The organism is Brenneria roseae subsp. americana (assembly GCF_003115815.1).
GTDB lineage: Bacteria > Pseudomonadota > Gammaproteobacteria > Enterobacterales > Enterobacteriaceae > Brenneria > Brenneria roseae.
Map to the genome: position 1 here is coordinate 57,672 of NZ_QDKJ01000016.1, position 57,671 is coordinate 115,342.

55 protein-coding genes, 5 tRNA genes, 4 pseudogenes and 1 other annotated feature (1 of these 65 only partly in view) are annotated in these 57,671 nt (G+C 46.4%); of the genes and pseudogenes, 38 read left to right on the forward strand and 26 right to left on the reverse strand.

All coding sequences use genetic code 11. From position 1 onward, the window contains the following. Positions 1-539: the 3' portion of a class II glutamine amidotransferase gene (locus tag B4923_RS17905; protein ID WP_109055732.1), read on the forward strand. Its footprint begins 229 nt before the window's first position; 539 of the gene's 768 nt are visible here — the last part of the coding sequence; its start codon lies off the left edge, out of view; the stop codon is at positions 537-539. On the opposite strand, the gene dpaA is transcribed toward B4923_RS17905, so the two are convergent. Together dpaA and B4923_RS17915 are read right to left on the reverse strand one after the other, a co-directional pair. After that, entirely contained in the window at positions 510-1,232 is a 723-nt protein-coding gene (gene dpaA, locus B4923_RS17910) for a peptidoglycan meso-diaminopimelic acid protein amidase (protein WP_109055733.1), read from the reverse strand. The genes B4923_RS17905 and dpaA overlap by 30 nt on opposite strands. A 400-nt stretch (positions 1,233-1,632) precedes the next feature. Next, the gene (locus B4923_RS17915; protein WP_425428651.1) at positions 1,633-2,406 is read right to left on the reverse strand and encodes a class I SAM-dependent methyltransferase; all 774 of its coding nucleotides are present in this window, start codon (positions 2,404-2,406) and stop codon (positions 1,633-1,635) included. Positions 2,407-2,583: 177 nt separating this feature from the next. On the opposite strand from B4923_RS17915, the gene dinB reads away from it, so the two are divergent. Continuing rightward, on the forward strand, positions 2,584-3,642 hold the full coding sequence (gene dinB / locus B4923_RS17920) for a DNA polymerase IV (RefSeq protein ID WP_109055735.1): 1,059 nt from the start codon (positions 2,584-2,586) through the stop codon (positions 3,640-3,642). Between the two features lie 78 nt (positions 3,643-3,720). On the opposite strand, the gene pepD is transcribed toward dinB, so the two are convergent. Then, complete coding sequence (gene pepD / locus B4923_RS17925; RefSeq protein ID WP_109055736.1) at positions 3,721-5,181, reverse strand: beta-Ala-His dipeptidase; 1,461 nt, start codon at positions 5,179-5,181, stop codon at positions 3,721-3,723. Positions 5,182-5,408: 227 nt separating this feature from the next. Beyond that, positions 5,409-5,771, reverse strand: coding sequence for a hypothetical protein (locus B4923_RS17930; RefSeq protein WP_109055737.1), 363 nt, complete (start codon positions 5,769-5,771; stop codon positions 5,409-5,411). 241 nt (positions 5,772-6,012) lie between these two features. Between B4923_RS17930 and gpt the strand changes: the two genes are divergently transcribed. From gpt to B4923_RS17960, 6 genes are all read left to right on the forward strand, one after another. Further along, a complete protein-coding gene (gene gpt / locus B4923_RS17935) occupies positions 6,013-6,471 on the forward strand; it encodes a xanthine phosphoribosyltransferase (protein WP_109055738.1) in 459 nt (152 codons plus the stop codon). Positions 6,472-6,719: 248 nt separating this feature from the next. Further along, positions 6,720-7,970: an esterase FrsA gene (gene frsA / locus B4923_RS17940; RefSeq protein WP_109055739.1), complete on the forward strand. Its 1,251-nt coding sequence runs from the start codon at positions 6,720-6,722 to the stop codon at positions 7,968-7,970. Positions 7,971-8,094: 124 nt separating this feature from the next. Beyond that, entirely contained in the window at positions 8,095-8,469 is a 375-nt protein-coding gene (gene crl / locus B4923_RS17945; protein ID WP_109055740.1) for a sigma factor-binding protein Crl, read from the forward strand. Positions 8,470-8,594: 125 nt separating this feature from the next. Then, positions 8,595-9,698: a glutamate 5-kinase gene (gene proB, locus B4923_RS17950; RefSeq protein ID WP_109055741.1), complete on the forward strand. Its 1,104-nt coding sequence runs from the start codon at positions 8,595-8,597 to the stop codon at positions 9,696-9,698. 10 nt (positions 9,699-9,708) lie between these two features. Continuing rightward, positions 9,709-10,962: a glutamate-5-semialdehyde dehydrogenase gene (proA, locus tag B4923_RS17955; RefSeq protein WP_109055742.1), complete on the forward strand. Its 1,254-nt coding sequence runs from the start codon at positions 9,709-9,711 to the stop codon at positions 10,960-10,962. A gap of 190 nt (positions 10,963-11,152) precedes the next feature. After that, positions 11,153-11,228 (forward strand) — tRNA-Thr (locus B4923_RS17960). A gap of 154 nt (positions 11,229-11,382) precedes the next feature. Here B4923_RS17960 and B4923_RS17965 read toward each other — a convergent pair. Next, complete coding sequence (locus tag B4923_RS17965; RefSeq protein WP_109055743.1) at positions 11,383-11,994, reverse strand: hypothetical protein; 612 nt, start codon at positions 11,992-11,994, stop codon at positions 11,383-11,385. Positions 11,995-12,314: 320 nt separating this feature from the next. Here B4923_RS17965 and B4923_RS17970 point away from each other — a divergent pair, with 320 nt between their 5' ends. The 8 genes and pseudogenes from B4923_RS17970 to B4923_RS18005 form a co-directional block, all read left to right on the forward strand. Next, positions 12,315-12,509 (forward strand): hypothetical protein, encoded by a 195-nt coding sequence (locus B4923_RS17970; protein ID WP_109055744.1) that lies wholly within the window; start codon positions 12,315-12,317, stop codon positions 12,507-12,509. Then, entirely contained in the window at positions 12,502-12,678 is a 177-nt protein-coding gene (locus B4923_RS20955; protein WP_170116087.1) for a hypothetical protein, read from the forward strand. Before B4923_RS17970 ends, B4923_RS20955 begins: the two co-directional genes overlap by 8 nt. Before the next feature lie 423 nt (positions 12,679-13,101). Then, a complete protein-coding gene (locus B4923_RS17975) occupies positions 13,102-13,902 on the forward strand; it encodes an SEL1-like repeat protein (protein WP_109055745.1) in 801 nt (266 codons plus the stop codon). A 39-nt stretch (positions 13,903-13,941) separates the two neighbouring features. Further along, a pseudogene (locus B4923_RS21370) lies at positions 13,942-14,151 on the forward strand (SEL1-like repeat protein); the annotation flags it as partial. 35 nt (positions 14,152-14,186) lie between these two features. After that, positions 14,187-14,969: a hypothetical protein gene (locus B4923_RS17985; protein WP_146187268.1), complete on the forward strand. Its 783-nt coding sequence runs from the start codon at positions 14,187-14,189 to the stop codon at positions 14,967-14,969. A 2,072-nt stretch (positions 14,970-17,041) separates the two neighbouring features. Then, positions 17,042-17,314, forward strand: coding sequence for a type II toxin-antitoxin system RelB/DinJ family antitoxin (locus B4923_RS17995; RefSeq protein ID WP_109055749.1), 273 nt, complete (start codon positions 17,042-17,044; stop codon positions 17,312-17,314). A gap of 425 nt (positions 17,315-17,739) precedes the next feature. Continuing rightward, the gene (locus B4923_RS18000) at positions 17,740-17,931 is read left to right on the forward strand and encodes a helix-turn-helix transcriptional regulator (protein WP_109055750.1); all 192 of its coding nucleotides are present in this window, start codon (positions 17,740-17,742) and stop codon (positions 17,929-17,931) included. A gap of 278 nt (positions 17,932-18,209) precedes the next feature. Continuing rightward, positions 18,210-18,386: pseudogene (locus B4923_RS18005) on the forward strand (transposase); the annotation flags it as partial. A gap of 810 nt (positions 18,387-19,196) precedes the next feature. Here the strand turns inward: B4923_RS18005 and B4923_RS18015 are convergent. From B4923_RS18015 to B4923_RS18060, 11 genes and pseudogenes are all read right to left on the reverse strand, one after another. Further along, positions 19,197-20,561, reverse strand: a complete 1,365-nt coding sequence (locus B4923_RS18015; protein ID WP_109055752.1) for an SH3 domain-containing protein — start codon at positions 20,559-20,561, stop codon at positions 19,197-19,199. 117 nt (positions 20,562-20,678) lie between these two features. Then, positions 20,679-20,909 (reverse strand): annotated as a pseudogene (locus B4923_RS18020) (integrase); the annotation flags it as partial. Between the two features lie 139 nt (positions 20,910-21,048). Continuing rightward, a complete protein-coding gene (locus B4923_RS18025; protein WP_146187269.1) occupies positions 21,049-22,221 on the reverse strand; it encodes a hypothetical protein in 1,173 nt (390 codons plus the stop codon). Positions 22,222-22,268: 47 nt separating this feature from the next. After that, the gene (locus B4923_RS18030) at positions 22,269-22,628 is read right to left on the reverse strand and encodes a hypothetical protein (RefSeq protein ID WP_109055754.1); all 360 of its coding nucleotides are present in this window, start codon (positions 22,626-22,628) and stop codon (positions 22,269-22,271) included. Positions 22,629-22,707: 79 nt separating this feature from the next. Next, the gene (locus B4923_RS18035) at positions 22,708-23,289 is read right to left on the reverse strand and encodes a hypothetical protein (RefSeq protein WP_109055755.1); all 582 of its coding nucleotides are present in this window, start codon (positions 23,287-23,289) and stop codon (positions 22,708-22,710) included. Position 23,290: 1 nt separating this feature from the next. Next, positions 23,291-24,253, reverse strand: a complete 963-nt coding sequence (locus B4923_RS18040; RefSeq protein WP_109055756.1) for a BsuBI/PstI family type II restriction endonuclease — start codon at positions 24,251-24,253, stop codon at positions 23,291-23,293. Further along, complete coding sequence (locus tag B4923_RS18045) at positions 24,250-25,719, reverse strand: Eco57I restriction-modification methylase domain-containing protein (protein ID WP_109055757.1); 1,470 nt, start codon at positions 25,717-25,719, stop codon at positions 24,250-24,252. Before B4923_RS18045 ends, B4923_RS18040 begins: the two co-directional genes overlap by 4 nt. A gap of 37 nt (positions 25,720-25,756) precedes the next feature. After that, on the reverse strand, positions 25,757-27,085 hold the full coding sequence (locus tag B4923_RS18050) for a tyrosine-type recombinase/integrase (RefSeq protein WP_109055758.1): 1,329 nt from the start codon (positions 27,083-27,085) through the stop codon (positions 25,757-25,759). A gap of 422 nt (positions 27,086-27,507) precedes the next feature. After that, positions 27,508-27,651: a hypothetical protein gene (locus B4923_RS20960; protein WP_170116088.1), complete on the reverse strand. Its 144-nt coding sequence runs from the start codon at positions 27,649-27,651 to the stop codon at positions 27,508-27,510. Between the two features lie 198 nt (positions 27,652-27,849). After that, a complete protein-coding gene (locus B4923_RS20965; protein ID WP_109055759.1) occupies positions 27,850-28,191 on the reverse strand; it encodes a hypothetical protein in 342 nt (113 codons plus the stop codon). Between the two features lie 765 nt (positions 28,192-28,956). Further along, a complete protein-coding gene (locus B4923_RS18060) occupies positions 28,957-30,120 on the reverse strand; it encodes a mandelate racemase/muconate lactonizing enzyme family protein (RefSeq protein WP_109055760.1) in 1,164 nt (387 codons plus the stop codon). A 243-nt stretch (positions 30,121-30,363) separates the two neighbouring features. On the opposite strand from B4923_RS18060, the gene B4923_RS18065 reads away from it, so the two are divergent. Continuing rightward, positions 30,364-31,293 (forward strand): LysR family transcriptional regulator, encoded by a 930-nt coding sequence (locus tag B4923_RS18065; RefSeq protein ID WP_109055761.1) that lies wholly within the window; start codon positions 30,364-30,366, stop codon positions 31,291-31,293. A gap of 610 nt (positions 31,294-31,903) precedes the next feature. Then, entirely contained in the window at positions 31,904-32,926 is a 1,023-nt protein-coding gene (locus B4923_RS18070) for a sugar kinase (protein ID WP_109055762.1), read from the forward strand. A 606-nt stretch (positions 32,927-33,532) separates the two neighbouring features. Here B4923_RS18070 and B4923_RS18075 read toward each other — a convergent pair. Beyond that, a complete protein-coding gene (locus B4923_RS18075) occupies positions 33,533-34,207 on the reverse strand; it encodes a MarC family NAAT transporter (protein ID WP_109055763.1) in 675 nt (224 codons plus the stop codon). Positions 34,208-34,292: 85 nt separating this feature from the next. After that, a complete protein-coding gene (locus tag B4923_RS18080; protein WP_109055764.1) occupies positions 34,293-34,784 on the reverse strand; it encodes an SRPBCC family protein in 492 nt (163 codons plus the stop codon). A gap of 259 nt (positions 34,785-35,043) precedes the next feature. Here B4923_RS18080 and pncC point away from each other — a divergent pair, with 259 nt between their 5' ends. From pncC to luxS, 13 genes are all read left to right on the forward strand, one after another. Next, on the forward strand, positions 35,044-35,538 hold the full coding sequence (gene pncC / locus B4923_RS18085) for a nicotinamide-nucleotide amidase (RefSeq protein ID WP_109055765.1): 495 nt from the start codon (positions 35,044-35,046) through the stop codon (positions 35,536-35,538). 104 nt (positions 35,539-35,642) lie between these two features. Continuing rightward, positions 35,643-36,713: a recombinase RecA gene (gene recA, locus B4923_RS18090; RefSeq protein WP_109055766.1), complete on the forward strand. Its 1,071-nt coding sequence runs from the start codon at positions 35,643-35,645 to the stop codon at positions 36,711-36,713. Between the two features lie 45 nt (positions 36,714-36,758). Next, positions 36,759-37,247 carry a recombination regulator RecX gene (gene recX / locus B4923_RS18095; RefSeq protein WP_109055767.1) on the forward strand — a complete coding sequence of 163 codons (489 nt, stop codon included), beginning with the start codon at positions 36,759-36,761 and terminating at the stop codon, positions 37,245-37,247. A 137-nt stretch (positions 37,248-37,384) separates the two neighbouring features. Next, positions 37,385-40,012 carry an alanine--tRNA ligase gene (gene alaS / locus B4923_RS18100; RefSeq protein WP_109055768.1) on the forward strand — a complete coding sequence of 876 codons (2,628 nt, stop codon included), beginning with the start codon at positions 37,385-37,387 and terminating at the stop codon, positions 40,010-40,012. 320 nt (positions 40,013-40,332) lie between these two features. After that, a complete protein-coding gene (gene csrA / locus B4923_RS18105; RefSeq protein ID WP_005972168.1) occupies positions 40,333-40,518 on the forward strand; it encodes a carbon storage regulator CsrA in 186 nt (61 codons plus the stop codon). A 302-nt stretch (positions 40,519-40,820) separates the two neighbouring features. Continuing rightward, positions 40,821-40,913, forward strand: a tRNA-Ser gene (locus B4923_RS18115). Between the two features lie 7 nt (positions 40,914-40,920). Next, positions 40,921-40,997 (forward strand) — tRNA-Arg (locus B4923_RS18120). A gap of 197 nt (positions 40,998-41,194) precedes the next feature. After that, positions 41,195-41,271: transfer RNA gene (locus B4923_RS18125), tRNA-Arg, on the forward strand. A 72-nt stretch (positions 41,272-41,343) separates the two neighbouring features. Further along, a tRNA-Arg gene (locus B4923_RS18130) sits at positions 41,344-41,420 on the forward strand. Between the two features lie 302 nt (positions 41,421-41,722). Then, entirely contained in the window at positions 41,723-42,289 is a 567-nt protein-coding gene (gene yqaB, locus B4923_RS18135; RefSeq protein ID WP_109055770.1) for a fructose-1-phosphate/6-phosphogluconate phosphatase, read from the forward strand. Then, positions 42,286-42,714, forward strand: coding sequence for a YqaA family protein (locus B4923_RS18140; RefSeq protein WP_109055771.1), 429 nt, complete (start codon positions 42,286-42,288; stop codon positions 42,712-42,714). Before yqaB ends, B4923_RS18140 begins: the two co-directional genes overlap by 4 nt. 81 nt (positions 42,715-42,795) lie before the next feature. Further along, positions 42,796-44,349 carry a glutamate--cysteine ligase gene (gene gshA / locus B4923_RS18145; RefSeq protein WP_109055772.1) on the forward strand — a complete coding sequence of 518 codons (1,554 nt, stop codon included), beginning with the start codon at positions 42,796-42,798 and terminating at the stop codon, positions 44,347-44,349. A 155-nt stretch (positions 44,350-44,504) separates the two neighbouring features. Then, positions 44,505-45,020, forward strand: a complete 516-nt coding sequence (luxS, locus tag B4923_RS18150; RefSeq protein ID WP_109055773.1) for an S-ribosylhomocysteine lyase — start codon at positions 44,505-44,507, stop codon at positions 45,018-45,020. 112 nt (positions 45,021-45,132) lie between these two features. Here luxS and B4923_RS18155 read toward each other — a convergent pair whose 3' ends face one another. Continuing rightward, positions 45,133-45,927: a cytochrome C assembly family protein gene (locus tag B4923_RS18155; RefSeq protein WP_109055774.1), complete on the reverse strand. Its 795-nt coding sequence runs from the start codon at positions 45,925-45,927 to the stop codon at positions 45,133-45,135. Positions 45,928-46,097: 170 nt separating this feature from the next. Here B4923_RS18155 and ffh point away from each other — a divergent pair, with 170 nt between their 5' ends. The 5 genes from ffh (at position 46,098) to rplS (ending at position 49,637) form a co-directional block, all read left to right on the forward strand. Further along, a complete protein-coding gene (ffh, locus tag B4923_RS18160; protein ID WP_109055775.1) occupies positions 46,098-47,459 on the forward strand; it encodes a signal recognition particle protein in 1,362 nt (453 codons plus the stop codon). 158 nt (positions 47,460-47,617) lie between these two features. Then, complete coding sequence (gene rpsP, locus B4923_RS18165) at positions 47,618-47,866, forward strand: 30S ribosomal protein S16 (protein ID WP_009111755.1); 249 nt, start codon at positions 47,618-47,620, stop codon at positions 47,864-47,866. 18 nt (positions 47,867-47,884) lie between these two features. After that, positions 47,885-48,433: a ribosome maturation factor RimM gene (rimM, locus tag B4923_RS18170; protein ID WP_109055776.1), complete on the forward strand. Its 549-nt coding sequence runs from the start codon at positions 47,885-47,887 to the stop codon at positions 48,431-48,433. Positions 48,434-48,471: 38 nt separating this feature from the next. Beyond that, the gene (trmD, locus tag B4923_RS18175; RefSeq protein ID WP_109055777.1) at positions 48,472-49,227 is read left to right on the forward strand and encodes a tRNA (guanosine(37)-N1)-methyltransferase TrmD; all 756 of its coding nucleotides are present in this window, start codon (positions 48,472-48,474) and stop codon (positions 49,225-49,227) included. A 62-nt stretch (positions 49,228-49,289) separates the two neighbouring features. Next, entirely contained in the window at positions 49,290-49,637 is a 348-nt protein-coding gene (rplS, locus tag B4923_RS18180) for a 50S ribosomal protein L19 (protein ID WP_009111758.1), read from the forward strand. 775 nt (positions 49,638-50,412) lie between these two features. On the opposite strand, the gene B4923_RS18190 is transcribed toward rplS, so the two are convergent. The 4 genes and pseudogenes from B4923_RS18190 to btsR all read right to left on the reverse strand — a co-directional run bounded on the left by B4923_RS18190 (position 50,413) and on the right by btsR (position 53,120). Further along, the gene (locus B4923_RS18190) at positions 50,413-51,117 is read right to left on the reverse strand and encodes a hypothetical protein (protein WP_109055779.1); all 705 of its coding nucleotides are present in this window, start codon (positions 51,115-51,117) and stop codon (positions 50,413-50,415) included. Positions 51,118-51,142: 25 nt separating this feature from the next. Continuing rightward, positions 51,143-51,621, reverse strand: a pseudogene (locus B4923_RS18195) (Hcp family type VI secretion system effector). Between the two features lie 385 nt (positions 51,622-52,006). Further along, entirely contained in the window at positions 52,007-52,354 is a 348-nt protein-coding gene (locus tag B4923_RS18200) for a DUF2799 domain-containing protein (RefSeq protein ID WP_109055780.1), read from the reverse strand. Between the two features lie 49 nt (positions 52,355-52,403). Then, entirely contained in the window at positions 52,404-53,120 is a 717-nt protein-coding gene (btsR, locus tag B4923_RS18205) for a two-component system response regulator BtsR (protein ID WP_109055781.1), read from the reverse strand. 226 nt (positions 53,121-53,346) lie between these two features. Between btsR and B4923_RS18210 the strand changes: the two genes are divergently transcribed. Further along, entirely contained in the window at positions 53,347-54,417 is a 1,071-nt protein-coding gene (locus B4923_RS18210) for a 3-deoxy-7-phosphoheptulonate synthase (protein WP_109055782.1), read from the forward strand. Positions 54,418-54,423: 6 nt separating this feature from the next. Continuing rightward, the gene (gene tyrA / locus B4923_RS18215; protein ID WP_109055783.1) at positions 54,424-55,545 is read left to right on the forward strand and encodes a bifunctional chorismate mutase/prephenate dehydrogenase; all 1,122 of its coding nucleotides are present in this window, start codon (positions 54,424-54,426) and stop codon (positions 55,543-55,545) included. A gap of 63 nt (positions 55,546-55,608) precedes the next feature. Here the strand turns inward: tyrA and pheA are convergent, their stop codons facing one another. The 3 genes from pheA to raiA form a co-directional block, all read right to left on the reverse strand. Next, positions 55,609-56,769 carry a bifunctional chorismate mutase/prephenate dehydratase gene (pheA, locus tag B4923_RS18220; RefSeq protein ID WP_109055784.1) on the reverse strand — a complete coding sequence of 387 codons (1,161 nt, stop codon included), beginning with the start codon at positions 56,767-56,769 and terminating at the stop codon, positions 55,609-55,611. 26 nt (positions 56,770-56,795) lie between these two features. Beyond that, positions 56,796-56,923: a sequence feature (Phe leader region), on the reverse strand. Continuing rightward, positions 56,875-56,922, reverse strand: coding sequence for a pheA operon leader peptide PheL (gene pheL, locus B4923_RS21000; RefSeq protein WP_210732736.1), 48 nt, complete (start codon positions 56,920-56,922; stop codon positions 56,875-56,877). Its footprint overlaps the feature before it by 48 nt. A gap of 198 nt (positions 56,924-57,121) precedes the next feature. Continuing rightward, on the reverse strand, positions 57,122-57,460 hold the full coding sequence (raiA, locus tag B4923_RS18225) for a ribosome-associated translation inhibitor RaiA (protein WP_109055785.1): 339 nt from the start codon (positions 57,458-57,460) through the stop codon (positions 57,122-57,124). Positions 57,461-57,671 lie beyond the last annotated feature (211 nt).

Sequence of the window (57,671 nt, forward strand, 5' to 3'; positions counted from 1 at the left end):
ATATCCGGCAGGCCAATCGGGGCGCGGTATCGCTGGAAAACACCCACCCCTTTACCCGCGAGCTATGGGGCAGAAACTGGACATTTGCCCACAACGGGCAGTTGAAAGGTTATCGCTCGTTGAAAACGGGGATGTTTCGGCCTGTCGGTCAAACCGACAGCGAATTTGCTTTCTGCTGGCTGCTGCATCAATTGTCACAGCGCTATCCCCGCACGCCGGGTAATTGGCCGGCGGTGTTCCGCTATATTGCAGAACAGGCCGACGTATTGCGCAGGAAGGGCGTGTTTAACATGCTGTTGTCGGACGGCCACTTTGTCATGGGATACTGTTCGACCAAGCTGTACTGGATTACCCGCCGGGCGCCGTTTGGCAAAGCGACGCTGTTGGATCAGGATGTGGAAATCGATTTTCAGCAGCAGACGACGCCGAATGATGTCGTAACCGTGCTGGCAACGCAGCCACTGACTGGAAATGAAACCTGGCATCAAATCATGCCAGGAGAATTTGTCTTATTCCACTTTGGTGAACGCGTAATTTAATACTGGCTGGCTGGTCGTCAGCGGTGGGTTAACGACATATTGACCGTTAAATACCGCGACGGCCGGCGGCTGGTTGTGCTGATTGAAATACGCATAACCCGGCTGCAACTGGCGCCAGAAGCTGTAATAGCTTGAATTGCGATGGCGCTGCATGTTTTGTTCCGTCATGCGGAACGGATAAATCGCCAGATCGATTTTCGTCTGTCCGTTAAGCAGTGCCTGTTCAGCGTAACGATAAATTTCATCAATATAATTATTGGTCATGGCGTAGCAGCCAACGGACACGCATTCGCCGTGAATCATCAGATACCGGCCGGAATATCCCTGCGATTTGTCATATTCGTTGGGGAAACCGATATTAATTGCCCGGTAATATCGGCTGTCTGGTTTGAGCTGGCGCAGATCAACCTGATAGAACCCTTCAGGGCTTTTCAAATCACCTTCGATACGCTTAGGCCCTAATCCGCCTGAATATTTACAAATGGGATAACTCTCTAATAAGCGATATTCGCCGCTTAACTGAGCATAGAGTTCTAATACTCTCTCTTCTTTGAATATCTGAATATAGATCGGAGAGCCTAATAATTGCTGTTTTAATTCTTTTGTTATCGGCGCAGGTTCACTGGCTGTGCTGGTAACAACAATAGCGGGCAAAAAAAACAACATCGCAAAAGACAGCGCGATTTTTTGCATTATGGATCCTGATGAAATAAAAAGCTGTGCTACATACGGTTAGTTATCGTTCCGTATTCCTTTGCCTTTAGGCGGATTTATAACCAATGTATTTCAATTGCTGTCAGAAGGTAACCAAACCTGTCTCATGCCTGAACCCCCTGGCGAAACAGGGAAACGTAACATTGTTGCAATCTGAAAGACGAAGGATATAAAACGGTTTCACATTATCATCGCCTTAATTTTAATCAAGTATGAAAACCATTAAAAAACTATTTTCGAGGTAAAAATGAGAGGCGAACAACGCTGACGCCGTTCTTTTCGACAGTCGTGAACCTACCAGGGACAGCAGAAGGCGGAATGATATACTCCCACTGTCCTTTATTGGTACGTTTCACAATATACCCAGATGGCCGATCAATTACGCACGCGTGGCTTCGATCATCATAATGTCGGTGACAAAGGTACCGTCTGATTGTACTTCAAAATATCGCGTCACTTCTTCCGCCAGCGTTTTTTGCAATTCCCGAATCGCGATGGCGAAATGCTCCGGCGTGCGCATGCGGGCAATCCAACTGTTGAACTCCAGCGGCAATCTATCGCTGGTCACATTGCGCACCACAAATCCCGCTTCAGTGAACATACTCAGCCACTCGCCGGGAGAATAGTCACGTACATGCGAGGTGTCGCGCAGCTTCTCAACGGTCTGCAAATAGATATCCAGCAGCGGATGACCCGGTGATACCACATCCATCATGATGACTTGACCACCCGGCTTCAATACCCGTTTCATTTCGCGCAGCGCCTGGCCGACATCATGCCAATGGTGGGCGGAGTAACGACTGATAATGATATCGGCGCTGGCATCCTCGAAAGGCAGGGATTCGGCAATGCCTTGCCGTACGCGAATATTGCTTAACCCCTTCTGTTTGGCCGCCTGGCTGACCACGTCCAGCATTTGTGCCGACAGATCGTATGCTACAACGTCGGCCACGGCCTGCGCGGCGACGAAGCTGGCGTGCCCGGCGCCGCAGCCTAAATCTATAACGTGGGCGGAGGGAAAGGGGGCTAATAAAGTAGCAAGCCGCGCCAAATCTTTTCCCTGCGCATGGACGGCACTGGTCAGATAATTTTGTGCCTGCGAGCCAAATTGGTTCTCAACGCTGTTGGTGTGGCCGTGCTTATTTTCCATCATTACTCTCTTTTTATTTCCCGGACAAAGGCTGAAACCACTATAAAGTGCGATTTATACGGGGACAATATAAGTATTTAAACGGGTGCGACTGATTGCTGAACAAACGCCTTGACCGGTTTCTCAACTTGTCTGCCTTTATGTTTTACTGTATTTTTATACAGTAAGGCGGGAGGGCGTATGCGAAAAATCATTCATGTGGATATGGATTGCTTCTACGCAGCCATTGAGATGCGTGACGACCCGCGTCTGCGCGATATCCCGCTGGCGATCGGCGGCAGCGCCGATCGTCGTGGCGTAATCAGCACCGCGAATTACCCTGCGCGGCGTTATGGTATTCATAGCGCGATGGCCACCGCGACTGCGTTACGTCTTTGCCCCCATCTGACCTTGCTGTCTGGCCGGATGGAGGTGTACAAGGAGACGTCCCGGCAGATCCGTGACATTTTTGCCCGCTATACCTCACTCATTGAACCGCTTTCTCTGGATGAAGCCTATCTGGATGTCACCGACAGCCCCTATTGCAATGGTTCGGCAACGCTGATAGCAGAAGAGATCCGTCAGGCGATTTTCAGGGAACTGAACCTGACGGCATCGGCAGGCGTGGCGCCCATTAAATTTCTCGCCAAAGTCGCCTCCGAACTCAATAAACCCAACGGTCAGTATGTGATCCCGCCCGATCGGGTGGATACCTTTATTTTGCAGCTACCGCTGGCAAAGATCCCCGGTGTAGGTAAAGTCACCGCAAAACGGCTGGAAGAAAAAGGGATGTTGACCTGTGCCGATGTGCGCCGCTATGAACTGGCGGAATTGCTAAAAAGTTTCGGAAAATTTGGTCGTGTTCTGTGGGAGCGTTGTCATGGCATCGATAAGCGGCCAATCTCACCAGATCGATTACGTAAATCGGTGGGCGTTGAGAAAACACTGGCGAAAGACATTCATCACTGGCATGAATGTGAAGGGCTCATCGAGCAGCTTTATCAGGAACTTGAACGGCGTTTAAAGCGGGTCAAACCGGATCTGCATATTGCCCGGCAAGGGGTAAAGCTGAAGTTTGATGACTTTCGGCAGACGACGCAGGAACATGTTTGGCCGGTATTGAACAAGCAGGATCTCGTCACGCTGGCGCGGCAAACCTGGGAGGCGCGGCGAGAGGCGCGCGGGGTTCGTCTGGTGGGGGTGCATGTCACGCTGCTCGATCCGCAAATTGAACGACAGCTGGTGCTGAACTGGGAATAGCCAATGGGTAGAACAGACAGTTCGCCATAAAAAAAGCGGCTTTTACAAGCCGCCTCTGTTTTTCTCACCAGCACGCGATCAGGCGCGTTCAGGGATCGCTTTCAGCAATGCGGTAAGCAGTTGCCAGTATTGTCCCACGCTGGCGATATGGACTTGCTCATCCGGTGAATGCGGACCGGTAATGGTTGGCCCGATAGAAACCATATCCATATCCGGATACGGTTTCTTGAACAGACCACATTCCAGCCCGGCATGGATCACCATGATATTCGGCGTCTTGTTGAACAGCTTCTGGTAGGTTTCACGCACCAGCTGCATAACCTGTGAACCTGCATCCGGCTGCCAGCCCGGGTAGCCGCCTTTTGGCGAGGTATGTGCCCCCGCCAGCTGTCCCAGCGCGGTGAGCATTCCGACAACATAGTCTTTACCGCTGTCGATCAGTGAGCGAATCAGGCAGATAATTTCCACTTCCTGCTCGTTCATGGTGACGACGCCTGCGTTCAATGACGTTTCCACCACGCCTTTTACTGCATCACTCATGCGGATCACGCCGTTTGGCATTGCGTTCAGCAATGCCAGCAGACGATCGCGACTGTCTTTGGTTAACGCCTGTGATTTCGTTTCGCTGGTTTCTACCAGTATGTTCAGATTTTTCTCGACGGCTGACAGCTCATTTTTCAGCGTGGACAGGTATTCCTGGCTCAATGCTTTCAGTTGATCGACATTGGCCGCGGGCAATGCCAGCGTGGCAAAGGATTCCCGGGGAATCGCGTTACGCAGCGTACCGCCGTTCAGATCAAGAATACGTAGGTCCAGTTTATCTGCCTGTTCAAACAGGAAACGGGCCAGCAGCTTGTTGGCGTTGCCCAGTCCAAGATGAATATCACAGCCGGAGTGACCGCCTTTCAGACCTTTGATGGTCAGTTGCAGCGTCTGATAACCGGCTGGCAGGGCTTCACGCACTAGTGATAAACGGGTAATGAAGTCAATGCCACCGGCACAGCCCATGTAGACTTCGCCTTCTTCTTCCGAATCGGTGTTGATCAGGATTTCACCCTGTAACCAGTTTGGTTGCAGACCAAAAGCGCCATCCATACCGGACTCTTCAGTCATGGTCAGCAGGACTTCCAGTGGGCCGTGTTTGACGCTGTTATCCGTCAGAACCGCCAGCGCCGACGCCATACCGATACCGTTGTCGGCGCCCAGTGTCGTACCACGGGCTTTTACCCATTCGCCATCAATATAGGGTTGGATAGGGTCCTTGGTGAAATCATGCACTGTGTCGTTATTCTTCTGAGGCACCATATCCAGATGGGCCTGTAGCACAACCGGTTTGCGGTTTTCCATGCCGGAGGTGGCCGCTTTGCGCAACAGGATATTGCCTACCCGATCGCGTTCGGCATGAATGCCTTTTTCTTTCGCCCATTCAAGGATGTGCGCCGCCAGCGCTTCTTCATGGTAAGACGGATGGGGAATAGAACAGATCTTGGCAAAAATGTCCCACAGCGGTTGCGGGGCAAGTTGAGACAATTCAGACACTATTTACGTCTCCTTTTCAGCAGGCCTGTCTTTGCGTCCGACGTTTTGGCGCGACAGGTGGAAAGTTAATCACGGTCAGCCATTCGATATGGTGTGTTGGAACAGAATATCACTTTCTCCCGGAAGCGGGGAAAATTGGCGTGAAAAACAAAAAACAGCGCGCCAGGTTAACTGGCGCTGATATGGGCGATTTGATAGGAAAAAAATATGCCTGAAAAACTCACGATCTAAATAATATCATCCGGGTGATGGTAGATGGTGATGCGATCGCCAATGGATAAGGCGCGATACTCGGTTTCGGATGTTTCAACCTGGTAGCGTTGGCCGTTGGCTTCGACATCCAGAATAAACCGTTCGTTTTCCAGCGTCGGAACGGGGACATAACCGTAAAAATTATCGACCAGCGTCAGCGTTTTTTGCGCGGGCTGATAATATCGGTGTACGATTTTTCCCTCCAACGGTTCTGGTTTTTTCCACCGTGATTGGAAATGGGTGCTGAGTTCAAGGCAAAGCAATACGGTCAGCACAATGACTAAAATGGTTCCAATAACCGTGAGTTGATCTTGAATCAGGGTATACAGTGCTGTCATGGTCGGCTCCGTCTGGTTTCCGCTTTAGGTGTTTAATATATTTTTCTTCTGCGATCGTCCAATGTCATTTTGTACTGACTTAACACAAAATTTTGATTTGGACAGTGCAGATAGCGTGGAAACTCGGTTGTCAGGCTGAGAAATACTGGTTTTTATGTCGTTGGATATCTATAATCTCGCGCAACCTTTTTCCCCCTCAGACTCAAATTAAGCCAATTTCAATTCGGCTGGGATATATTTTATGAGCGAAAAGTACGTCGTAACCTGGGATATGTTGCAAATTCAGGCTCGCAAACTGGCGCAGCGTTTACTGCCGGCCGAACAATGGAAAGGCATCATTGCCGTTAGCCGCGGTGGGTTGGTGCCCGGCGCTTTGCTGGCTCGTGAGCTGGGTATCCGCCACGTTGATACCGTTTGCATCTCCAGCTATGACCATGATAATCAGCGCGAAATGAAAGTGCTCAAGCGTGCAGAGGGTGATGGTGAAGGCTTTATCGTTGTCGACGATCTGGTTGATACCGGTGGCACGGCCAAAGCGATTCGCGATATGTACCCGAAAGCGCGTTTCGTCACCATTTTCGCCAAACCCGCAGGCAAACCGCTGGTTGACGACTATATCGTCGATATCCCGCAGGATACCTGGATTGAACAGCCGTGGGACATGGGTGTGGTGTTTGTTCCGCCGTTGTCCGGCCGTTAATCGCTATCTATCGTCTATTTCAATGCCCGGTTCGACCGGGCATTGTTGTTTATGGCCGTCGGCTAATCGCTGAGTTTACCTCTCGAGGCATAACGGGCCGTTTTATTTTTTCACCATTTTGATCTGAACGTGGGTTTCTGCGTTCTGCCGTTTGTCTTCACCATCATGAGTTCGTTACACTCTGATTTGTTAAATACGGTAATTGTCTGGTTGGCCGATAACGGCGGTTTACCTTAACGGAGGTTGCTTTGGCGCAAGCTAATCTGTCTGAAACCCTATTCAAACCCTCCTTTAAACATGCGGAGACATCCACGCTGGTAAGGCGGACGCGCCATGCGCCGGAAGCGTTGGGCGCGCATTACACGCTGGAAGGCGAGAACACTCGCAATTGGTATCGCATGGTCAACCGGTTGATGTGGATCTGGCGCGGTGTTGATCCGTGGGACATTGAAGAGGTGCTGTCGCGTATCGCGGTGAGTAAAGCGGAAAGGAGCCGCGAACATTTACTCGATACCGTCATTGGCTACCGCAGCGGCAACTGGATTTACGAGTGGTCAAAACAGGGCGCAGGCTGGCAGCAGCGCGCGATGGACAGCGATGATAGCGCGCAAAGCGGGCAGTATTGGCTGAATGCTGCCAACCTCTATAGCATCGCTGCCTATCCTCATATAAAAGGTGATGAACTGGCCGAACAGGCGCAGACGTTGGCTAACCGGGCTTACGAAGAAGCCGCGAAATTCCTTCCTTATGAGCTAAAAGAACTCACGTTTCCGATTCAAGGTGGCGGGTCGCTGACCGGTTTCCTGCATTTGCCTCCGCAAGGCAAAGCGCCTTTCCCGACTATTCTCATGTGCGGCAGTCTGGATATGTTGCAAAGCGACAACCATCGCCTGTTCCGGGATTATCTGGCGCCGGCCGGTATGGCGATGTTGACCATTGATGTTCCCTCCGTCGGATTCTCGTCCCGTTGGAAGTTGGATCAGGATTCGAGCTTCCTGCATCAACAGGTGCTACGGGCGTTGCCGGATGTGCCGTGGGTTGATCACTGCCGTGTCGGCGCGTTTGGTTTCCGCTTTGGGGCCAATATCGCGGTACGGTTGGCCTATCTCGAATCGCAGCGCTTACGCGCTGTCGCCTGTCTGGGGCCAATGGTACATCACTTACTGTGTGACGCGCAGCGTCAGCAACAGGTGCCGGATATGTTTATGGATGTGCTGGCCAGCCGGCTGGGTATGCCATTTTCTACCGATGCGGCATTGAAAGTTGAACTGGGGCGTTATTCCCTTAAAACGCAAGGATTGCTGGGGCGTCGCTGTCCTACGCCGATGCTGGCCGGGTACTGGGATAACGATCTGATGAGCCCGAAGGAAGAGGCTAGCCTGATCGTCAATTCATCCGCGCAGGGGAAACTGTTGCCCGTTAATTTTTCACCGGTCTATCAAAATTTCCACCGGGCATTGCAGCAAATTAGCGATTGGCTGGGAAAACAATTACGTTAGCGGTTGATATTCCTCGTGCTGGAAGCCTTTGGGTAATGTCATACCGCTGACCCATTGTTTCGCCAAATTTTTGAGAAATTGCCATTCTCTGCTAAAAAGAGTGTTCAACCTGAGGAGATTGCCGATGATGTTACCGAGTGGACACCCGAAAAGCAGGCTCATGAAGAACTTTTCATCGCTGGGGCCATACTTGCGTGAAGGACAGTGCGGACACCAACATTTTTTCTTTGATTGTCTGGCCGTATGCGTCAACGTAAAGCCTGCTCCTGAGAAACGGGAATTCTGGGGCTGGTGGTTAACGCTGGAAGATCAGGGAGATGCTTTTACCTATGACTACCATTTTGGTCTGTATGATAAAAGCGGCAACTGGCGTGAAGAGAAAATCAAAGATAAGGACGTGATGGCTCAGCTTGAAAACACCAGACAGGCATTCCATGTTCGTCTGGAAAAAATGCTGCAATCGCTGGACCCCGCCTGTGCATTAATCACACGACCGTGATACTTCCCATTTGATCCCCAATTTATTCACAGGTTTTCGCGTTGAGCCTGTTGGCATAACGCGTCTGTCCTGTTACAACGTTTTTCTGATTTGTCTTTTTTATGACTTCTAACGGTAGAGAAATTATGAGTGGCAGCCAGACCTTGGTTGTGAAACTAGGCACCAGCGTGCTGACTGGCGGTTCACGCCGTCTTAACCGCGCCCATATTGTTGAACTGGTTCGTCAGTGTGCGCAACAACATGCGGCGGGGCACCGAATTGTGATTGTCACGTCAGGGGCGATTGCCGCCGGTCGTGAGCACCTGGGCTACCCGGAACTACCCGCAACCATTGCGACCAAACAACTGCTTGCGGCCGTAGGGCAAAGCCGCCTGATCCAACTATGGGAACAGCTGTTTTCCATTTATGGTATCCATATTGGTCAGATGCTGTTGACCCGTGCGGATCTGGAAGATCGCGAACGCTTTCTGAACGCACGAGACACGATGCGGGCATTGCTGGATAACCACATCGTCCCGGTAATCAATGAAAATGATGCGGTTGCCACTGCGGAAATCAAAGTCGGCGATAATGATAACCTTTCCGCGCTGGCCGCCATTCTCGCCGATGCGGATAAACTGCTGCTGCTGACCGATCAGGCCGGGTTGTTTACCGCCGATCCGCGTAAGAATCCCGATGCGGAGCTGATCCGAGAGGTGACCGGGATTAACGACGCCCTGCGCAGCGTTGCGGGCGACAGCGTATCAGGATTGGGCACCGGAGGAATGTCGACCAAACTTCAGGCGGCGGATGTGGCCTGCCGGGCGGGCATCGATGTGGTGATTGCCTCGGGAAGTAAGCCGGGTGTGATTGGCGATGTGATTGCCGATGTTTCTGTTGGCACGCGTTTCCGTGCGCTGGAAGCCCCGCTGGAAAGCCGTAAACGCTGGATCTTCGGCGCACCGCCGGCAGGTGAAATCACCGTGGATGATGGCGCATTATCCGCTATTCTCGAACGTGGCAGCTCCCTGCTGCCTAAAGGCATTCGCGACGTGATCGGGAATTTCTCCCGCGGTGAGGTTATCCGTATTCGCAGTTTATTGGGGCGCGATGTGGCTCATGCGGTTACCCGCTATAACAGTGATGCACTGCGCATGATTGCCGGACACCACTCCCAGCAGATCGCCGATATTCTCGGTTATGAATATGGCCCGGTGGCAGTTCATCGGGACGATATGATTATCAATTAAGGAGCTAGCCATGCTTGAACAGATGGGCAAAGCGGCAAAAGCGGCGTCTTATCAGTTAGCGGTGCTGAGTACGGCTGAGAAAGATCGTGTGTTGCAGACGATCGCGGATTTGCTGGAAGCGGAGAGCGCGACGATATTGACCGCTAACGAGCTGGATCTGGCCGATGCGCGTCAGAATGGCATGAGCGACGCATTGCAGGATCGTCTGCTGCTGACGCCTGCACGTCTGGCGGCGATTGCCGACGATGTATGTCAGGTGTGCCGCTTAACCGATCCGGTCGGGCGAGTGATCGATGGCAGCATGCTGGATAACGGCCTAAAACTGGAGCGTCGACGCGTACCGCTTGGTGTAGTCGGCGTGATTTATGAAGCGCGTCCCAACGTCACGATTGATGTCGCTTCTCTGTGTCTGAAAACGGGTAACGCGGTCATTCTGCGCGGCGGTAAAGAGACATACCGCACCAATGCGGCGACGGTGAAAGTGATTCAACGGGCGCTGACGCAATGCGGACTGCCAACTGCTGCCGTTCAGGCGATTGAAAGCCCGGATCGCGAACTGGTCAATCAACTGCTAAAACTGGATCGCTATGTGGACATGCTCATTCCTCGTGGTGGCGCGGGCCTGCATAAATTATGTCGTGAGCAATCGACGATCCCGGTAATCACCGGGGGTATCGGGGTATGCCATATCTATGCTGACGAAAGCATAGATTTTGACAAAGCGCTGACGGTAATCGAGAGTGCCAAAGTTCAGCGTCCCAGCGCCTGTAACAGCCTGGAAACCTTACTGGTTCAGAAAAGCATTGCTGCTGCCTTCTTGCCTGCACTGAGCAAGAAAATGGCGCAGGCTGGTGTGACGTTACATGCCAGCACATTGGCGATGCCGTATCTGACAGAAGGACCAGCGAACGTTGTTGCGGTGGAAGAGGCCAACTACGATGACGAATGGCTCTCTAACGACCTGAACGTCACGTTAGTGGACGATCTGGATCAGGCCATCGCTCATATTCGTCAGCATGGTACGCAGCATTCTGATGCTATTCTGACGCGTTCCCTGAGCAATGCGGAGCGCTTTGTCCGCGAAGTCGATTCCTCGGCGGTTTACGTCAATGCCAGCACCCGCTTTACCGATGGCGGACAGTTTGGTTTGGGCGCGGAAGTGGCGGTTAGCACGCAGAAACTGCATGCGCGCGGCCCGATGGGATTAGAGGCATTAACCACCTATAAATGGATCGGCTACGGCGACGATCTGGTTCGGCCATAACCCTATTTTTTAATCCGCAAAGTTATAGGGATCTCTGTTATTAGTTTGGAAAATTATCAGAGAATCCCTATCTTCAATACAGCGATTATAAAACCAGCAGACGATAGTCAATCGCTTGACTTGCCGTCTCATTTTCAATAGTTTGTCACCCCGTAGCTCATCGTCACGCATTCGCCAAGACGATCCCGAAGCCGATATAGCTCAGTTGGTAGAGCAGCGCATTCGTAATGCGAAGGTCGTAGGTTCGACTCCTATTATCGGCACCATAAAATCAATAAGTTACAAATCATCTCCCTTCTAAAATCTTTATTTTTTGCTCTCGGGTACACTCTGGGGTACACAGTTAGCATGATATAGCGACTTCCTGCTGAATTAGATAAGCCGCTTTCATTTCGAGGCTTGTTTCACAACATGGGGCGCTTAGAAATTGGAACCAAAACCTGAACCAAGGCCCAAACTAGAGTGGAAGCTGCTACCGCTGATGTGATTAATATCGAGAGTATGGTTCATGCCCCAGTCACTGTCCCCCCCAGATAAAGAACTTGTGCCATAACGATTACCCATTAAATCAAAAGCATCATTTGCCATAGGCAAGCAATTGGCTGGATTAACACCATGAGTATGGTGATGAATATACATATTCCAGCCGCTGTCACCTATTCTTGTAAAGCGTTTTGATGAAATAGGGTGACGATTACCTGTCCAGCTATTATGTTTCTTTCTGTTTTTTGATGCTATCAGACGATTTCGTTCATCAAGTCGTTGGAAATAGCCATCGATATTGATTGTGACAATCGGAATTTTCCCCTCATGAAGTTGTCGTTGATATCTTTTCCCCTCGGCCTGACTAAGTTCCGGAAATCTGGTTCCGCGTTTTATGAAGTACGCGTTAGAAGATTCATCAAAGAATACCGTTCCATCCGGAAACCGATCTGGCAACCATTCCACTTTTCGTCTCCGTTGTTGCTGTTTTTGGAACAGTAAGTTCAAATACAGATTTTTTACAGCCGTAATTATTTTCTTTATAGCCATTGTCGTTCTCCTTCATTGATTTTAATCGAGGGAGCGGAAGAGAAAAATACCGCTGTGTTTCTATATTATCACCTTATTTAGGTTCACCTAATTTCCACTCGTGGCTATCTGGCTTGATAAGATTTAAATAATCATGAAAACAATTGTATCGATAAAATTTCAATAATCATGAAAACAATAACGTATTCACGGCGTCTGTACTTTTTATTATTTAATTGCTTGCAATTTGTTGGTGAATGGAATTTTCATCGTATATTGGAAATGGATGTGTAATTTCTGTCGTAATAGAAAAAGATTCGAGTAGCGTGGAGATGGACCATATGTATACCAATATGATGAAAATGCGCCAGTTGGCCGCTCGTGAACGTATGGTTGCCGCCAGACGTGTGGGGCAGCCTCATCCTAACCATATCCGACGATTAAGCGAGGAATTGATAACGGGCCCTGCCAGCACGGGGATAGAACCGGGGATGTATGCGCTGCTGGCTGCTGATCAGGAGGTATGCCATGTTTGATGTCGCTCCGTTGACACTTGAGGAAATGATCGATCAGTGCCGAGCTCTGGCCTATGCCGTCATTGAGCTGGATAACCCGCAGGCCAAAGAAATTCTGGTGTTTATGTTGGCTGAACGATTGGAATCTCTTGCCGCTGCGCTGCATTTCCCTGATGTAGTGTTGGCATGAATCTTCAAGGCTTATATTCACACCGTTAGGATTTAAAACTCTGAGCTATATGACGTCGAACTTCAAACCGGTTGGGTTTTCCTTAACCGGTTTTTTCTTTTTATCAAAAAGTTAGATTATTTTTGTTGTTTTTTTATTCAACCATATGCATGGCAAACCAAAAAAAATTGATCGGTTTAGACGATCGATATGATCTGAACGATCTATAAAAACGATTATCTTTTGATCACAAAATCAGGGTAATCTCATTAAGAAAAGTCTTATAACGGTATGGTTTTATTGATTTTCTACTCGATTGAGTGGGTGGGTTACCTTTCTTATTTCTCAGGCCGGACGTAGTGCTAAATGATGAAAATCCCTGATTGAAAGGTTGGGTTTTAGTCCAAACGGATACGTCATTTTTAAAAAAAGGAATAATAATTTATGAGATATCAAATAATACCTCTGGTTGTCCTGTTTGGCTTGTTGTCCGGCTGTGCAACCTCGCCAACAAAGCTATCAACCCATCGAACTCCCATCTTGCCAGAAAGCCCTTATAGTCATACTCCTTATCGACAGATTGAACCTCCTCGGCAACTTCTTGAAGAAGCGGAAAAGGGAAAGGCCAATGCTCAATTCGAGCTAGGTAAAATGTATTATGGTGGACAAAGTGTCCCGCAGGACTATAAGCAAGCAGCGTATTGGTTTCGCAAGGCGGCTGAGCAGGGGGATGCCTTTGCCCAGGCCTTCTTGGGGGCGCTGTATCATGATGGGACAGGTGTTTCACGGGACTATCAACAAGCAATCTATTGGTATCGTAAAGCAGCAGGACAGGGGCTTGCCGTTGCACAGGACTCTCTGGGTGAGATGTATACTAACGGGCAGGGTGTTCCACAGGACTACCGGCAGGCAGTGTTTTGGTACCGTAAAGCGGCTGAGCAGGGATATGCCGAAGCTCAATGCAATCTGGGGTTGATGTATAAAGATGGTTGGGGCGTTCGGCAGAACCAGCAGCAGGCGGCATATTGGTTCCGCAAGTCGGCAGAACAAGGATATGTCAATGCTCAGGCCATGTTGGGAACTCAGTATTATCTTGGCCGGGGTGTTCCAAAGGACTACCAGCATTCGGAATATTGGTTACGTAAAGCGGCGGAACAGGGGTATGCCGTTGCTCAATATCTTTTGGGTATCATGTATGTCGACGGGCTGGGTGTTCCACAGAACTATCAGCAGGCAGTGTTCTGATACCGTAAATCGGCTGAGCAGGGATATGCCGATGCTCAAAACAATCTGGGTTGGATGTATGACAATGGGCGGGGTGTTCCACAGGATTACCAGCAGGCTTATGCATGGTACGCAGTGGCTGCCGCTAATGGCGATAATAACGCTCCGAAAAATCGAGAGAACGTGGCCCGGAGATTAACGCCCTTGGCGTTGACTGAGGCTCAGACCTTTGCCCGGAATTATTTTGCGCGATTTTCATCGAAAAAGTGATTTATTACACCCAGCAAAGAGAATATTTCCCTATTATGAAAATATTTACCAGTTATGAGATGAAACATGTAAAGAAATTTGTATTTCTGATGGCTGTTGCTTTGCTATCAGGTTGTGCTAATAAGCCGGTTCAAGAGCCGATGCCGGTTGATGTAAATCCTTCCGATGCTCTGAAATTTGCTCGGTCTATCGATCTGCGATTAATCAGTGATTATGAAAAAGGTAAATATATTGTTTTCAATGAAATGCAAGGTGGCTATCTTCGCCCGCTCGAACAGCCTGCTGTTGTAGGACAGAGAGGAAAAGTTGCTAGCAGCAATAATAGCGTTGGTGCCATTGGTAATGTGGCTGCCGGTTTTATTACAAACACAGCCCTCATTCCCCTTGCAGGGGTACTAACTGCCCGGTCATTAGGGCCATTTGATGATGGTAATGTCATCATCGCAGTTTGGAACAACAAAGGCGACAAAGAAAATCGTGACTATTTCAAGATGATAAGTCGAGAGGAAATTCTATTATCTAATTGGACCTCGGGTGAAGAGTATTGTAAAGACGAAACAAACCTACAGTTGTTTCCCCGAAATAGGGAAGGTGTAATTCTTCCTTCACCACCGATTGTTGTTACTGGTTCGGTAAGAACGATGCGAGGTCAACCATGCCTTTATGTACTTGCATCCAACCCCGAAAACAATGATAACTTTGTCCGGTTGTCTTTGAAATTAGGAAATGAATGGGTATTATTTACTCCTGGCACGCCCACAAATGAACCATTGGTTTACAATAATGGTGTAAAATATAGATTTATAAAAAATAATTAAGCTTAATAATGATGGCGTGTAAAGGTATTATTTTTACTCTTTTAGATAAGAGAACGGGAACATATTATCAATAGCGGTTCGAATTGTATGAATTTAAATGGTGTGCTCAAACACATAATGATCTATTGGTAAAATCATTCTGTAATGGGAATAACGCGGACTTTAGATGATTGTGCCTGGTCGCCTAAAGGCTCACTCTCAAGAATGCTCTCCAATAGTTCCTTAATCGCTGAAGGAGAAAAACTAGGGGGGAGTCCAGTCATGAACGTATTGGCGTTATCACACAAAAGCTAAACCGTTTTAGCTTTTGTGTGAACGAACGGTTATCTACATAATGGCTGCCTCCTAAGCCAGTGATGAGAGCTTGGAGATTGGCGGTGGTGTGGTAGTGGGCTGGTCGCGATCATAATAGCACGACTGGAATATGGTGAGCTGAGCAGTTGTTATTACTGCGTTCGACGAGCATTTTCCGTTCTGCTGCTCTGTTGGAAAGTTCTTATCTTTAGCCATTCACGCTTTAAGATGGCAAGTAAAGGCTCTTCTCCCTTGAGTCTCTTTTCATCCTGATTTTGATTATGTTGGCAAGTACACTTGCCAACATGGTTTTTCGCAGGCTAATAGCCATAGAAAATTATAAGTGGCAAGTATACTTACCAATAGGCAAGTATAGGGGGATTTTTATGCCAAGTAGGCTTTTTTAGGATGCGAAAACCAGTTTTTTTAGTTGGTAAGTATACTTGCCAACATGGATATTAAATGGCTAATATCCAAATAATTTCATAGTTGGCTAGTATACTTACCAGTTATGAAAGTTGTATGAGATTAAGGATAGTCAGTATGCTTCCTCGTATACATAATGTGGTGATTTCATCCGAATAAAAAATATATAAAAGAATGAGAATAATTGAAAGTATTTATATGTCTTTTTTGAAAATAACATTTGAAGACCATTTTATCGAGCTGGAATTCTTCTCCTTATATATCGTTACGTATTGAGTATTCTTTATTTTAAGCGGCAAAGAGAATCCGGGTATCACTTATGAGAATAATCATGATAAATTGATTAAGGGTAATGCCTATATGGTGAATATATCAGACACTCTACTGCTAAAAATTGAATATGATAGAGAAGTTGTATAAAGTGATGAAGGGATATGTGTGGGGTAATTAATATTTTTAAAATCCACTCACTTTTGTAATTACGATAATCAACTTCCATTTTTATCCCGATCACTTTGTTATCTAAGTGACCGGATTTATTCAATCGCCGTCTTCCTTCAACTTGAACTATTTATAATGGATAATTCAAGCCGAATAACAGCAGATCGTATCGGGAAATAAGATATTTATTTGTTGACTTTTTTTTGCGGCTTTTTTTTCTGCTTTTTCTGGGCTTCTTTATGAAGATACAAGCTTCCGAATGTCACTATGGTAAAAAATATGAGTAAACTTAACATGCCCCACATGAGTGCAGTCATTACATTTCTCCTAATTATATTAATTAAATTGTTCTAGGCTAACCAAATGATCTGATTTTTTAACACTAATCTGTGAGTCGATATTTGGCGATAATTTACCCATAAAGTTAACGGGTACAAATTAATTCTTGTCTTTGCATCAGGCGCAAGTTCGGCCTTTCTCACCTCTAGTTCGTCGAATGTCGAAAAATTCCTCAACAGCAAATCCGTTGTGATTTTCTCTCGATTATTATGTGATCGTCCGTCTATGATAAGATGGTTTTTAGCCTGAGTACGTAGTTTACGAAAAATCTTTCGATTCATTTTTTCCACCTTTTCCATAACATCATCAGTTATTTTATTCTCTACTGATATCAGGATATCACGAATTTTCTCCGTACCTAATTTTGCGGATTTTGCTTGTAATCAGCTTTCTATAGTTATGGTGAATTAGCGCATTATACGCAGAAAAATTATTATAAAATCACTAACGAGTAGCGCAGAGAAAGGTTTTAATACTGAAAAAAAACGGAATATTAGAGCATCATAAGATCTATTTGTGACCTATATGGGGCTCCATTATAATAGAAAAAGGTTAATTTGCGAGGTGATAAAATGGAAACGACTATTCGTTCACGAATTGATAGTGATCTTAAAAAACAGTTTGAGACAATCCTGCAAAATTGTGGATTGTCCGTTAGTACTGCATTGCGGCTGTTCGCTGAAAACGTTGTTCGTAATGGGGAGCTACCGTTTGAAATTTCTCGCAGGCCGTCATCTCGTTTGCGTGAAGCCATGTGCGAAACTGAAGAATTGATGGCGCAAAGGCGGACTGGTTTTAAAAACGTTAGTGCGCTGATTGAAAGTATCAATGATGGGGAGAAATAAAAATTGCTTAAGTGGGATAAAAACCCCCATTTTATGGGGAGCTTGTCAACTCGTTTTGTCCAAGAACAGAGGTATATGGCTGAAAAAACTGTTATCAGTTTAGTTTTTCTTGCCTTTTTTTTGTGCTAATTGTGTGTAATTATTTGATTTATATGTGTTTTGAAATATATTTTTGCGGGTGTGAATTTTTGAAAAGCTTTTTTTTGTATCGAAAATCGTAGGGTTTTCCCCCTACAGTGAGTCTAACATTCAATTATAGTTATATTCGATGAATGTATCGAATAGGGTTTTTAAAATTCATCGTGCTCTTTAAAAAATAGTCTTTATCGAAATGTTAAGGGGGGTAATATGTGGGATGATTCATATAAAGCTTTCATTCTTTCTAGGTTAGTAATTTATGTCTCTTTTTATAAGGATAAATTATAGTGAAAAATGTCAATTTTATTGAGGAAAGAATTATTAGAGAAAAAGAATGTGAAATTATTACTGGTCTATCCAGAACAACGAGATATCAACTCGAAAAAAGAGGATTATTTCCAATGAGAAGGTCATTGGGAGGAAGAGCTATTGGTTGGTTATCGTCTGATATAAATAATTGGTTGAAATCCATTAAGTGATTTAATAATTAAAATTTTAAATTAATGGTTTTTAAATGTTGAATGATTAATCTTGTAAAAAAACTATCTTAATAAAAACGTGATTATAATCACCAATAAACTAAATTCATTTTTGTGTGAATTTTAATAAATTCAGATTCTAACATAATCTGAATAAAAATGAAAAATGCTATTATAAGTAATGTATATTTAAATTGAAGGGGTTGTAGTCCCCCCTGAATTTAGTCTTACCGCTTAATGGAGTTCTCTGGTTAAAATACAACCAGCGGAGGCTCATCATGAAGAAAGCGCGTTTCACTGAAACTCAGATCCTGCGGGTTCTAAAAGAAGTTGAAGGTGGTCGACATGTGAAGGATGTGTGCCGAGAAAACGGTGTGTCGGAAGCCAGCTATTACAACTGGAAAGTCAAATACGGCGGCATGGAGTCCTCTGATATCAAACGTATGAAAGAGCTGTGTCCACTTTACGTGGGTAAGATCAGTTATCTATGCGAGGCAAAAACTGGCCGGAGATCCTCATTGGCGGTGGTACTAAAAACCGTAGGGACTACAGGGTGACATGATAAAATCACCTTTTGCTTTTTTCGATAAAAAGTTAATTATCGTAGAATATAGATCTCAAAAAAACCAAACAAGGAAAATCTGATGGGGGGAGGATTGCCACTATTCTGGTAGAATGAGTATTTAGGTTGATTAACCACTACTTAACCTGACCATAGCCATATATGACCGGCAGCTATGAGGCTGAAAAGCGGACGTTAGCAATTTCGACTCATGTACACGATAATGGTTCTGGATATGTCTACCGGAACTGTGGACATTTAGAATATGAACGCCAATATTATTTTCAACTCGGATATATCTAGATTATTAGTGGCAATTCACACCATTTCCAATGGCTAAGAGCCTATCCCAGTAGGCGTTATAGGCGCAGCCAGTTTGGACACGGACAGCGCGCAGAAACCGGAGAGTACACGTAGTTCGTGAGGATTTCGAGCACTGCCCAGGGCCAAAATGGCAAGTGAAATAGCCCTAATGGGATAGACTCTAAGTCGAACGAATTGGCAATTGCCACGAGTATTTCTTCCCGGTTAGGGGTATCGTTGATGAGACATTGTAAATATTCACACTCAAATCTATAGATTATGTATTTCTAACAGTTTTTATATAATATTGATTTAACTTTTCTTATGATAATTGCTTAGGCCTTTATAAGATAAACAGTGTTGGCAGTGTCAACACTGTTTATCTGAATCGTTGATTAAGCTATAGACCTATACGCTTGGTGTAACTTCTATTGACCCATCCAAATATTTTTTCGCCATGAAATATAACTTGAACATACAGCCATTGCCTATTTGTGGAATCAATTACTGCTATTGCCGTATTTTTGTTTAAAACCTCGATTACGTCACTTTTCATTGATGGTTTAACTCTCAGACGCACATTTTCACCAGAGATTAAACGAAAATGGGTTAGATCTTTCCAGTCAATCTCTGGATTTGATGAAATTATCTCTTTTTTGGTGATGGGAGGTGCATCGAAAAGAGATGACTCATAGCTCTTTGTTTTATTTATTATAGCTAAGATATGTTCCTTGCCAGCATCAGCTAATAATCCTAATAAAACCTCACAAAAAACCCATATGATTATTTGTTGAACAAATGGAGGTAGTGCATGGAATTTCTCAAAGATGGTTTTATTATTGTTGCAGTTTGATGGTTGAGCAGTTACTGCCTCGTTTAATTCTAATACATTACCAATAACAGAATTATCCACATTCTGAATATTAATAACACTTGCCATTTCCTTGCCAATAGGAGAGTTGCTCCAGTCCAGTGCGGCAGTAAGGAATGAGCTATCTAAAACCGTCTTCTTTGATGAGTTGTAAATTGAAGATGCTACTATTTTTCTAGCCATCTCCTCCATCGTTGAGTTCAACTTCCAATTCAGCAAACTCTGTGCGTGTGACAAATTTGAAGCCTCGGCTATAGCCTTAGCCATTTTCCTCAGACCAGTATCAACAATAGAACTAAATAAGCGATCATCTAATACTGACGTCCTTTTTGTTACTTTTAATGCATCAGCTATGTTTTTATTTTGTGATTCTAATGCTGAACGTAGCGTAACGCTGATGTTCGGTATGGCAACAGCTCTCATGGCATCAGCAATCGTACTTCGTTGCAATTCAAGAGCAGAGCGCAGGGATTCGCTGATGCTCGGTATAGCCAACGCCTTTATGGCGTCAGCTATCGCACTTTGTTGTACCATAGCAGAGCGCAGGGATTCGCTGATACTCGGCATAGCCAACGCCTTTATGGAGTCAGTTATCGTACTTCGTTGTAATTCAAGAGCAGAGCGCAGGGATTCGCTGATGCTCGGCATAGCCACCGCCTTCATGGAGTCGGTTATCGCACTTTGTTGTACCATAGCAGAGCGCAGGGATTCGCTGATACTCGGCATAGCCAACGCCTTTATGGAGTCAGTTATCGTACTTCGTTGCAATTCAAGAGCAGAGCGCAAGGATTCACTGGGGCTAGGCATATCAACTATCTTCATGTCTTCCGTACCTGTAGTTCGTTGCTCATTTGTTTTAGGATCATGAAGTTTAAAATCAGATTTAGATTTCATTTGATTCTTTCCATCTTTATTGATTCTTAATATGCCATAGTGAGAGCATAGCTTTCATTCACTTCGGGCGGGGGCGCAAGTAGTAGACTGGCATCGCAGCAATCAAAAATAAGCGTGCTGCTGTAAGTTGAACACAGTTGCCCTGCTTAAAACAGAACTGCTATACGCAACATCTGACACTTTTAGCTTAACCAGATCGCAGCCCGAAGCTTACTATCCAACGCCATGTTGAACAGAGTTAAGTCACGTGTTCTCCCCTACAGCTCGAGTCTGATTCAGATTATGGGATATCTGAAGCGGTCTTTTTTGGCCGACGATATGTTCTTTGTTCCAAGGTAAGGTACTCATGATCAACCTCCAATGATGCAGGAAAGTTAATTATGGTCGTCTCACATGAGCGAAGCGGACTTAATCTCACGCTTTGCGGCTGGTTTAGTACGCAACGGAAAACCAGCCTGACAATAGCGTTTTGTTAGCCATTAACTGCCTATTCTAAAATCCACTCCATACATTCCATATATTCATTTAGGCTCAACTTTCTCAGACTAAAGGCATCTGCATCATTAACCGATACCCTTGCCTTACCAAATAAGCTGCCGTCGGGTAACTTGAGTTGGATACTGACTTTTGAAACTCGCGAAGAAGTGGCAACATCTTGTAGTACACCAACAGATAACTCAACTAGTTGCTGTGATGAATGTATTAATGCTTCGATGGGGTCTCGGTTGATCTTATCAACAACAGTAAGAACTCCCTCACGACTTCTTACTTTCCACTCAATGCACTCAAAACCAACTGTAGACAGACCATGAGCAATACCTAGTAGTGGCGAAGATAGAGAGCGTTCTGGATTGGGTTGGTTTATAGAAGTAATCTCTCGGATATGTTCTACAAAAGTTATGATATTAGCCAAGCGAACTGCACTATGAACTTTGATTAACCAAGATGACACTAGACTTAATCGGTGCAGTCCAATTTTTTGCTCTTTAGTTCTTGGTCCTTTTCCATATATGACAAGTATCGTTTTAGGAGCTACTAAGCTAAATGATTTATGTGCTGAAATATTCCGCCATTGATTCACTGGGATATTCAATTCAGGATCTTTGAGAAATATTGAGGGCGGCCTTTTATTTGTTACAGGGAAACCAGCGACTAATGCACCAAAATCTTTTTCAAAAACATCATCATGCCATATTCCCTCCGCTTCTCGATAAGCAAATGCATAGATAATCTGTAAATGAGGTTTAAAACAGCCTTCACCAACGCCATCGATAGTCTGAAATAGCTGAAAAGCTTTATCCCTGGGTGCAGCACTTGGCGGAAGACGGGTAGTCATTTGAAACATATTCAGCCAGCTTTCGTCAGACTTAATAGTGTTAGAGAAAAGCTTACTCATTTCTCGGTATGCACCAGAACGATCAACTCGAAGGACTCGTCGATGGAGGGCCAAGCACCATGTCATAAGCTCAAGGTACTCAGGATCAGTCATAAAACTCGCTAAATTGCGTAACTCGATCATAAATGAATCAAGATTTTTTATAAGTTGAGTTTTCCTTCGAAAGTATGGTTCAAATGCAACCAGTGTTGCATGCTTCCATTCTTCTCTAGTAATGCCAGAGGCATTGCTATGTTCAATTATTGAATTAAGCGATTTTTTCATATTGCTCGAAAAATCATATGGTTAGTTATTAATCAATGGGGAGCCGGTCAAACACGTTTGGTTGTAGTGTCAATTTCTTTTTGATAGCCGTCATTTATACGCTTTTTGTCAACGTCAATAAGCATACCTTCACCTAATTCATGTGCTTTTGATAATAACCATTTGATGTATGGCGATATTGCAGCTAACACACAACCAGTCACGATCGGAGTAAGTAGATAGTGGGTATAAAATAACTCTTGAGAGCTTATTATCTCCAAGCGTTTTTCAATAGGTTCCTTGCTGGCAAAAAGTACTGCGAGGTTTTTCCAGTTAAAACTACACCATGAAATAATGATGTAACCCCACAGTGGACTAGTGAATCTTTCTTTGATGGCCTGAGTCAGAGAATCCTTAACGCTATCCAAGCTAATTACTCCTACAAAATTCACTTATGATCTATAAAAACTTTTAAATCAATTGAATATAATGATTAGTTAATTCATGTTATTTATCTATTCCTCGCGCCACATATTCCAGCCATAGCTTAGGCTGAGTAAGCTTCTCTATCTCAATATTGTAAATTTCATGTCCTTGCCGAATCTGGTAATCTTTATGCACCCACTCACCAGCACTATAATAGCGGGCTTCCTGCAAAAAACGAGTGCGCTTGATCCCTCCCAGAAGCCACATACGACGCTTGGAGAGCTCATAGGACATGAAGAAAAATTGATCGATAGGTTCCTCAGTATGGCGAGCAGTGATTTGAGCTGTGTAGGTTTCTCGGGGAGGTACTTTACGCTTAACTGTTTTAACCCCTATGCGGGTGTTTAATTCCGTGACGAAATCGGGCTGACCTGCTGCATCATCCAGAATCCATTGGAAATTTTGGATGCCTTCATGTTTGAACCACGAATTGAAAGCCATTTCACCTAAATCACCGACCCATCGCTCATCAGTTTCAGCCTCAGTATAGATATTGCCGTACTGGCGATCACGTTCAGCACGTATCTGTTTGGCCCGCTCTTCATGTCTCTCCGATATCAAAACAGAAATCCATCCTTGCGGGTGAACCTCGCTGTTTGCCATATTACTCAACCTCGTTAGGGTACGGTCCTAAAAAACGTACCCCATTGAAATGTATCAGATGCGAAGGCGCATCAGCTACCCATACCTCTGTCTCCCATGCGATCTCGCCGAGATAACGACCCATGATTGCGCGGTTCGGGAAGGCGGTCACATAGACTAGCCCAGCCTTTGAACTGGCAAATAGCTTAGTGAGTTCGGCATAGCGCTTACCATCCACTGGGCCGTGGCTGGTCACTGACTCCACCAGAAGTAGCCAATTTTTCTCAGTAAAATACAGCACTACATCGGGCATTTTGCCGTGTGAATCTACATTTACATCCAATTCAGCCAACATAACGGCATCGAAGTAGCCCCACTTATCACCCGTGTCACCGGCATAGATCAGTATGCTGCCCGGCGCAAATCGAGGAGCAAAGTCCTCAATGATGTCCCTGATTAACTCGCTATGATCGCCGGGGCTTAGGGTGATTTTCCTGCCTGGAGCGATCTCTACAGGAATTCGGTTCTGCTCGCGTGTTTTGGCATATTTAGCGATCAGCGTTTCTCGCCCAGCTAAATAAGCTGCGAGATTTTCAGACCACTGCGCCGTACCGAAAGTGTGCAATAAGGACAATGTCGCCGACTCAATTTGGTAAACTGCTTTAGGGCTATTCACTGGACGGTCGGGTTTATCTGGATTATAGAGAGCTATGCCAGCATCGCAAAATTGATGCATAGTTTGGCGGCGGAACGTTTCGCGTGTGTTTGGTGCATATTCTTTACCATAGCGCTCTCGAGTCCAATCCATGATTGGTGTGATGCCCATTAGTGGGTTCTCTGCATTAGCCCATGCTTTACCCGGCGTGAGATTCAATAGGGCAAGTAAAGAAAGTGCAGAACGTTCGTTTTGCTGAGCTCTTGGCAAACCTAGAGAAACGATGATTTGCTGGGCTGCTTCAATATATTCTTTTTGTTCGTCGGTCATGCAATCAGTTTTCCACATTGTTTATCGATCATGTCTTGGGTAATTTTTCCATGCTGTTTGGCCCATTTCCCCAGTTCGATTAACATCTCACGGTTAGGGTACTTCATCATCTTGAGGTCGGTCGCATTAACTTGCGTATGACCGTTGAAACGGCGGAAACTTTTGTCCACGGCAGTCGAGTTGAGGAATACAGCTAAGCCTCTTGCCAGTAATTCGGGCAAGCCGTGTTTGTTATCGTGAAATAGGTTGAGATGGTTCTCAAACCCTAATACGGAATGCTCCCCAAAGGCTGTAGGCTCAACGACACTTGCCGCTATACGTCGTTTCTCCTCTTTCGATGAAAAACGGCGTACCACACAATAGAAGCCATTTGGATATAGCCATTTTTCTGTCGCTTCATTACGCAAAATTGCGTTTGGTTTCTTCAAATGTGCTACTGGCCATACTGTCCCGTTGATGCTCAGATGCCCCGGATAAATTAATGGTACGGTATCCTCTTCAGGCATATCTCGCAGGTGTTCTTTCAGGCGGAAATCTACCACTGGTCCTGTCGATACCTTGATACCCAGATCAGTTAGCGTATAACGAATAGTGGACGATAACTCGATGACACATTTCTCGGGGGATGTGGGGATGTGGATGAATCTCTCTGGATCATCAGGATGTACGATTTGATCAAATGGATACTCATGAGTGACAAGATCAGTGAAGCTATCATCAGTTGATGTGGTAATTGTTACAGGCCCTTGCTGGCTACCTCGCTCAAGTCGAATGATTACATTTTCTTGTAGGACGTCGTCGTCTTTGAAAGCTTTATTACGAGAAGCAAAAAGATGCATATGGCGAATAGCCGCATGTTTAACGATGAAGTCACGGAATGGACGATAGTATGGTCCATTACAGAAACTACGAGGAATAATCGCTACGATCTGTCCTCCCGGCGCGGCTTGTGACACGGCTAACGCGACAAAGGCAGAATAGAGATTTACTGTCTCAATGCCTACAGAGCGCAAGGCCAGCCTATGGGGTGAGTTACTATTGATCTTTTTATAGGGAGGATTGAGGATTGCGTGTGTGTAATCTTTAGACTGCTTGTCCCCATTGGTTGCTAGATTAATGTAATCTCCTGCTATAACGTTGGCTTTAACTTGGCTGTAGTTCTCCAGATGTTGCTTGAGGTGGCCGCGCAGAGCATCGTCAATTTCGTAGGCTGTGGTCTCTACGGTTTCGAACCCGAAGCCACCAGCAATCCAGCGATCTAAAAATGCGCAAGAAAGCGCTCCCACCCCTGCTCCTGCATCTAATAGCCGGCAAGTTGGCAGAGTGCTGGGCGGAAACATATTCGCCATAAATCTAGCCACGGTAGAGGGGGTCATGAATTGACCAAACTCGGCTTTGCGTTTTTGAGTAATACGGGGAGCAACCTCGCGGCGAACGCTGTCAGCGGTATCTAATTGTTGAAGCATTCTATCTTGTCCTCATTGGCGTATAGTTACCTATATGTTAATCCCCTTGGGCCTGTCCACCAAACTTTACCTGCACCACATTATTTGGCTTATCTTTGCCGAAACCAGCAACCTCTTGTTCAATAAAATCCCCCCAACGCAAAAACAGTTTACGCAGTTTTTCCGCCTGTTGCCCCACCTGATAAGTTCGTATCAGCCGATCTTTTGGCACATGGTTCAATAGTAATTCAATCAGGCGCTCAGGGGCATCAAGATACTCTGCACAGCCTGTCGCTACGCTACGACGTAGGTCATGAGGAGAAAAGGGGGCTACCTCTGCCAAATATTTTGAGCGGACACGCTCCAGTGCCCGAGTAATGGCGTCACCGGTTACAGCAAAACCGGGCTTACTGATGGATTCAAACACATAAGCGCCATCAGAAAGGATGCTTTGCTGTTCCAACAACGAAAGAGCTAGAGGATGAAGTGTGACAATATGGCTCTTACCGTTTTTGGTTTCGGGTATCGTCCATCTGTCGCCATTGATTTGATCCCAACGCATTCCAGCGGCTTCTGAGCGGCGAACGCCAGTCAGAATAATCAGACGCAGTGCGTTAGCTATTGATATAGAAAGAACGGAGCTAGAGGCAACGCCGCGTCCTCCCGTTGCAATAGCTCCGCCTCCAAGGGAGGCATTTCCCAGTGCTTCCCACAGCAATTTTAGTTCGCCTTGTGGTAACCAGCGCTCACGCGGTTTGCCCATTGATGCATTAAACATGGCTGGTTTGAGTAAACGCGCCGGGTTGTGTTCGATAAGCCCTTTCAGAGCCGCATGGTCGAGAGTCATGTTGAGGATAATTAATCCCTTGCGAACCGCTTCTACACTGTTCTGACGAACACGACTCAGGTGCTCGTAAATCATGGCTCGGGACAGATCGCAAACTCGAACTCGGCCCAGCACTTTTTCAAGATGACGGCGATATGCACCTTCATAGTCAGACAGTGTGCGATCGCCAATGGGTTTGGTTTTGGCTCGAAATGTCAGCCAGTCTTTCCATAGTTCAGCAAATGTGAGCATTTGCTCGTTCTGTTGTTTCTCATTTTGCCTGACATAACGGGGATCGATGCCTTTTTTCACCCACTCAACGGCTTCTGCATGAGCTTGCCGTGCTTGTGCTAGTGTCATTGCAGGGTAGGCACCCAGTGTTAATTTTGCTTGCTTCTGGGCGATACGGTAGCGGTATATCCAGCTTTTGCTGTCATTTCCGTTACGCACCCGGATATAAAGACCTCCACCTGCTTTGGATTTTACGGAAACGATATTTTCTTTTTCTTCGTTGGTCACCGTCAGGGCGGCGATCTGCCTATCTTGCGTGATTATTGTCATGACAGCTCCTGATTTCGGGTACACTTTGGGGGACTCATTTAACCCAGTATAAAGCGAAACTTCGGAACACCTAGACGAACAAAGAGTTTTTATAACGCAATGATTTTAAGAAAATTTATGCTCATTGGCGAATACAGGGAAACATCACGAAACACCATTTTTTTGAGTTCGTAATGCGAAGGTCGTAGGTTCGACTCCTATTATCGGCACCATCCTACCTATTTTAACGTCTCCCCAGGTCTACTCAAATACCCTTTAAAGCCTTATAATACGCGGTTTCACGGCCCTTATTGTCTCTGCTCGTCTACTCACGTTCACAGAAATCTACGGTGAGTTGGGGGTATCGGTGGGGGCATGACGTGTTCGGTCTAGAGGAGATGTCCCCAAATGAAGCTCAATGCCAGAAACAAAAGAGATGATAGCTAATGGGGTTGGTTAATTCGGGCGCGTTTAAGCAGGAAAGCAAACGAGTCCAGATCGAAGAAGTGAAGAGCACCTTTCAGGAATTGCGCTCTGGCACAGTATGAAAGTGAAGAAATGGTCAGCGCGGGATATGCCTCTGACATTCTTGAAGCCTTCAACAACGGATAGCCCTTCTGGCGTGGTTAATTCGGTGTTTACCATTACTTATATTGGCGTTCCTGCTTCTGAGTGTACCCAAATAGCATCTGGCTTTGGCGCTAATATGTGGATACTCGAAACAAGATATTAACTAATAAATAAAATATAAATCAGGTATTGTTCTTATTATCCGCTATACATATTCATAGCTGAATATGTATAGCGGATAATATGTCTTCAATATGCTTTTTTGCTCGTTTAAGTAATAACGTCTTTTCATTTTCGTAATATTTTTTATCGATTAGGCGTTCTTTAATTTCCCTATATGACTTTAAATGCTTACGGAATTCTTCTTTTTCATTCTGATCCAGACATTTGATGACGTTTTTAATCACACTGAATTGAACCTTTTCCGTTAAGTTAAGTTCCCCGACATCAAGTTCTCTGTGCCTTTTTTCAAAAAACAGAACCAAGGGCTCAACGAGTCTGTTTCTTTCTCTCTTCTGTTTGTTTTTTTTATATATTATAAAAACAATATAAAACATGACTGTTAATATAATAATGGTATATATATACAGTTTAGCCCCCCAGATACGGCGTTGACGTTAGTTCATTGTAATCAATAGCTATTTTACCAGAATTAACTCTGCAGATCCAGACAGGTTTTATTGTTTAAGAGGTAATGATCCTAAATAGTGGACACGCTGCTAAGCGAATAAAATCGTTAACCGGTGAACCATGACACAAGCAAAATCCGTGAAGCAAACATCCCGTAATAAATACACGACAAAGTTCCGTCAGCAGGCTATGGTCCTCGCCGACCGTATCGGTGTCGCCAAGCTGCCCGATAGCTCGCCTGCATGAATCTCAACTCTATGTCACCGGCGTTCGAACCGGTGAAGAGTTTTCAAGCCAACTGGGCATGTCGTCCCAGCATCCAGGAGCGGCGGTTTCTTTAATCTTCAGATCGGCGCGCGTTTTCGCCAAGCTGGCTGAGGAAGTACTAAAGTTACGAATGCTGTTAGCCAGTTTCGGGATATGACCTGCTTTGATCTCATCGTCAATATTGACGAATTCACTTTACTTGACCCAACTCACCAGATAGCCAATGAACTCCTTTTATTACTTTCCAAAACAGAAAGTGTGGCTGGGAAATATCGCAACTGATATTGAACGCCTGAATGGAGCTACCGTAGAGCCAAAAACCGGTATTAAAGGTGATTGGCAGCCTAAAGTCCTTTCCACCCAGGCAAAAAATAACAATCTATATATTCAATGATTACAACGGGTTTCCTGTCAACGTCCTGAGATTATTCAGCCAGTTCGCGCATGACTTTTATCAGATCTGATTTACCTTCAAAGCCGATACCCGGTAGCTCTGGCATGATGATGTGGCCGTCTTCGACTTTTACTGAATCGGGGAATCCGCCATAAGGCTGGAAGAGGTCGGGGTAACTTTCATTCCCTCCTAATCCTAAGCCGGCGGCGATGTTTAATGACATCTGGTGGCCGCCGTGAGGAATGCAACGAGTAGGGGACCAGCCAAACTGTTTAAGTACATCCAGCGTCCGCAAATATTCAACCAGGCCGTAGGATAACGCGCAGTCAAACTGTAGATAATCACGATCCGGGCGCATATCACCATACCGGAGAAGGTTACGCGCATCTTGATGCGAGAAGAGATTTTCACCCGTCGCCATCGGGCCCGGATAGAATTCAGATAAAACGGCCTGTAGCGAGTAATCCAGCGGGTCACCCGCTTCCTCGTACCAAAACAGCGGGTAATTGCGCAGCATTTTTGCGTAGGCAATCGCGGTTTCCAGATTAAAACGGCCATTTGCATCAACGGCCAACTGTGCGTCATTACCTATTTCTTCCAATACGGCATCAATACGACGCCGATCTTCATCCAGTGATGCGCCGCCAATTTTCATTTTTACGACGTTGTAACCACGATTCAGATATCCACGCATTTCCTGACGCAGTGCGGTGAGGTCTTTGCCTGGATAATAGTAACCACCGGCAGCATAGACAAAGACGCGCGGGTTTGCTTCGACGCCTTTCATGTCTGCCAGCATGCGGAATAGCGGTTTCCCTGCGATTTTTGCCGTTGCATCCCAGATGGCCATATCCAGCGTTCCGACGGCGACGGAACGTTCTCCATGACCGCCTGGCTTTTCATTCGCCATCATCACATCCCAGATTCGATGTGGATCGAGATTATCGCCTTTGGTATTCAGCAAACTGTCCGCATCCGCCTGCAGAATACGATCGCGGAAACGTTCACGGATAAGGCCGCCCTGACCGTATCGGCCATTAGAATTGAAACCATAGCCCACGATGCGACGGCCATCGATTACCACATCGGTTACTACCGCCACCAGACTTGTTGTCATTTTACTGAAATCGATATAGGCATTTCTGATGGGGGAAGCAATCGGCTTTGTAATTTCAACTACGTCGGTTATACGCATTTTTCTCTCCAGATATGTTGTACTGAGGAAGCGGGATAAAACGGTTCAGAACAAACTTCCCGTTTATGAATTCTTTCGGACTCATATATGCCAAAGGTATGAATCCGGGTTTATGACGATGGGTTATGCCGTTTTGTAAATAGGAAACACGATGGTGAAATCATAAAAAGGTTAATCGCCTTGTTGTGCTTTATATTAAGCCCTTAAGATGTGTTGCATCTAATGCGAAGAAGGATTGCTGTAATGCAAAATCGGCATCACTTAGAGCTAACATGGCTTGAAGACTGCATCGCTCTGGCGGATACCCTCAATTTTTCTAAAGCCGCAGCTTCACGATATGTGACCCAACCCGCATTTAGCCGCCGGATCCAGTCGCTTGAAGAGTGGGTAGGTACATCTCTTTTTGAACGAAACAAGCGGGGCGTGCATTTAACGAGGGCGGGCGAGGTTTTTTGTAAGCAAGCCCCGGATTTGATTAGAGCGCTCTATGCGGTGAGAAGTGAAACCCTGGATATTGCCGGGCAAGGCCAGCCGGATATTGTGTTTTCAGCCACTCATGCATTGTCGTTTTCCTTTTTTCCCGCGCTATTGAGGCGTAATGAAAAGATTGCCAGGTTTGGTTCGTTTCGCCTGCTATCTGATTCGATGAGCGCCTGTGAGAGACTGCTTATTCAGGGGGAGGCTCAGTTTTTACTGTGTCACTACCACCCTCATATGCACATCAATCTCGATCCAGAAAAGTTTCTCAGCGTACGTTTGGGCTGGGATGTCCTTATCCCTTACAGCGTGGTGTCGCCCGAGTCATCAACGCCGCTGTGGACTGTCGGGAATAAAAAAACATTTCCTTATTTATCATTTAGTAGTGAGTCAGGTTTAGGGCGTATTATTTCGAATACCTCATCGGTTAATCGGGCAAAGAGAGGAATGAATATCGCTTTTACTTCAGATCTGGCGGCAACGTTGTTGGCGATGGTAAAAGCGGGTGAGGGGGTCGCATGGCTCCCACAAACGCTCGCTGAGCAAGATATTGATAGCGGAAAGATCGCGGTTGCCGCAGATGAAAACAGCGATCTTTGGATACCCATAGAGGTTCGGCTCTACCGGCCCGCAACAAAAATGTCTAAAGCGGTAGAAGACTTATGGCGTATTTTTGTTGAGGCATGCTGTGATTAATACGCTCGCGGCGTCACCGCAGAACCAGCCTTGCCTGTTAATAGCGGGAGCATTAATAATTTTGGCGGAAAGATATTATTATTGGCTGCTAAATTTGATTAATCCGTTATATCTCAGCGATCATTGTCGAGGCTTATGTAGCTTACAGAGAGGTCCAGGTCTTTATCTTATGAAAATAGTCATCAATGATGCATAAAAATCGAGTTTTAATATCTGTGTGATATTCAATATAGAATAATCCGGATTAGAAAAAGGTGTAAAAGCTGAATATTTACTATTAGCGAAGAATAACGAAAATAAACACTCTGGCAATACCGGTGTAGAATAAATATACACAGATATATATTCTTTATAGGCATAAGAAAAAATGCCTTTATTGCATTATTATCAATAATGCTCCGTGATTGAGATATCGATTATCCTCAATTTGTGACACATTATAAGGCTTGCTCTATCAATGAGATTGTCATGCGTCGCCGATATTATTTTCTGCATGGAACGTGACTATCACATAAGGTTATTGGTGGATAAAGATTGAAAGATGCTGATTAATCAATCCTTTTTCTGCAGGATATCGTGTGTTTAATTGATTCTGAGATGGATAAAAGAAATGAAAGTGTTAACTTTTGGGGAAATGATGCTGCGATTGAAGCCTCTCGGTAACAATCGCATTATTCAGTCTGATGTTCTTGAAGCGGCATATGGCGGTGCAGAAGCCAATGTTGCCGTGTCATTGTCGCTGCTGGGTAATGAGGCAGCATATCTTACCAAGCTGCCGGATAATTTGTTGGGTGAAACCGCGCTTTCCACGCTACGAAAATATGGCGTCGACACGACAAAAGTGTTGCGCGGTGGTAACCGTCTGGGGATCTACTTTTTCGAGAAAGGGGCCAGCGTACGCTCAACCAATGTCGTTTACGATCGTGCCGGCAGTGCTTTCGCGCAAGCCAAACAAACGGAGTTTGACTGGGAAGCCATTTTCAAGGATGTCGATTACTTCTATTTTTCCGGTATCACGCCTGCCATTTCAACTGAGTTGGAACAGGCCGTGACGGCGGCTTGCGCCTATTGTCAGCAACACAATATCCCTGTTGTCTGCGATATGAATTATCGTGGCAAGATGTGGTCGCCGGAAAAAGCGCAAGTCGTCATGTCCAAACTGATGAACTACGTGACGATCTGTATCGCCAATGATGAAGATTTTGAAGCGACGTTGGGCATCAAAGCATTTGATGGCGATATGTCCCGCGGTATCGATCAGATCGATGCCTTCAAAGAAGGAATGCTGGAAGTTACCCGCCGATATCCAGGATGTAAGGTTGTTGCCAGTGTCCTGCGTAATATCCAGTCCGTAGAAGACAGCCAATGGATGGGGCTTTTGCTGAACCAAGGCAAATTCCATGAAACCAACCGCTATAAAGTGCATGTAATGGAAGGAGTTGCGGCGGGCGATGCCTTTGGTGCCGGGTTGATGCATGGTCTGCTACATCGGTTTGATGAGCAAGAATGGATTGAATTTGCCATTGCCGCCAGCGTGTTGAAACTGACCATCAGCGGTGATTTGAATCTCGTTCAGGAATCGGAGATTCGTTCGGTCATGAAGAAAGGCGGCGGTGCGAGCCTTAGCCGCTAAGCGCCTTGTCGAATTGCCAAATCCATTGGTTCGGTCAATTTCGGGCGATGTGATTTGGCTTTTTTATGTTTTTCTCGCGTATATCTTCCGTACCCACGGGAGCTGCGTTTTCAGTGAAACGCAATGTCTTCATGACGTAGTTAATGGGTAATGGTTCCTGATATCGGATAATTAGCCATGTGATGCTCAGTAACAAAAGCGACAGTATTACCGTATAACGCAAAAAGAATCCGACAGTGAATGTATTCCAGATATCAATGTTGTTTTACATCCGTCTGATTAACCTTACCTGATGATGACAATACTATACATTTTTCTTGTTATATTTCTTCCATCCCTTGTCAATACATCACACCCCTGTGAATGTTGTGTTAACCATCCCTGTCATTAGAATGACTTTTCCCGCCTCGTGCGGGATTTTTTTTGCCTGAAATAGTAAGGAAAGCGGCAAATTGTCAATGAATCGTCATATCAGTCATATATTGTAATATATGCTGCATCTTTCATGATAAGAAATAATAATCGCCGAGGATTGCTATTTCCCCAGCCAGGTTTATACCTGCCACAGTTAAATCTATTGGTGTGGTGATATCCGCAACTCAAGCTTTAATGATAGTTTTTCACGATCTCTAATGTGCCATTAATGACGAATTGAACGCCCATGCACACCAGCAGAAAGCCCATCAGGCGGGAAATTGCCTCAATGCCGCCTTTCCCGACCAGTTTAATAATCAGATGAGAACTCTTCAGTGTCATCCACAGGATAAAACTCACCAGCATAAAGGTCAGTATGGGCGCTACCGTAACCACCCATGGCGTAACGTCAACACCACTTTTGATTTGTGAGGCGGTACTGATGATGAGTGCGATTGTCCCTGGGCCCGCGGTACTGGGCATTGCCAACGGGACGAAGGCAATATTGACCGTATTGGTCACGCGGCTGTTATTAATTTCATCCACTTTGCTTTTGACTTCGGGAATATGCTCGGGCTTCTGCTGGGGGAAAAGCATGCGAAAGCCGATATATACCACGATTAATCCGCCGGCAATGCGTAAGCCGGGAATCGAAATACCGAAAGTGTTCATGACTAACTGACCACCATAAAATGCGACGGTCATAATGATGAAAACGTATAACGAGGTCTGAAATATTTGTCGATTCTTTTCGCCCTGACTCATATCTCCGCTCAGCCCCAGAAATACGGCGATGGTCGTGAGGGGGTTAGCGAGAGGTAAAATAAGGACTAAGCCAACGCCGATAGTTTGAATCAATTCCAGCATTTAATCTCCAGTGAACGATAATATGCGGTGTAACGCTAAATTATGCCTATTTGTGCGGGAAATGCAGCACTCGTGCTTTGCCTATTCAACCGGCACTGTCATTTTCAGCCAGACTTTTGAAACGCTGTAACGTTTTTGTCAGCATATCCTTGGATAAAATATCGAACATCTGGCTGATTTTTTTCCCCAATAAACCGCCGGGAGGATCGAAGCGGATCATCAGTGTCACTTCGGTGCCTGTTCCTGATGGCGCGGGCCTGAACGACAGTCGACCTTCATTAGGAATTCGAGCGCCTTCAAGGGAGCGCCAGTGAATATATTCACCGGTTTTTTCATCAATGATTCGAGCCTGCCATTCAATGAGAGCGCCGAACGGTGTGTTGACGCGCCACCGTGAATCGGTGTGATTGAGAATGTCGATAGTCGCAAAATGATTCATCAGGACCGGCAGCGTTTCTGGTTTACGCCAGAGAGCAAACAGAGTCTCCGCCGGCCGATCAATCGTGATGCTGCTGCGAATTTCATCTGAATCTTTCTCACTTTTGATGCCAATATTTTTCAAAAAAGAGGGGCGCACCAGAAATTCTCCCTATGGATTCTCAGCCCGGAAGGGCGTCTTTAGGGCATTTTGACTGATATTGACGGTGAAGCAAAGCCGGAAGAGCTATCTTCTCGCTTCCCTTCATGCTCATTTGGAACTGCCTCCTGCGGCGGATTAGTGTTATGTAACGCGGTATCTTCCTTTGCGGTGCGTTTCGCACATCAGATGACAAGACCGTTTTTATAAGGAAAAGTGTTACCCTAAACCTATTTCCCCTTATTAAGATGATACGGCAATGACGGAAACTGACATTTCACGGTTAAGCGGTCTGGTTGGCGATCGCCTCAAAGCGCGTGGTGCGAAGGTAACCTGTGCGGAATCTTGTACTGGCGGGTGGCTGGCGAAAGTTATCACGGATGTCGCCGGCAGCTCTGGCTGGTTTGATTATGGCTTTGTGACATACAGTAATCAGGCCAAGCAGGATTTGGTTCACGTTAATGAAAGCACGCTTTCCCGGCATGGCGCGGTAAGCGCCGAAGTGGTTGGGGAAATGGCGGCGGGGGCGTTACGCGTAGCCGGGGCGGATTTTGCTGTCTCGGTCAGCGGTATTGCCGGCCCGGACGGCGGTTCTGATGAAAAGCCTGTCGGGACGGTCTGGTTTGGTTTTACCAATAAACAGGGACTCGCCTTTACCCGCAAAGTGTTATTCAGCGGAGACAGGAATGAGGTGCGCCTGCAATCGGTGCATTTTGCGTTACAAACGCTGTTAGACGAGTTTCTGCAAAAATAATCTTGATGCTGTATGCGCATACAGTATAATGTCAGTAATTATTCGGCAATCCATGATTAAGCGACCGCGTAGAGACAGCTTTACGCCGCATGACAGGAGTAGAAATGGCTATTGATGAGAACAAACAAAAGGCTCTGGCGGCAGCGCTGGGTCAGATCGAAAAACAGTTTGGTAAAGGTTCTATCATGCGTTTGGGCGAAGACCGCTCAATGGATGTTGAAACAATTTCTACCGGTTCTCTGTCTCTGGATATCGCCCTGGGCGCGGGTGGTTTGCCGATGGGCCGAATCGTCGAAATCTATGGCCCTGAATCATCAGGTAAAACTACGCTGACTTTGCAGGTTATCGCTGCTGCTCAGCGCGAAGGTAAAACCTGTGCATTTATTGATGCCGAGCATGCGTTGGATCCGATTTACGCCAAAAAGCTTGGTGTTGATATCGATAACCTGTTGTGTTCTCAGCCGGATACGGGTGAGCAGGCATTGGAAATTTGTGATGCGCTCACGCGTTCTGGCGCGGTAGACGTCATCATTGTCGACTCCGTTGCCGCCTTGACGCCCAAAGCGGAAATTGAAGGTGAAATCGGTGATTCGCACATGGGCCTTGCCGCTCGTATGATGAGTCAGGCAATGCGTAAGCTGGCGGGCAATCTGAAACAAGCGAATACGCTGCTGATTTTCATCAACCAGATTCGTATGAAGATTGGCGTCATGTTCGGCAACCCTGAAACCACAACGGGCGGTAATGCACTGAAGTTCTATGCTTCCGTGCGTCTGGATATTCGCCGCATTGGTTCTATCAAAGAAGGCGAAGAAGTTGTTGGTAGCGAAACCCGTGTGAAAGTGGTCAAAAATAAAGTGGCGGCGCCTTTCAAGCAGGCCGAATTCCAGATCCTGTACGGTGAAGGGATCAACATTCATGGTGAACTGGTTGACCTGGGCGTTAAGCACAAACTGATTGAAAAAGCGGGTGCCTGGTACAGCTACAACGGTGAAAAAATCGGTCAGGGTAAAGCGAATGCCTGCAATTTCCTGAAAGAAAACCCTGCCATTGCTACCGAGCTGGATAAGAAACTGCGTGAAATGCTGTTGCACAAAGGTAATGAACTCTCCCCGGCAGCGGCAGGTGAAAGCTACGATAAAGAAGTGGCGGGTGAAGGAAGCGAAGAGTTTTAATGTTCGGACATTATGTATGGCATAACGTTGCTTACGGGTTTGTGAATGAATAAACCATTACGTTATGCGATGAACGTGCTTACTGTTCGCGATTATAGTGAAGTAGAAATACGCCGCAAACTTGCGGCGTATTTACATCAATCAGAAACGACAGAAGCCGATTTGGCTGATATAGCCAGAAGCGTTTCTGTCGAAGAAATTGAATCAGTCATTCTCTACTGTATCGAACATGGCTGGTTGGACGATGAACGTTTGGCTCGCCGCTATATCAGCAGCCGTAGCCGTAAGGGTTACGGTGCTCAGCGCATCAGGATGGAACTGGGCCAAAAAGGCATCGACAAAGAAACCATCGCTGTCGCGTTTAATGAATGTGATATTGACTGGTGTGAACTGGCAAAATCAGTAGCAGAACGTAAATTTGGGTACCCTCTGCCCGTAGAATGGAAAGAAAAAGTAAAACTGCAGCGATATTTGCTATATCGTGGTTTTTTCCATGAAGAAATCCAATCTGTTTATACGAATTTTTCAGATTGATGCATACGGGATTTTACTTCCCATCGAAGAAAATTTATCTTATTCCCACTTTTTTGTTCGTGAGTTGCACGGTAGCGTCAGCATGCTGCACTAACCTTGCCCGCGATCTGTTCTTTTAGTTTGATTTCAGGACAATTATGAGCAAGAGCACCGCTGAGATCCGTCAAGCGTTTCTCGATTTTTTCCACAGTAAGGGACACCAGGTTGTTGATAGCAGCTCCCTGGTACCGAATAACGATCCAACGCTGTTATTTACCAACGCGGGTATGAACCAGTTCAAAGACGTGTTTCTGGGACTGGATAAACGTGGCTATCTGAGAGCGACGACTTCGCAGCGCTGCGTACGTGCGGGTGGTAAACATAACGACTTGGAAAATGTTGGTTATACCGCGCGCCATCATACTTTCTTCGAAATGTTGGGTAATTTCAGCTTTGGCGATTACTTTAAGCAGGATGCAATCCATTACGCATGGGAACTGCTGACGGCGCCAGAGTGGTTTAACCTGCCAAAAGAGAAATTGTGGGTAACGGTATACGCCACGGATGACGAAGCCTATAACATTTGGGCAAATGAAATCGGCATTCCTCATGAGCGTATCATTCGCATTGGCGATAACAAGGGCGAACCCTATGCGTCAGATAATTTCTGGCAAATGGGTGACACCGGTCCTTGTGGTCCGTGTTCTGAAATTTTCTACGACCATGGCGACCACATCGCGGGGGGGCCACCAGGAAGCCCTGATGAAGATGGCGATCGCTATATTGAGATCTGGAACCTGGTTTTCATGCAGTTTAACCGTCAGGCCGATGGTACTATGCTGCCGTTGCCTAAGCCGTCGGTTGATACCGGTATGGGACTAGAGCGTGTTTCCGCTGTGTTGCAACACGTAAATTCAAATTATGAGATCGATTTATTCAAAACGTTGATTGCTGCTGCGGCTAAAGCCGTGGGGACGAACGATCTGGATAATAAATCGTTGCGCGTTATTGCCGACCACATTCGTTCCTGTGCTTTTCTGATCGCTGATGGCGTAACGCCTTCCAATGAAAACCGTGGCTATGTCCTGCGCCGTATCATTCGCCGGGCGGTTCGGCATGGTAATATGCTGGGCGCGACAGAGACATTCTTCTATAAACTGGTTGCCCCGCTGATCGAAGTCATGGGCCCTGCGGCGACTGAACTGAAAAAACAGCAGGCAATGGTTGAACAAGCGCTCAAAACGGAAGAAGAGCAGTTTGCCCGCACGCTGGAACGTGGCTTATCGTTGCTGGATGAGGAAATCCAAAAGTTGTCTGGCGACACGTTGGATGGCGAAACCGCTTTCAAACTCTATGATACCTATGGCTTTCCCATTGATTTAACGGCGGATGTATGCCGCGAACGTGGATTGAAAGTAGATGAAAAAGGATTTGATCAGGCCATGGAGGCACAGCGTCAGCGTGCGCGTGAAGCCAGTGGTTTTGGTGTTGACTACAACAACCTTGTCCGCGTAGATGCAACAACCCCATTCAGTGGTTACGAGCAGACACGTCAGCAATCCACCGTTATCGCGCTTTATCATGATGGAAAAGCGGTAGAGCAGGTTGTGGCAGGCGAAGAGGCCGTCGTTATCCTAAATGAAACCCCTTTCTATGGTGAGTCGGGTGGACAGGTTGGCGACAAGGGTGAATTAAAAGGCGCTAACGTTGGCTTTGTGGTGCAGGATACCCAAAAATATGGTCAGGCTATCGGCCATATCGGCAAGCTGGCTCAGGGAACGCTGCGTGTTAATGATAACGTTGAAGCCGTTGTTGACAGCGTCCGTCGCGACCGTATTCGTTTGAATCACTCCGCGACCCACCTGCTGCATGCCGCGCTGCGTCAAGTATTGGGCGATCACGTTGCGCAGAAAGGCTCGCTGGTTAACGACAGCTATCTGCGTTTCGATTTCTCTCATACCGAGGCGATGAAACCAGAGCAGGTTCGTCAGGTTGAAGATATCGTCAACGCGCAGATTCGTCGTAACCTCGCGGTACAAACCGACGTTATGGCGCTGGCTGATGCGAAAGAGAAGGGCGCGATGGCGCTTTTTGGCGAGAAGTATGACGACCATGTTCGCGTGTTAACCATGGGCGATTTCTCGATCGAATTGTGTGGTGGCACGCACGCCAGCCGTACAGGCGATATTGGTTTGTTCCAGATTGTTTCCGAATCAGGCACGGCTGCCGGCGTTCGTCGTATCGAAGCCGTGACGGGGGAAAATGCCTTGTCCGCGTTGCATCGTCAAAGCGATGTGTTGCAGGATATTGCACAGATTCTGAAGGGTGATAGCAACAATCTGAGCGATAAACTCCGTTCTGTACTTGAGCGTACTCGTACACTGGAAAAAGAGCTTCAACAACTGAAAGCTCAACAGGCTGCGCAGGAAAGTTCTTCTCTTTCTGGTAAAGCGAAGGATATCAACGGCACTAAACTGTTGGTCACTCAGTTGGATAATGTGGAGGCCAAATTGCTCCGCACGATGGTGGATGACCTGAAAAATCAGTTAGGATCAGCCGTCATTGTGCTGGCAACAACGGCTGAAGGTAAAGTCAGCCTGATCTCTGGCGTGACGAAGGATCTGACTGACCGTGTGAAAGCCGGCGAGTTAATTGGATTCGTTGCCCGGCAGGTTGGTGGTAAAGGCGGCGGTCGCCCAGATATGGCTCAGGCTGGTGGTACCGATGCGGCGGCGTTACCTGCTGCATTAGCCAGTGTTGAATCCTGGGTCGCTGACAAGCTGTAAATCAACATTCGTGTTGCCCAATAAAACGCTATGGCTGAATGAATTGGTTATGGCGTCTTGTCTTGCAGGAAAGGTATCCGGCAAGCAAGATGAACGGTGTGTCGCTTTTGGAAATCCTGCAGATGGGTATGTTCAGCTGTCTTGTTGCGATAACAAAAGCACAAGCTATTTATATCGACTAAACTAACAAGTAGCTACAAACTAGGAGTGTGATGGTGGGCGTTATACCATCGTCTAGGTTTACGTTTTCACGGCACATAATGGATGATGGCGGGGAGACAGAGAGACCGGACTCTTCATAATCTTTCAAGGAGCAAAGAATGCTTATTTTGACTCGTCGAGTTGGCGAAACCCTCATGATCGGCGATGAGGTAACTGTTACCGTACTAGGGGTAAAAGGTAATCAGGTGCGTATTGGTGTTAATGCGCCTAAAGAGGTTTCTGTCCACCGAGAAGAGATCTATCAACGAATTCAGGCAGAGAAATCTCAGCCGACTTCGTATTGATTGGCAATGCGTCTCGCTGAAACGAGACGCTATTGTTTTCCCGTTTTTCCCTTCGTATGTTTATCAACACGTTTTTCTTCCTTTGATTGATTATCTTTCCTCATCGCAGGATAAGCGTCTGTTTTTCTGTTGATAAAATGCACTTTTTGTTGTGAATTCGCCCGTCTTGGATGCGAATTGCGCAAACAAACATAAGTTGGGAGAAATTGTTTGACTTATAAGTCCGGGAAAGTAATATGTGCGCCACGCAGTGCCCGTGAGTACTAACAAGAAGTTCTTGGCAGTGATTACAGGTAATGCATGGTGAGGTGGCCGAGAGGCTGAAGGCGCTCCCCTGCTAAGGGAGTATGCGGTCAAAAGCTGCATCGAGGGTTCGAATCCCTCCCTCACCGCCATTTAATTGCATCCGTAGCTCAGCTGGATAGAGTACTCGGCTACGAACCGAGCGGTCGGAGGTTCGAATCCTCCCGGATGCACCATATTAAATTGGAATGGCAGTCATCTTGGTCTGATATAATTTGTTTTTTCCAAACGATGACCAGGGAGGATAACGTTGCTTCAGCAACGGCCCGAAGGGCGAGGTTTTGCCGAGTAATCCTCCCGGATGCACCATATAAATGGCAAAGTTGTTTTGGCGGTGGCGAGCGAACACGGCAGTAAATAAAGAATTATCAATGCATCCGTAGCTCAGCTGGATAGAGTACTCGGCTACGAACCGAGCGGTCGGAGGTTCGAATCCTCCCGGATGCACCATTCTTGAGTATTCCAATCAGTGTTACAGCAAGTTATCTGCTTACTTTAAGCAAGGTAATTCTGCGTCATTATGCATCCGTAGCTCAGCTGGATAGAGTACTCGGCTACGAACCGAGCGGTCGGAGGTTCGAATCCTCCCGGATGCACCATTACTTCGTTAATCTTCACTTCACTGCTTTCTTATCCCGCAGCTTGTAATATTCGTTTAGACGTTCCATTTCCCTTATCACTCATCGTTTGTAGCGCTATTAGTGCCTGCCTTTTGACGACGAAAAGTTATCTCCTATGATTTATTCTGCTTTGGATTGTGTTTGCCAAAGATCAGGGGCTTACCCGATTGCTCCAATATGACAGCAATAATGACATGATTATTATATGGTTATTGAGTGAGCGACAACGTTTTTACTTTGCGATAAAGTAGGCCCTCTTTTTCAGTGAGCATGGAGTCATGATGTACGATCGTTATCAAGGGCTGATCTTTGATATGGACGGCACCATACTCGATACAGAACCAACACACCATAAGGCTTGGGATCAGGTGTTGGCGAAGTACGAAATGAAATATGATGCGGCTGTTATGACAGCATTGAATGGATCGCCTACTTGGCGTATTGCCCAGTTTATTATTGACCGTCACCAGGCGGATATCGACCCGCATCGGCTGGCCGATGAGAAAACGGCGGTTGTGGAAGAAATGTTACTGGATACGGTAACGCCGCTGCAGTTGATCGATGTCGTCAAACATTATCATGGGCGTCGTCCTATGGCCGTTGGGACAGGCAGTACCCATGGTATGGCTGACCGGCTTTTGCAACATCTTGGGCTGCATAATTATTTTGATGCAATCGTCGGTGCTGACGATGTCATCAATCATAAGCCTTTCCCCGACACCTTTTTACGCTGTGCCGAACTTATCGCTGTTGCACCAGAACACTGTGTCGTGTTTGAAGATGCTGATTATGGTATTGAAGCGGCCAGGCGTGCGAAGATGGCTGTGGTTGATGTTCGTAAACGGTGACTGAATTCTGGGCGATATTCTCGCTTTTCTGGAGTAGTTTGCTGAGTGCAACGCTATTGCCCGGCAGTTCGGAGGTGTTGCTCGTCGCGCTCTTGGTTTCAGGTAGCGCCAGCCCCATTTTGTTAATTATTGTGGCAACGGTGGGAAATACCCTGGGAGGGGTAACAAATATTTTTATAGGGCGCTTACTGCCTCAGCCAAAACAGCAGACGGGATATTCGATGGCGATACGCTGGTTACAGTGTTATGGCCCTGCTGCGCTATTATTTAGCTGGGTTCCGGTAGTCGGCGATTTATTGTGCGTGTTGGCGGGTTGGTTGCGTATGCCTTGGATGCGTGCGGCTGTTTTCATCGGTATCGGGAAAGCGTTGCGCTATATCGTCCTGACAGGGATAACCTTACAAGGTATTGCATGGTGGCATTAGCTGGTCGATATAAGGTCTGGTGAGTGGCGCCAAGTTTCAATTATGCTTACAAACATTACATTTTAACAACGGGAGGTCGATTTGATCCCGGACATATCAAAAGCGCTTTCCTGGCTGGAAAAACATCCACATGCAGTGAATGGTATTCAGCGTGGAATTGAGCGTGAAACTTTGCGCGTATTGGCGAATGGACATCTTGCGACAACCGGTCATCCTGAGCGGTTAGGCTCGGCGTTAACGCACTCGTGGATTACGACGGATTTCGCTGAAGCATTGCTGGAATTTATCACTCCGGTTGATAATGATGTCGACCATTTGCTGACGTTTTTGCGTGATATCCATCGCCATGTCGCGCGTAATCTGGGTGATGAGCGGATGTGGCCATTAAGCATGCCGTGCTTTATTGCAGCAGAGCAGGATATTGAGTTAGCGCAATATGGGTCATCCAACATTGGACGTTTTAAAACGCTTTATCGTGAAGGGTTGAAGACTCGCTATGGCGCATTGATGCAGACAATCTCCGGTGTGCATTACAATTTTTCACTACCGATGGCGTTTTGGCAGGCCAAAGCGGGGATCCGCGATGTTGAAAGTGGCAAGTCTGAGATTTCAGCCGGTTATTTTCGTTTGATCCGTAACTACTATCGGTTCGGTTGGATTATTCCCTATCTGTTTGGCGCTTCTCCCGCCATTTGCTCGTCTTTCCTGCAGGGACGGGAAACGTCGTTGCCGTTTGAGCGTACGGATAAGGGGATGTGTTATCTACCGTATGCAACGTCGCTGCGACTGAGCGATTTGGGCTATACCAATAAGTCACAAAGTAATCTTGGTATCACATTTAATGATCTGGATACTTATGTCGCTGCGTTAAAACGCGCGATAAAAACGCCTTCTGAAGAGTATGCTCAGGTAGGGGTGAAGAAAGAAGGCCGGTATCTGCAGTTGAATACCAACGTATTGCAGATCGAAAATGAGCTTTATGCGCCAATCAGGCCGAAGCGAGTTACCCGGTCCGGGGAGTCTCCTTCCGATGCGCTTCTGCGCGGAGGGATCGAGTACATTGAGGTGAGATCGCTGGATATTAATCCTTTCTCTCCAACCGGCGTTAGCGCCAGCCAGGTGCGATTCCTGGATTTGTTCCTGATTTGGTGCACCCTGGCGGATGCGCCGGAAATGAGCGCCGATGAGTTGGCGTGTACGCGTAAAAACTGGAACCGGGTGATACTGGAAGGTCGCAAGCCGGGACAGACTGTCGGTATGGGTTGTGATACTGAACAACAGCCTATCGCTGATGTCGGAAAAGCATTGTTTGTTGATTTGCGTCGCGTTGCAGAGGTACTGGACGACGGGAATACTCAGCCATACTACCAGCAGGTTTGTGATGAACTGATTACGGGCTTTGATGATCCGGAAAGTACATTCTCTGGACGATTGCTTGAGCTGATGAAGAAAGATGGCTGCGGTGGCGTCGGTCTTCATCTTGCGGACGAATACCGTAAGATATTGAGCAGTGAGCCACTGCAAGTCTTGACGGAAGGGCAGTTGAAAGCGGAATGTGAACGTTCCTGGCTTCGTCAGCAGCAGATTGAAGCTGAAGATACACTGAGCTTTGAGGCGTATCTTGCCGCGCACTGAAAAAAGAAAAGGCCACAGTAAATGTGGCCAAATAAACATCTCTAATAGGGATGATGATAATAAATGCGCGTCTTTCAGTAATTCAGACCTGCATGAAGAAAAAAAGTTTCCCAGAAATGCGGAAAAATAAAATTTTTCTATGAGGAGGTGACGTTATGCCGTTACTAGATAGCTTTACTGTAGATCATACCCGTATGGCAGCGCCTGCTGTCCGGGTCGCGAAAACCATGAAAACCCCTCATGGCGATAACATTACTGTCTTCGACCTGCGTTTTTGCCGTCCTAACCATGAAGTGATGCCAGAGCGCGGAATTCATACGCTGGAGCATCTGTTTGCCGGCTTCATGCGTGATCACTTGAATGGCGACGGTGTCGAGATTATTGATATTTCGCCGATGGGATGCCGTACCGGTTTCTACATGAGCCTGATTGGGACGCCAAAAGAGCAACGCGTAGCGGATGCCTGGAAAGCGGCAATGGCGGATGTGCTGAAAGTGACCGAACAGCAAAAAATCCCGGAACTCAATGAATATCAGTGCGGAACCTATGAGATGCATTCTCTGACAGAGGCTCAGGAAATTGCACAGCATATTCTGGATCATGATATTGGCATCAACCAGAATGACGATCTGGCGCTGCCGAAGGATAAGCTGGCAGAACTACATATCTAGTGAATACTTGATTCGCAGTAAGCCGGAATGAAAAAGAGAGCCAGAAATTGGCTCTCTTTACTTTTTTAGCGTCATTTTTCATACCAGATTGTACGGTATGCCCGTCAGGCGTTTAGGCGGCGACGAAGTGCTGTATGACTCTGCTGCCGAAATAGGAAAGGGTCAATAATAACGCGCCCAGCAGGCTGAACCAGACTACCCGGCGTCCACGCCAGCCTTCATGGTAATGCCCCCAAAGCAGCAGAATATAGATGAACCAGGCGAACAGAGAAAAAATGGCTTTATGCAGATTTTCTTTGTTACCAATCAGGTCATCCATATAGAACAGACCTGTACAGAGCGTCAGCGTCAACAGAATGACGCCAACCTGAGTAATGTGGAACATTTTCCGCTCGATACTCATTAACGGCGGCATATCGGCGGCAAACCCCAGCTTTTTATTCTTTAGCAGATAATCCAGCCAGACGAGCTGTAGCGCATAAAGTGCGGCAATCAGCAGAGTGGCGTAAGAAAACAGGGCGAGGCCAATGTGGATCATCAGACCCGGAGTCGCTTCCAGATGGGTAATGAACTCTCCCGGCATAAAACTGGCAAAAGCCAGATTGATTAGTGCAAACGTATAAACGATAGGGAGCAGAAACCATCCACGGTTACGTGAAGCAACTATCGTCATCACGATACAGATCATGAGGCTGACGAGAGAGCCAATGTTTAACAGGCTAAGGTTTTGACCCGTCTGGACATCAAAAATGCGTTGATAAAGCGCTACTGCATGACAGATAAGCGCAACGCTGGCCGAAAGTATTGCCAGCCGACGATATGCACTGTTCTTGCGTAGCAGACTGGGAATAATCAGTCCAAGGCTGAATGTGTAGGCGACCAGCGCCACAATAGCGAAAACAGACATACAAGTAGGTTATTGAACATCAACTAAGTAAAATGAAGGGTCAGTATAACGTTAGTCTCACTGGGGACCAACTGTTCTCCATCCGAGTCACAGAGATCGTCGGCGCTTTCGTGTTATAATCCAGCCATTCGCGTCGCGGCTTGCGGCTTGTCATACGTTGAGCATGAGATATGTTTGAAAATTTAACCGATCGACTATCGCGCACATTGCGCAATATCAGCGGCCGCGGGCGGTTGACTGAAGACAATATTAAGGAAACGCTGCGTGAAGTTCGCATGGCGTTGCTGGAAGCTGACGTCGCCCTACCGGTTGTTCGCGATTTTATCAATCGTGTCAAAGAACGTGCGGTGGGGCATGAGGTCAACAAGAGCCTGACTCCAGGTCAGGAGTTCGTCAAGATCGTCAAAAATGAACTCGTCAGTGCGATGGGGGAAAGCAATGCGGAGCTGAATCTTGCTGCGCAGCCGCCCGCAGTCGTGCTGATGGCGGGTTTACAAGGGGCAGGTAAAACAACCAGCGTCGGTAAACTGGGCAAATTCCTCAAAGAAAAGCAGAAGAAAAAGGTACTGGTTGTTTCTGCGGACGTTTATCGTCCTGCGGCAATTAAACAGTTGGAAACGCTGGCAGAATCAATTGGCGTCGATTTCTTCCCCTCAACGGCGCAGGAAAAGCCGATTGATATCGTTAGTCGTGCTTTACAGCATGCCAAACTGAAATTCTATGATGTGTTGTTAGTTGATACTGCCGGTCGTCTCCATGTCGATGACGCCATGATGGACGAGATTAAGCAGGTTCACGCGGCGATCAATCCGGTGGAAACCCTGTTTGTTGTCGATGCCATGACCGGTCAGGATGCGGCGAATACGGCGAAAGCCTTTAATGAAGCACTGCCGTTAACCGGTGTGGTTTTAACCAAAGTCGATGGTGATGCTCGTGGCGGCGCCGCGCTGTCTATCCGCCATATTACGGGTAAACCGATAAAATTCCTTGGCGTTGGTGAAAAAACGGAAGCTCTGGAGCCTTTCTATCCCGAGCGTGTTGCTTCCCGTATTCTTGGCATGGGAGATGTGATTTCCCTGATCGAGGATATCGAAAGTAAGGTTGATCGTACCCAGGCGGAAAAACTGGCGAAAAAGCTGAAAAAAGGGGACGGCTTTGATCTGACCGATTTCCTTGACCAGCTTAAGCAGATGCGCAACATGGGCGGCATGGCCAGCATGATGAGCAAAATGCCCGGAATGGGGCAATTGCCTGATAATGTGAAATCACAGATGGATGATAAAGTGCTGGTCCGTATGGAAGCGATTATCAATTCGATGACGCATCAGGAACGTGCCAAGCCCGAAATTATCAAAGGTTCCCGGAAACGTCGTATTGCGACGGGATCGGGGATGCAGGTTCAGGACGTCAACCGCCTTCTGAAGCAGTTTGATGATATGCAGCGGATGATGAAGAAAATGAAGAGTGGCGGTTTGGCGAAAATGATGCGCGGTATGAAAGGCATGATGCCGCCGGGATTCCCGGGTCGTTAAGCGCGATAATCTGACGGTGAATATAAAGTCTCACCGCCATTTTACGCTTTAGATTGCTTTTTGCGCCAAAATGAGTAAAATTTTGGGGCTTTTTATATGACACACTGGGCCCCGTTCCTCGATGGGGCCCGGTTGTTTTATTAACTAAAGAGGATGTTATGGTAACAATTCGTTTGGCACGTGGCGGCGCGAAAAAACGCCCGTTCTATCAAGTCGTCGTGACCGATAGCCGCAATGCGCGCGATGGTCGCTTCATTGAGCGCGTAGGCTTCTTCAACCCGATCGCAACGGGTCAGGCAGAAGCTCTGCGTTTGGATCTGGACCGTATCGAGCATTGGGTTGGTCTGGGTGCAACAGTGTCTGATCGCGTATCTTCGCTGATCAAAGACGCTAAAAAAGCAGCATAATCTGTTGCGGTGGTAACAATGAGCAAACAACTTAGTCCTAAAGCACCTGTTAACCCCATCGTATTGGGGAAGATGGGATCGACTTATGGCATCCGTGGTTGGCTCAGAGTGTTTTCATCCACCGAAGATGCCGAAAGCATTTTTGATTATCAACCTTGGTTTATCCAGACAAAAAGTGGTTGGCAGCTTGTCGAGATTGAAAGCTGGAAACATCACAATCAGGATCTGATCATCAAGATTAAAGATGTTGACGATCGTGATGCGGCCAATCTACTGACCAATTGCGAAATTGTCGTAGATTCAACGCAACTGCCTGAGTTGGATGAAGGTGATTATTATTGGAAGGATCTTATTGGCTGTCAGGTCGTGACCTCAACGGGTTATCAACTGGGTAAAATCATTGATATGATGGAAACCGGTTCGAACGACGTGATGGTAATAAAAGCCAACCTGAAAGATGCATTCGGGGTCAAGGAGCGGTTGGTTCCGTTCCTCACTGAACAGGTTGTCAAGCATGTTGACCTTTCTGCTCAAACTATTGAAGTAGATTGGGATCCTGGTTTTTGAGCTCTGAGCTGACCAGTAGTACTAAGTGGAACGCGACGATGTGGATTGGGGTTATTAGCCTGTTTCCAGAGATGTTCCGCGCAATTACTGATTACGGAGTCACTGGCCGGGCAGTTAAAAATGGCCTGCTGAGCGTACAGTACTGGAGTCCGCGAGACTTCACTTACGATCGGCATCGCACCGTGGACGATCGCCCTTATGGCGGCGGTCCCGGAATGCTGATGATGGTGCAACCTTTGCGGGATGCGATCCACGCAGCAAAAGCAGCGGCAGGCGAAGGTGCCAGAGTGATTTATTTATCACCTCAGGGCCGCAAATTAGATCAGCAAGGCGTACGTCAACTCGCCACCAATCAGAAAATGATTCTGGTTTGTGGTCGGTACGAGGGGATTGATGAGCGCGTAATTAAAACCGAAATTGATGAAGAATGGTCAATCGGTGATTACGTCCTCAGCGGTGGTGAGCTACCGGCAATGGCGCTGATTGATTCGGTTTCCCGTTTTATACCGGGTGTACTGGGTCATCAGGCTTCGGCAGAAGAGGATTCTTTTGCTGATGGATTGCTGGATTGCCCACATTTTACTCGCCCCGAAGTGTTGGCAGGCATGGATGTCCCGGCAGTTTTGCTGTCAGGAAATCATGCTGAGATTCGTCGCTGGCGTTTGAAGCAGTCGCTGGGCCGAACCTGGCTTAGAAGACCTGAACTTCTGAAAAGCCTAGCTCTGACTGACGAGCAAGCAACGTTGTTGGCTGAATTCCAACGTGAATATCAGTCTGGACAACATGAGTATTAGGTGGTCGTTCTGGTACGCCAAACGAACCCAAATATCAGTTTACCTAGGGTAAGAGACATATTATGAGCAACATTATTAAGCAAATTGAACAAGAGCAGATGAAGCAGGACGTACCTGCATTTCGTCCGGGTGATACCGTAGAAGTGAAGGTATGGGTTGTTGAAGGTAGCAAAAAACGTCTGCAGGCATTCGAGGGCGTGGTTATCGCTATTCGTAACCGCGGTCTGCATTCTGCATTCACTGTTCGTAAGATTTCCAACGGCGAAGGTGTAGAACGTGTTTTCCAAACGCATTCTCCAGTAGTTGACAGCATCGCTGTCAAACGTCGTGGTGCCGTACGTAAAGCCAAACTGTACTACCTGCGTGAACGCACTGGTAAGTCTGCCCGTATTAAAGAGCGTCTTAACTAATAGCGCGCTTTCGCAACATCCGAAAGTGGTTAGTTATCAAGGGTTCGCCGGCGGCGAACCCTTTTTTTACGTCCATATCCACTTTTGTCCATGGCAGCCTTTTCAACGGTGTAAAAAAGCGCTGGCGTGGGCTGGGTTTGCAACGTTTTGAAATCCACAATGGGGTGACTTTGGTAATCGTCTACACCTGTTCGTCAATTACCTGTTAACACTTCCAACCTGTTAGGAGGGAAAGAAGATCGCTGTCGCCTTGGTAAAATTAACGTCCTCTCAGATACGTGATCTATCAAGGGCGTGTTGAAGCCTACGAGGGAACCAGAATTTAGCGTGGAGCGTTGTCTACTGGTTGGGAGGCATCAGCGTTATGTTCGACTTTTTCCTAATCAAGGCCAATAGCTGCCATAATGACTTCTTTTTTATCAGGGTAAACACTCAAATAGATATCATATCCACTGTAGGCCGGTGAGATCCAACGAATGGTATTAATATCGATCTTCTCAGGTGTAAATTTCTTGGCTCTTAAGTAGCTTTCTAACTCCGATTTGTCAGTCGTTCCAGTAAAGAATATTACATTGGTCTCAGGTTTATTACCATCACGAGCTGAATAGCTTATATAATAATCCTGAGATATAAGGGGCGCGTTTCTGATCATTTCCGTTGAGAAAAAGCGGTCGTAGAACCAATTGGTTTTTGTGTAAGAAATACTATCAATAGTAAGTAGTTTTAAAAGAATATATGAAAATGCAACTATGGAGACAAAAAAAAAGCGATTTTTTTATTGGTTTGCATAAACCCTCCCACCGTTTAAATATATTCCGATGTCGCTATCGTTCGCAATGAAAACATTACCTGATTTAAAATCAAAGTATGGTTTTATTGATTTCATAAAATACGGTAACTCACCTAAATAAGGTCTTGAGTTTGCAGATATTGATGGATCCGGAAACAACAAAGGTCTAAATCCTTTATTCTTAAAATTTCCAATAGGTCCATAATGGTCCCATCGCTTAATTGATTCACTTTTGCTAACAGGTTTTAAGTCATAAAGATAATTTCTACCATGGATTGCACGATAAAATCCGAGTAAATCGGATACAAGATCTTCGCCGCTAAAACCACTGTCAGTGGTCCAGCTAAAAGGCCAACTATCCTGCAAGCTCTCAAATGCCGTACCCGTTTTCATCATCATGGCAAGAACGATACTGTGCCGCTCAGATAGTGGGCGTCCGCGGCGTATTTTCCAAATACTGTACTTAGAAGTACCTATCCACTTCCTTCTAATAAACATGCTTTGCTCATAGTGAATATGATAGAACTCATCTGGTCTACTTTCACCCAATTCCATTTGAGACAAAAGATTCCTGATATCATCACCTGAGGCATGACCTAAATCTACCCAGCCTAATATTTCAGTGTAAATTATGCCGTATTTTGCTGAAATTGCCTGATTGACATCCAATATCTCTGAGCGCTTACTCATTTATCCATCCATGATTTTCTAATATTTAATAAGTTGAACCACTCCATAGCATATAATTACTCGTGCGAGCAATGACATGTTCTAATGTTATTGATGAAAATTTAAATGATACATTTTCTTGAGGTTGGGCATCATTATGCGTCAACGAGTTAGGATAAAAATAACGAATGTCCGTAACAATTGCATCTTTCAAAGAGATCTTAAAAAAAGCTCATAACCTCCTAACGAGGACGTTCTGTAACATTGAAACACGCAATCTAATTTCTCATTATCATTCAGGGCCTGAGCTAAAAGAGGCGTGGCTTTATCTATTGGTTTTCTTATGTCAACCGGATGAAGAGATACATTTTCTAATCGTGTAAATTGGTTCATTAATTCATATACAAAAATTTCATCTTCATGGGCTGATTGATATTTATTACCAATAGAATCTATCGAGGATGCTCCTGCCGATATAAGACCTTGTTTTTCACCGTTAACTTTTAAATATATAACGTTAGCCATTTAATATCCCCTTCATTTCCTTGAAGATTAATATGTTCCATCAAAATTCCTTATCTCATTGTTTATTACAAAAGTCAAGGTTAATAATCATCAACTTTCTGATTTAACGGGTAATGCCTCTAACCAGTAGGATTATCTGATATCCAGAATAATAAAGTGATTATTTATCAACTGGTTGATGATGGCGAACCCTTTTTTACGGCTGGAGGTATAACGTTTCTCTGATCCAGATATGCGGCTGGCGGTAACCTATTTTGCACGATGCCCTCAACGTATTATGATCGATAGTCATGCTGAGGGAATGATGATGAAATTGGAAGGACGATAGTTACGGTTTGATATTGTGATATGACAGCATTTGGATAAGTCTTATCAGCTGTAGAGCTTAGTGCAAACTTTGCTGCCATTGGGTTCGCAATTGCTCGGCATCAGAGACGCCATCGCAGCTGGCAGGGAAGTTCTTGCCGGATTTCCCCCATTCTATCATGTTGGCGGGATGACAAAACGCTGTCTGTCCTGCGTTATAGCCGCGTAAATAGGCATCGCGATCGACTTCGGGGTTGCCAAACCATTCTTGCAGCGTGTCATTGTCTTTCACCACCATGCCGGATACGGCATCTTTATAGCCAGCATCATACCAAAAGTCAGCTTCTCCCCCAGGCACAGAAGAAGGGAGATGGCTTTGGCAACCGGTCATAAAAAGAATTACAGCTAAAAAGTAACTGTATTTCATAATGAAACCTTTCGCGAGTAGAAGTCTCTATCATAAAAGCGTTTTGCTTTTAGGCGATACCCAATTTTTCTTTTAATAACTTCAGATAGCGGCGGCTGACAGGGATATGTTTTCCCGTATGTGTCAGTACTTCCGCGGCGCCATTTTCCATTAATTGAATTTCTTTTAGAAGCTCGGTGTTTACCATATATTTTCGGTGGCACCGTACAAAAGGCGTTTTTTCTTCCAGCGTTTTCAGAGACAGTTGTGTGTAACCAGACTGACTTACGCCAACAACATGTACACCGCTTAGCTCTGAACTGAAATATTCGACTTCATCGACTTTGAGTAAAAAAATCCGGTTATGTCCGGTGCAGGGAATATGGCGGAGGTAGGGCTCGGTAATGATGTGTACGTTTTTATTTACACTTGTGCCGCGACGTAAACGATTCAGCGTTTTTGCAAGCCGATGGGCATCCAGCGGTTTTAGCAAATAATCGAACGCATGTTCTTCGAAAGCGCGAACCGCGTATTCATCATATGCGGTCACAAACACGACATAAGGCATGTTTTCCGGATCCAGCATCGCGACCAATTCCAGCCCACTGATTTTGGGCATCTGGATATCCAGAAAGATGACGTCAGGTTGCAGGCGATGAATCGTGGGTATCGCTTCGAGCGCGTTGCTGCACTGGGCGATGATAGTGATATCAGGTTCGTTCTCCAACAGCAAAGACAGTTCTTCTCGCGCCAGCTGTTCGTCGTCAATGATTATTGCTTTCAACATTGTTCCCCCTTGTTGTCATGATTCTACCATTATTCGCGTGAGTGATTGGAATGCGTGAATATGGAAGTGAGCGTTGGCGCCAATTCGTTTTTTGGCGTTTTAGTGACAGTAATTTTAAATTTACAGATGTGTATTGAAAAATTTACGGTTCATGTTATGGTGTAGGCATCGCGCGTAGACTGCGTTGGTCATTCGCGCTTATACCGAACTCGTCAGGAATATGAACATGCAAAAAGATTCACTCAATAATATTAATATCAGCGCAGAACAGGTGCTTATTACCCCGGAACAGTTAAAGGCCAAATTTCCCCTTAGTGACAATGAACAAGCGGCCATCGCTCATGCTCGTGAAACGATTGCCAGCATTATTCATGGTCGTGATGAACGCCTGCTGATTGTCTGCGGACCGTGTTCTATTCATGATACCGACGCTGCGCTGGAATATGCCCGTCGTTTGCAAGCGCTTGCTGCTGAGTTGAGCGACCGGTTGTATATTGTCATGCGGGTATATTTTGAAAAACCGCGTACGACCGTAGGCTGGAAAGGCCTGATCAACGATCCTTACATGGATGGGTCATTTGATGTCGAAGCGGGTTTGCATATTGCTCGCGAGTTATTACTTGAACTGGTGGACATGGGCTTACCGCTGGCGACTGAAGCACTGGATCCGAATAGTCCCCAATATCTGGGAGATTTGTTCAGCTGGTCTGCGATCGGTGCACGTACCACTGAATCGCAGACACATCGTGAAATGGCATCAGGTCTGTCCATGCCGGTTGGTTTTAAAAATGGAACCGACGGCAGTCTGGGTACAGCGATCAACGCAATGAGAGCCGCGGCCATGCCGCACCGTTTTGTCGGGATCAACCAGATCGGGCAAGTTTGTCTGTTGCAGACTCAGGGCAATGCGGATGGCCATGTGATTCTGCGCGGTGGTAAAAAGCCGAATTACAGTGCGCAAGATGTTGCCGAGTGTGAAAAACAGATGCAGGAAGCAGGACTGAGACCTGCCCTGATGATAGATTGTAGCCATGGCAACTCCAATAAAGATTATCGTCGTCAGCCTCTTGTGGTTGAATCTGCAATTGAGCAGATTAAGGCAGGAAATCGTTCCATTATTGGCTTGATGCTGGAGAGTCACCTTAATGAAGGCAGCCAGTCTTCAGAGCAGCCTCGTTCCGACATGCGGTATGGCGTGTCCGTAACGGATGCCTGCATCAGTTGGGAAAGCACAGAAGCATTGCTGCGTTCAGTACATCAGGAACTTGGCGCACGAGTAAAACATTCAGGAGAGTAACAAGATATGGTAGCTGAACTGACCGCATTGCGTGATCGGATAGACGAGGTAGATAAAGAGCTTTTAGCGCTGTTATCACATCGGTTGCGTTTAGTGGCGGAAGTCGGTGAAGTGAAAAGTCGGTATGGTTTGCCGATTTATGTTCCCGATCGTGAAGCGGCAATGTTCAGTTCACGTCGAAAAGAAGCCGAGGCGCTGGGAGTACCGCCTGACCTGATTGAAGATATCTTGCGCCGGGTTATGCGTGAGTCCTATTCCAGTGAGAATGAAAAGGGATTTAAAACATTATGCCCGTTACTTCGACCTGTGGTCATCATCGGTGGTCGTGGTCAAATGGGTAAGCTGTTTGAAAAAATGCTGACGTTGTCCGGGTATCAGGTCAGGATTCTGGAACAGGATGATTGGCCCCGGGCGGAAAGTTTGTTGTCTGATGCGGGCATGGTTATTGTCAGTGTCCCGATTCATGTTACTGAACAGGTGATCGCTCGTCTGCCTAAACTGCCGGATGATTGTATTCTTGTTGATTTGGCATCGGTAAAAAATGGGCCGTTGCAAGCCATGCTGGCTGCCCATCAAGGACCGGTGCTCGGGCTGCATCCGATGTTTGGCCCTGATAGCGGTAGTCTGGCAAAGCAGGTCGTTGTCTATTGCGATGGGCGTCAACCTGAAGCCTATCAGTGGCTGCTGGAGCAAATTCAGGTATGGGGCGCGCGTTTGCATCGCATCAGCGCTGTGGAGCACGATCAGAATATGATGTTCATTCAGGCGCTGCGTCACTTCGCAACGTTTGCATATGGTCTGCATCTGGCGGAAGAGAATGTACAGTTGGAACAATTGCTGGCGCTTTCATCACCGATCTATCGTCTGGAATTGATTATGGTGGGACGACTGTTCGCACAGGATCCACAGTTGTACGCTGATATTATAATGTCGTCGGAGAATAATCTGGCGCTGATTAAGCGGTATTACCAACGTTTCGGTGAAGCGATAGCGCTGCTGGAACGTGCGGATAAAGCCGAGTTCATCAGCAGCTTCAAGAAAGTCGAACATTGGTTTGGTGACTACGCGAACCGATTCCAATCTGAAAGTCGGACATTATTGCGTCAGGCTAACGATATTCGTCAGTAACCATGCCAGATACGTTTAGAATCTGAGAATGCCATCCCGTTGCCTATGCCGGGATGGCATTTTTCATTCGACGGCGTTTACAGGAACGACATTTTCGCTTGGGTAGCAGCCCAAGACTTTCAGGGAACGAGTGATGGACGTTAATTCCTTCAGGGCTTTCTGCATGGCTTCGCTACGCAGGTTAGCCTGTACATCTATATAAAACATCTCTTCCCACGGATTACCGTTAATCGGTCGCGATTCCAGCTTGGTCATTACAATACCGTGGTCGCGCAGGACCAGAAGCGCTTCAACCAAGGCGCCGGATTGTTGACCCGTTGCCATAATCAGCGTGGTCTTGGCCGGGACCTGTTCTGATACGTCAATCGGTTTGCGGGCGAGAACAATAAAGCGGGTGATGTTTTGTGACTGATTTGCCAGATTATGCTCTAGAACCTGCAATTGGTAGAGCATGCCGCCGGCTTCGCTACCGAGTGCTGCGGCTTTCGCTGAGTTGAGCGCCGCTACTTTTTCCATTGCCGCAGCAGTACTTTCACAGTACTCGATTTTCCAGTTGGGGAAGCGACTGATAAAGTGGCTGCATTGCTGAAATGGCTGTGGGTGACTATAAACAGTCTCAATCTGATCCAGGCTGGTTTCGGTTGCCACTAAAACACAGTGATTAATCGGATTACTCAACTCACCGACAATGGATAACCCGGTGTGTTGTAACAGGTCATAGACATCGTTAATGGAACCCGAGCTGGTATTTTCAATCGGCAGCACCGCGTAGTCGGCCTGACCGGTCTCCACCATATTGAAAATGTCCTGGAACTTCTGGCAGCCGCATTCGATGAACTGTTCGAAATGGCGGGCGGCGTATTGACGCGCTGCCAGATGAGAATAGGAGCCTTTAGGACCGAGAAAAGCGATACGGGCTGAGTGAGATGTCGTCTGGTTAAGGTGATGCTGCAAGAGCGCCTGTTGCGTCAGTACGGAGTCTTCAATGATAAGCTGGAACAAACGGGTGATGTAGTGACCATCAAGATGATATTTTTTCCCTGCCGCGGTCAGTTTGTCGAGTAAATCACGTTCGCGCTCTTTATCACGGATGGGTCGATGAGAGTGCAGTTTACTGCGTGCAACGTCGAGTGCTAATTCACGTCTTTGCGCCAATAACTCAAGCAGTTTCAAGTCCAGTTCGCTGATGCGCTCGCGTAGTACCAGTAATGGATTATCGGTCATTATGTTGTTACCTGTTTTCTATTCTTATAAAAAAAGCCTCCTGTTTTCAGGAGGCCTTTCTGTTCGTCTTCGTATTCTTACTCTTATGACGAATCGCCTCCCAAATCAGGGGAAGGTAAAAAAGAATACGAAGAAAAACGGTGAATGGGTCATGTGAATCCAGTGTGCAATATGAAGATGCGTCGGAATAATAACAGGTAAAGTAACCGTTGGCTTTTCATCCTGTCAATACAAAATCGCCGGGTGTGATTTTGAACCACGTGCAACGTTGGCACTTTAGGGGCGGGCAAAGGATGCCCGCTATACAAAAAACGCGCCATCAGGCGCGTTAGGTAACCGGAACCGGTGGAAATTATTCTTCCTGAATAATTTGCAAGTTGGCATCTTTGACGCTTGTCGCTGCGCGACGGGCCTCTCCTTTATGTCGCACCTTGTCCAATTGACGCTCAAGTTTAGCGATGAGCTCATTGATAGCTGCATACATATCTTCATGTTTGGCACTGGCGACCAACGGTCCGTTTGGCGTACTGATTGTTGCATCAGCAACGAAACCCTGGGGTTCTTTTGACAGAATGATGTGCGGGTTAATCAGGTGAGCTTGCCACTTATCCAGTTTAGAAAGACGGTCTTCGACATGCTGACGTATTGCGGGGGTAATATCCATTTGCTTACTGGTAATATTGATAGTCATATAACTTACCTCTCTGCCTATGTCCGTCTTGGATAATTTCAGCATACCGCGAGTTGAGACAAAAATCGTGATATTGATCGCTTTTTTTTGTCACTTTCTGTCAGTAAACCGTGATTTGTGAACTGTCCGCAGGAATTGAAGGGGAGAACTTGAAGGAGGAGGTAGCCTATGCCATTATCGCAAAGATGTACTGAGACCTTTCGTGATTTTT

Excerpts from the sequence above, each read along its gene's own strand:
- dpaA (WP_109055733.1), bottom strand. The coding sequence starts at position 1,232 with ATGCAAAAAATCGCGCTGTCTTTTGCGATGTTGTTTTTTTTGCCCGCT.
- B4923_RS17915 (WP_425428651.1), bottom strand. The coding sequence starts at position 2,406 with ATGATGGAAAATAAGCACGGCCACACCAACAGCGTTGAGAACCAATTT.
- dinB (WP_109055735.1), top strand. The coding sequence starts at position 2,584 with ATGCGAAAAATCATTCATGTGGATATGGATTGCTTCTACGCAGCCATT.
- B4923_RS17930 (WP_109055737.1), bottom strand. The coding sequence starts at position 5,771 with ATGACAGCACTGTATACCCTGATTCAAGATCAACTCACGGTTATTGGA.
- gpt (WP_109055738.1), top strand. The coding sequence starts at position 6,013 with ATGAGCGAAAAGTACGTCGTAACCTGGGATATGTTGCAAATTCAGGCT.
- crl (WP_109055740.1), top strand. The coding sequence starts at position 8,095 with ATGATGTTACCGAGTGGACACCCGAAAAGCAGGCTCATGAAGAACTTT.
- proB (WP_109055741.1), top strand. The coding sequence starts at position 8,595 with ATGAGTGGCAGCCAGACCTTGGTTGTGAAACTAGGCACCAGCGTGCTG.
- proA (WP_109055742.1), top strand. The coding sequence starts at position 9,709 with ATGCTTGAACAGATGGGCAAAGCGGCAAAAGCGGCGTCTTATCAGTTA.
- B4923_RS17965 (WP_109055743.1), bottom strand. The coding sequence starts at position 11,994 with ATGGCTATAAAGAAAATAATTACGGCTGTAAAAAATCTGTATTTGAAC.
- B4923_RS17970 (WP_109055744.1), top strand. The coding sequence starts at position 12,315 with ATGTATACCAATATGATGAAAATGCGCCAGTTGGCCGCTCGTGAACGT.
- B4923_RS20955 (WP_170116087.1), top strand. The coding sequence starts at position 12,502 with ATGTTTGATGTCGCTCCGTTGACACTTGAGGAAATGATCGATCAGTGC.
- B4923_RS17975 (WP_109055745.1), top strand. The coding sequence starts at position 13,102 with ATGAGATATCAAATAATACCTCTGGTTGTCCTGTTTGGCTTGTTGTCC.
- B4923_RS17985 (WP_146187268.1), top strand. The coding sequence starts at position 14,187 with ATGAAAATATTTACCAGTTATGAGATGAAACATGTAAAGAAATTTGTA.
- B4923_RS17995 (WP_109055749.1), top strand. The coding sequence starts at position 17,042 with ATGGAAACGACTATTCGTTCACGAATTGATAGTGATCTTAAAAAACAG.
- B4923_RS18015 (WP_109055752.1), bottom strand. The coding sequence starts at position 20,561 with ATGAAATCTAAATCTGATTTTAAACTTCATGATCCTAAAACAAATGAG.
- B4923_RS18025 (WP_146187269.1), bottom strand. The coding sequence starts at position 22,221 with ATGAAAAAATCGCTTAATTCAATAATTGAACATAGCAATGCCTCTGGC.
- B4923_RS18035 (WP_109055755.1), bottom strand. The coding sequence starts at position 23,289 with ATGGCAAACAGCGAGGTTCACCCGCAAGGATGGATTTCTGTTTTGATA.
- B4923_RS18040 (WP_109055756.1), bottom strand. The coding sequence starts at position 24,253 with ATGACCGACGAACAAAAAGAATATATTGAAGCAGCCCAGCAAATCATC.
- B4923_RS18045 (WP_109055757.1), bottom strand. The coding sequence starts at position 25,719 with ATGCTTCAACAATTAGATACCGCTGACAGCGTTCGCCGCGAGGTTGCT.
- B4923_RS18050 (WP_109055758.1), bottom strand. The coding sequence starts at position 27,085 with ATGACAATAATCACGCAAGATAGGCAGATCGCCGCCCTGACGGTGACC.
- B4923_RS20960 (WP_170116088.1), bottom strand. The coding sequence starts at position 27,651 with ATGTCAGAGGCATATCCCGCGCTGACCATTTCTTCACTTTCATACTGT.
- B4923_RS20965 (WP_109055759.1), bottom strand. The coding sequence starts at position 28,191 with ATGTTTTATATTGTTTTTATAATATATAAAAAAAACAAACAGAAGAGA.
- B4923_RS18060 (WP_109055760.1), bottom strand. The coding sequence starts at position 30,120 with ATGCGTATAACCGACGTAGTTGAAATTACAAAGCCGATTGCTTCCCCC.
- B4923_RS18065 (WP_109055761.1), top strand. The coding sequence starts at position 30,364 with ATGCAAAATCGGCATCACTTAGAGCTAACATGGCTTGAAGACTGCATC.
- B4923_RS18070 (WP_109055762.1), top strand. The coding sequence starts at position 31,904 with ATGAAAGTGTTAACTTTTGGGGAAATGATGCTGCGATTGAAGCCTCTC.
- B4923_RS18075 (WP_109055763.1), bottom strand. The coding sequence starts at position 34,207 with ATGCTGGAATTGATTCAAACTATCGGCGTTGGCTTAGTCCTTATTTTA.
- pncC (WP_109055765.1), top strand. The coding sequence starts at position 35,044 with ATGACGGAAACTGACATTTCACGGTTAAGCGGTCTGGTTGGCGATCGC.
- recA (WP_109055766.1), top strand. The coding sequence starts at position 35,643 with ATGGCTATTGATGAGAACAAACAAAAGGCTCTGGCGGCAGCGCTGGGT.
- recX (WP_109055767.1), top strand. The coding sequence starts at position 36,759 with ATGAATAAACCATTACGTTATGCGATGAACGTGCTTACTGTTCGCGAT.
- alaS (WP_109055768.1), top strand. The coding sequence starts at position 37,385 with ATGAGCAAGAGCACCGCTGAGATCCGTCAAGCGTTTCTCGATTTTTTC.
- csrA (WP_005972168.1), top strand. The coding sequence starts at position 40,333 with ATGCTTATTTTGACTCGTCGAGTTGGCGAAACCCTCATGATCGGCGAT.
- yqaB (WP_109055770.1), top strand. The coding sequence starts at position 41,723 with ATGTACGATCGTTATCAAGGGCTGATCTTTGATATGGACGGCACCATA.
- luxS (WP_109055773.1), top strand. The coding sequence starts at position 44,505 with ATGCCGTTACTAGATAGCTTTACTGTAGATCATACCCGTATGGCAGCG.
- B4923_RS18155 (WP_109055774.1), bottom strand. The coding sequence starts at position 45,927 with ATGTCTGTTTTCGCTATTGTGGCGCTGGTCGCCTACACATTCAGCCTT.
- ffh (WP_109055775.1), top strand. The coding sequence starts at position 46,098 with ATGTTTGAAAATTTAACCGATCGACTATCGCGCACATTGCGCAATATC.
- rpsP (WP_009111755.1), top strand. The coding sequence starts at position 47,618 with ATGGTAACAATTCGTTTGGCACGTGGCGGCGCGAAAAAACGCCCGTTC.
- rimM (WP_109055776.1), top strand. The coding sequence starts at position 47,885 with ATGAGCAAACAACTTAGTCCTAAAGCACCTGTTAACCCCATCGTATTG.
- trmD (WP_109055777.1), top strand. The coding sequence starts at position 48,472 with ATGTGGATTGGGGTTATTAGCCTGTTTCCAGAGATGTTCCGCGCAATT.
- rplS (WP_009111758.1), top strand. The coding sequence starts at position 49,290 with ATGAGCAACATTATTAAGCAAATTGAACAAGAGCAGATGAAGCAGGAC.
- B4923_RS18190 (WP_109055779.1), bottom strand. The coding sequence starts at position 51,117 with ATGAGTAAGCGCTCAGAGATATTGGATGTCAATCAGGCAATTTCAGCA.
- B4923_RS18200 (WP_109055780.1), bottom strand. The coding sequence starts at position 52,354 with ATGAAATACAGTTACTTTTTAGCTGTAATTCTTTTTATGACCGGTTGC.
- btsR (WP_109055781.1), bottom strand. The coding sequence starts at position 53,120 with ATGTTGAAAGCAATAATCATTGACGACGAACAGCTGGCGCGAGAAGAA.
- B4923_RS18210 (WP_109055782.1), top strand. The coding sequence starts at position 53,347 with ATGCAAAAAGATTCACTCAATAATATTAATATCAGCGCAGAACAGGTG.
- tyrA (WP_109055783.1), top strand. The coding sequence starts at position 54,424 with ATGGTAGCTGAACTGACCGCATTGCGTGATCGGATAGACGAGGTAGAT.
- pheA (WP_109055784.1), bottom strand. The coding sequence starts at position 56,769 with ATGACCGATAATCCATTACTGGTACTACGCGAGCGCATCAGCGAACTG.
- raiA (WP_109055785.1), bottom strand. The coding sequence starts at position 57,460 with ATGACTATCAATATTACCAGTAAGCAAATGGATATTACCCCCGCAATA.